This is a genomic window from Pseudomonas sp. CG7 (assembly GCF_023701885.1).
GTDB lineage: Bacteria > Pseudomonadota > Gammaproteobacteria > Pseudomonadales > Pseudomonadaceae > Aquipseudomonas > Aquipseudomonas zanjanensis.
Map to the genome: position 1 here is coordinate 1 of NZ_JABAEE010000008.1, position 57,671 is coordinate 57,671.

Sequence of the window (57,671 nt, forward strand, 5' to 3'; positions counted from 1 at the left end):
CCACAACGCCACCCCATCCCCCAGCCACGCCGCGCCATACAACACCCGCCATTGGTTGGCCGCGACACAGACCAATCCCGGCAACAAGGCCAGATACAAGGAACGCTTGAATAGCAGCAACATCACCAGCGGCAGCAATACACCAAAGAAACCGAACATCAGCCGCGACGAGAACAGCACCGCCAGCAGCAATGCCGTCGCGGCCAGGCAGCGCGCTTCCAAGGTGGGCGTCTGCCAACAGCGTGCCACCCATAACCCACGCACCAACGTAGGCATGACATTCAAGGTGGCGGGGTCGGGAATGAACAAGCGATAAGGAATTTCGCTGACGGCACTGAACAGCAACAGCCAACCCAGGTACCGCCATCGCGCATTATCGGCGCCGCTGCGCGCCAGGTTCGCCGCCATCGCCAGGCAGAACCACGGGAACGCCAGGCGTCCCGGCACGTACAGCCAATCGGCGGAAAAACCGACATATCGCAGGTGATCGAGCACCATCGACAACAATGCCAGCCATTTGAGCAGGTCCAAGGCACCGTCGCGCCGATTCATGTGTGCGTCGGCCCTGGGACGTTGTGATTTTCTGACAGAAACATCACTTATGTTCCCTCGCTAATCTTGGGTAAAGTGCGCACCAACATAGACCACGACGTTGCGGACTCAAGCACGTCGAACCAAGGAACCCCCACCCGGGAATTCCGCCAGGGATCTCTTACCCAGGACTCTCTATTCAAGGAGCAAGGCCATGACCGACAAGAGCCAACAATTCGCCAGCGACAACTATTCCGGCATTTGCCCCGAAGCCTGGGCGTTCATGGAAAAAGCCAACCAGGGCCACCAGCGCGCCTATGGCGACGACGAATGGACCCACCGCGCGGCGGATGATTTCCGGGCCTTGTTCGAAACCGACTGCGAAGTATTTTTTGCATTCAACGGCACCGCGGCCAACTCCTTGGCGCTGTCGTCACTGTGCCAGAGTTACCACAGCGTGATCTGCTCGGAAACCGCCCACGTCGAAACCGACGAATGCGGCGCGCCGGAATTTTTCTCCAACGGTTCCAAGCTGCTGGTGGCTCGCACCGAAAACGGCAAGCTGACCCCCGAGTCGATCCGCGAGATCGCCCTCAAGCGCCAGGACATTCATTATCCCAAGCCGCGCGTCGTGACCCTGACTCAAGCCACGGAAGTCGGCAGTGTCTACACGCCGGATGAAATCCGCGCCATCAGCGTTACCTGCAAGGAACTGGGGCTGAACCTGCACATGGACGGCGCACGGTTTTCCAATGCCTGCGCTTTCCTCGGCTGCACTCCAGCCGACCTGACCTGGAAAGCCGGCGTGGACGTGCTGTGCTTCGGCGGCACGAAAAACGGCATGGCGGTTGGTGAAGCGATCCTGTTCTTCAACCACGACCTGGCCGAAGACTTCGACTACCGCTGCAAACAGGCCGGGCAGTTGGCTTCGAAAATGCGCTTCCTCTCCGCGCCTTGGGTCGGCCTGCTGCAAAACGACGCCTGGCTCAAGCACGCCCGCCACGCCAACCGCTGCGCACAACTACTGGCAGAACTGGTCAGCGACATTCCCGGCGTGGAGCTGATGTTCCCGGTCCAGGCCAACGGCGTGTTTCTGCAACTCTCGGAACCGGCCATCGCCGCACTGACGGCCAAGGGCTGGCGCTTCTACACCTTCATCGGCAAGGGCGGCGCACGCTTCATGTGCTCGTGGGATACCGAGGAAGCGCGGGTGCGGGAACTGGCGGCTGATATTCGGGAAGTGATGAGCGCCTGAAGCAACGACCGATATCTTCGGTTTTTTGGGCGCTGGGGGCTTTTAAGCTTTTGTGGCGAGGGAGCTTGCTCCCTCGCCACAGATAAATCCCTCCAAGTACAAGTAAATCCCTCCAGGCACAGAGGGATTTACATCTACCCGAGCGAGCAAATCAAAACTCGATCCGCACATCCCCCTTCGGCACGCTGCAGCACGACAGGATATAACCCTCGGCCTCGTCGTCCTCGGTGATCCCGCCGTTGTGCTCCATCTCCACTTCCCCGCCCAGCTTAAGCACCTTGCAGGTGCCGCAGATGCCCATGCCGCAGGCCTTGGGGATCATCATGCCGAGCTTGGCGGCGGCGGCGGGGACGGTTTCTCCCGGCCCCACGCGAATGCTCTTGCCAGAAGAAGTGAATTCCACCAGGTGCAGGTCCGCCGCATCGACTTCCGGGGCGTCGGCTGCCTGTTCGGCCTGTTCCACGGCATCGGCGCGGGCTTCCGGTGGCGTGGCGCCGAAGGACTCCTCGTGATAACGCTTCATGTCGTAGCCGGCCGCTTCCAACAAGCGCTTGACCGCGGTCATGTACGGGGTCGGCCCGCAACAGAACACCTCGCGCTCAAGGAAGTCGGGCACCATCAATTCCCGCATCTTGTGGGTCAGGTAACCGCGATACCCGGCCCACGGCTCGCCCAGGCCATGCTTTTCGCAGATCAGGTGCAAGCTGAAGTTGTCGATCCGCGACGCCATGTGTTCCAGCTCGCGGTGGTAGATGATGTCCTTTGGCGAGCGGGCGCTGTGGATAAAGGTCATGTCGACATTGGCGTTGGTGTCGTAAAACCAACGGGCCATGGACATGCACGGCGTGATTCCCACGCCACCGCTCAGGTAAAGGACCTTGGGGCTCGGGAAATCGATGGCGTTGAACAACCCCACCGGCCCGTGCACCGCCAGTTCCTGGCCTTCGTGCAGGGTGTCATGCAACCAGTTGGAGACCTTGCCCCCCGGCACGCGCTTGATGGTCACCGAGAAACTGTAGGGCACCGACGGCGAGCTGGAGATGGTGTAGGAGCGCATGATCGGCTGGCCTTCGATTTCCAGCTCCAGGGTGACGAACTGCCCGGGCTTGAAAAAGAACATGATCGGCTGGTCGGCCATGAAGCAGAAGGTGCGCACATCCCAGGTTTCCTGGATGACTTTGACGCAACGTACGATATGTCGGCCATTGGCCCAGGTCTGGGTAGTGACCGGGTTCAGGAAGTTATTGGACATGCTGATCTCCACGGCCGACTGTCGGCCTTCATGAGGGCGATTGTGCGCAGGCGCCTGGGTGACCATTTACCTATCTGCGACATTCACATACTTATCGCGACCAGCCCCCAACGACCGGGGCTAGCGCGTCGGGAACAGATTGGGCCATGTCGCCCATGGATAAGGTTGCGCCCCTGCGCGGCCCCACACTCGCCCCAACAGATAAACAAAGTTTTCTGCCTTGCGTAGCACAACCGATTAGTCATTTTTCGCCGGCCACAAAGATGGCCATGAGGATAAAACGATGGACGTCACCACTACCCTGAGCCTGGGCGATCCGCTGGAACCCGCACGCAAGGCCACCGCGCAAATGCTGCAGGAGCGCGAGCGTACCTTTTCGCTGCCGCAACCGTTCTACAGCGATGAGCGCCTGTTTGATATCGACATGCAGGAAATCTTCCAGAAAGAATGGTTGATCGCCGGCATGACTTGCGAGATCCCGGCCAAGGGCAACTACCTGACCCTGCAAGTCGGCAAGAACCCGATCATCGTGATTCGCGGCGCCGACGGTGTGGTGCACGCCTTCCATAACGTCTGCCGCCACCGCGGATCGCGGCTGTGCACCAGCGAAAAAGGCAAAGTCGCCAAACTGGTCTGCCACTACCACCAGTGGACCTACGAGCTGGACGGTCGCCTGCTGTTCGCCGGCACCGAGATGGGCGCCGACTTCGATATGAAGCAGTACGGCCTCAAACCGGTAAACGTGAAGACCGCTGGCGGCTACATCTTCATCAGCCTGGCCGAGAACCCGCCAGCCATCGATGACTTCCTGTCGACGCTGAACCATTACATGGAACCCTACGACATGGAGAACACCAAGGTGGCTGTGCAAACCACCTTGATGGAAAAAGCCAACTGGAAGCTGGTGCTGGAGAACAACCGCGAGTGCTACCACTGCAACGCCTCGCACCCTGAACTGCTCAAGACCCTGCTGGAATGGGACGACGTCACCGACCCACGGGCCGACCAGGCCTTCAAGGACCACGTGGCCGCTTCCGCCGCCGCCTGGGACGCTGAGAAGATTCCTTACGCACACGCCAGCTTCGGCCTGCGCAACCGCATCGTGCGCATGCCACTGCTCAAGGGCACCGTGTCGATGACCATGGACGGCAAGCAAGGCTGCGCCAAGCTGATGGGCCGCATCAAGAACCCGGACCTGGGCTCGATGCGCATCCTGCACCTGCCGCATTCGTGGAACCACTGCATGGGCGACCACATCATCGTGTTCACCGTGTGGCCGATCAGCGCCCAGGAAACCATGGTCACCACCAAGTGGCTGGTGCACAAGGATGCAGTCGAAGGCGTGGACTATGACGTGGCGCGCATGCGCGAAGTCTGGGACGCCACCAACGACCAGGACCGTCGCCTGGCCGAGGAAAACCAGCGCGGCATCAACTCCACCGCCTACCAGCCAGGCCCGTACTCCAAGACCTATGAGTTTGGCGTGGTGAACTTCGTGGACTGGTACAGCGAGCGCATGCTCAACAACCTGGGGGCTGAACCGGCGCCGTACCTCAAGGGCGTTCCAGTCCAGGGCTGACATCAAAGCTTCGCGAGCAGGCTCGCTCCCACATTTGATCTTCGGTGCGCCCAAGATCCCTTGTGGGAGCGAGCCTGCTCGCGAAGGCGGCTCACCATACACCCGATCACTTTGAAGACCACCGCACCGACCCATCCTCCCCATAAAACGTCTCGACACTCTCCTGACGGGCCTGCCTTCAAGGCAGTTCCTCAGAACTGTATGAAATTTGACCTATAGCGATGTGCGCTATGCCAGCCGCGGCTTGCAGCGTTTGGCGAACAAGTTATCCACATGGCCACCCACAGCAAATGGGGACAAGTGGGATAGGTCAGGCATTTTTTCAGCCGCAAAATGAATAAAAACCGTGACTTATGGAAAACGACGGTTTGCCGACACTATCGGTTGTTTTTTGACCAATACTCTGTAAGCCCTGTAACACCTGGGCTGTAGAGGTGAGCGAACACCTTATCCACAGAAGCGCCAACAGTGTCTGGGGGTAAATTTGACGATTCTGTGGAAAACCCTTTGGACGGCATGTAAATCAAGGTTTTCCCGTGGTTTTCCTGATAAAAAAGATCGTTTGATCACTTTATGATCAATTCCATGAGCGGCCCGGCCCGTCTGGCTTGCAGCGTAGAGCGAACATCTTATCCACAGAAGCGCCAACAGAGATTGGGGGCAAGTTTCGGCCGGAAGGGATCGTTATTCACAAACAAAAGCCAATAAAAACCGTGGGTTAGGTTGGCTGTTTTTTGATCGCAGGCCTGGAGCGCCTGGTTTGCATGGGGTGCAGCGAGGGGCGAACAGGTTATCCACAGAGGCGCGCACAGGGATTGTGGGTAACACCGCAACACCTTGTGGGAGCGAGCCTGCTCGCGATGAGGCCCGACCAGTCGATATCGATGTTGAATGTCAGATCGCTTCGCGAGCAGGCTCGCTCCCACAAGGGGTTTCTGGTGAGTCCACCACGGAGATCAAGGCCGATGCATGAGGTACGCCTCCCCCGTCACCCGAATCAGCGGGTGCGGGAATACCTGGCAGGTTTTAACGATGCAAAAGCCATGGCGCTCATAAAAGCGCCGGGCGCCGGTATTCGCGGCATAGTCGATCAGGCTCAAGCCCTTGAGCGCCAGTTGGTCGGCACGCTGTTGCGCCAACTCGAGAAAGCGCACGCCGAGCCCCTTGTTACGCCAGCCTTCATGCAGGGCCAGGCTTGAAATATAGAGGGTGTCGGGCACTTCCATGTCGGCGTAGGGCGCCAGGACCGGATCCATCACCGGCGCCGCCAGCGGATCCTCGCGCGTGACATAACAGTGCATCATGCCGATGACCCGGCCATCCGCCTGGGCGACCAAACAGTTCTGGTAGGAAAAATCGACATTCTCTCGGGCATAACGAGCGGCCCCTACTTCCAAGAGGTCCTGCCCTGGCTCCGCCAATTGGCTCCAGATGTAATCCGACGCACCCTCCGAAGAAATCCGGAACAGACGGGCGATCTCCCGTGCATCCGTGGGCAAGGCCGGACGAAATTCAACTTCCATTGCTGGGCTCCAATGCTTGGGCTTGATACGAGCCTCAGTTGCTCCACCAATTCCCTGTGGGAGCGAGCTTGCTCGCGATGGCGTCAGCACAGTCAACCCTGTAGTGACTGATGGATGGCTATCGCGAGCAAGCTCGCTCCCACAGGGATTCAAGGTAAGTCCGGGCTCAGCGAACCACCCCTTCCTCCACCAGCAACTTGAGAATCGCCTCGGCCCCCGCCTCCGGGCTCACGCCCTTGAGCACTTGTCCGCCTCCGCCGCTGGCCTTGGCCGTGGCGGCTTTCATGCGGTCGGCGCCGCTCTTGGCCTTGATCACTTTCAAGCGCTTGGGCCGTGGTTTGGCCGGTTGCAGGGTGGCTACCGCCAGCAGGGTGTCGTCGATCACTTCGACCTCCTCGGCATGCAACGCTCCACGCCGGGCCGGGCCGTAGGCGCTTTGCCGAGGTTTTGGCGCAGCGTTATCCACAGTGGCCAGGAACGGCAGGCGCACTTTGAGACGTCGCCGTTGGCCGCGAGGCAAGGCTTGCAGCACCAGGGCCGCGCCGTTTTCGATGGACTCGACCTGGGCCAGCCCCACCACCAGAGGCCAGCCGAGGTTTTCCGCCAACAAAAACGGCAACATGCCCGAGCCCTCGCCGGTTTCCGCCTGGCTGCCGGTGAGCACCACTTGGGCGCCAGCGTCACGTAGGTAGTCGGTCAAGGCCGGCAGGGCGTCGGCCCCGTCGGGATTTTCCAGGACGTGGAGTTCATCCAGGCCCATGCCCAGGTAGGCGCGCAGGGCCGGCTCGGCCACGTCGCCGGCGTGCAGCACTTGCAAGTCGTTGCCGGCCAGTTGCAGGCCCAGCTCCACGGCCCGGGCGTCCTGTTCGGCCCGTCGAGGTCGACCAGAGGTCGGGTGGGCGCCAATGGAGACGAGGCTGATCACTTGGGTACTCATGAACGTTTCCTTAGCTTAAGCCGCATCGCGCTTGGCTTCGTTGCGGTAAGCCTCTACCGCCGCGATCAAGGCCTGGAGCATCGCCGCGCTGTCACCAATCACCGACAGGTCTGCCCGTCTGATCATGTCGCAGCCCGGATCGAGGTTGATCGCCACCACCTTGTCGCAGGCGCCAATGCCTTGCAGGTGTTGGATCGCCCCGGAGATCCCCACGGCCACATAGACCCGCGCCGTGACCCAAGTGCCGGACGCACCGACCTGGCGATCCCGGGCCATGAAGCCATCGTCCACCGCCACCCGCGAAGCGCCTTCGGTGGCGCCCAGGGCGGCGGCGGCCTGGTGGAACAGTGCCCAGTCCTTGACCCCGTTGCCGCCGGAGAAAATGAATTCGGCCTCGGCCATCGGGATCGCACCCGGGTCCACCGCCACCGCACCGAGGTCTTCGATCCGCGACAAACTGCGGGCCACGCTTGTGGATAACTCCACCGGCAAGGCTTCGTGACGGGTTTCGCTGACCGGCTCGGCACATTCGGCCGCCGCCAGGATCAAGCGCGCCAACGGCCGTGCGAGGTCTTGCAGGCCCGCACCGGCGCGGCCGATGCACTCCTCGCCCTTGACCTGCCACACCCGCGTGGCCGGACGCTCGCCCAGGGCTGCGGCAAAGCGCCGGCCCAATTCACCACCACCGCTGCGACTGTCAGGCAGCAGCCAATGGCGTGGGTTGAACTGGTTATCCACAGCCCGCAGGCCCTGAACGCGTTGCTCCGGTGCATAACCGCTGAATTCCTCGCCATCGAGCACCAGCAAGCGGTCCACGCCTGCGGTGGCGAAGGCGCTTTCCTTGTGCTCGCCGAAGACCACCGCCATCACCGCACCGTCGCTGCCGGCCAACTGATGGGCCAGGCCCAGCAGATCGCGGTCGTGACTGCTGAGGCGGCCGCCGACCATGTCCGGGACGACGCAGATGTGTAACGCCGGTTGCGGCACCTGATGCAGCGGCAATTGCACTTCAACGGCGGCGGTGCGTTTGCTCGCCCCACCTTGCTGGGCACCGCTGCGATCGATCCGTTTGATCCCATTGGGGCCGATGAAACCGATGCCATGGACGTTCTTGCGAATGCCGCCGGTGGGGCCCATCCAGCTGTGCTGCACCGGTTGCATGGCCGCGTGCAGTGGGTGCAGGCGGTTGCGGGCGATCCACTCGGCGCGAGGGTCGCGGCGGATGATGTCGCTCATTAATGCACCTCCGCGGGTTCACGTTTGGCCGGGGCCACGGGCTTGCTCGGGGCCGCGTCTTCCAGCAGCGCATCGGCCACCAGTTCGGCAATGTCCTTGATCATCGGCCGTGGTTCGACCACGCCTTCGAGCATCGCGGTGCACTGTGGACAACCCACGGCCACCAGCTCGGCACCGGTTTCGCGGATGTCGTCCATGCGCATGTCCGGGATGCGCTGCTTGCCCGGGATGTCGGTGATCGGCGCGCCACCGCCACCGCCGCAGCAACGGGAACGGAAACCGGAACGCTGCATCTCCTTGACCTCGATGCCCAGCGCCCGCAGCACTTGGCGCGGCGCCTCGTATTCGCCGTTATAGCGGCCCAGGTAGCACGGGTCGTGATAAGTCACGCTGTCGCCCTTGTGCTGGCCAAGATTCAGCACCCCGGCGTCGATGATCTCCGCCATATAGGTGCTGTGGTGCTGCACCAGGTAGTTGCCATCGAAGGCGCCGTATTCGTTTTTCAGCACGTGGAAGCTGTGGGGGTCGCAGGTGACGATGCGGTTGAAGCTGTATTTGGCCAGGGGCTGGATGTTGCGCTTGGCCAACAGCTGGAACGTCGCTTCGTCACCCAGGCGCCGGGCCACGTCGCCGCTGTCGCGTTCTTCGAGGCCGAGCACGGCGAAGTCGATCTTCGCCGCCTTGAGCACCTTGACGAAGGCGCGCAGGGTCCGCTGGTTGCGCATGTCGAAGGCACCGTCGCCGCCCCAGAACAGCACGTCGGTGGATTTCTTCTCGCTGAGCAGGTTCAGGTTCAGGTCCGCCGCCCAGTTCATCCGCCCACCCGGGGCGAAGCCGCCAGGGTTGTCGGTGGCGATGAGGTTTTCCAACACCTCGGCGCCCTTGTTCGGCGTGGCGCCTTTTTCCAGGGTCAGGTGGCGGCGCATGTCGACGATGGCATCGACGTGCTCGATCATCATCGGACATTCCTCGACGCAGGCTCGGCAGGTGGTGCAGGACCAAAGGGTCTCGGCATCCACCAGGCCGTTGACGATGGGCTGGTGCGGGTTGCCACTGTGCTCGCCCACGGGTTTGCCCGGGTAAGGGCTACCGGCGAATTTCGCATCGGTGCCGCCGGCCAGGCCGACGACCATGTCCTGGATGAGTTTTTTCGGGTTCAACGGCTGGCCGGCGGCGAACGCCGGGCAGGCCGCTTCGCACTTGCCGCACTGCACGCAAGCGTCAAAGCCGAGCAGTTGGTTCCAGGTGAAATCCTTGGGTTTTTCCACGCCCAGCGGTGCGGCGGGGTCGGTCAGGTCCAGCGGCTTCAAGCCAGTGGAACGGCCACCACCAACGCGCTCGGCGCGGCGGTGCCAGGCCAGGTGCAGGGCACCGGCGAAGGCGTGCTTCATCGGCCCGCCCCAGGTCATGCCGAAGAACAATTCCGACACGCCCCACAACACGCCGACGCCCAGGATCGCCGCCACCAGCCAACCACCGAAGTTTTCCGGCAGGATGCCCGCCACCGGCAAGGTCACCAGGAAGAACGACGCCGAGAAGGCCAGCAGGCTTTTTGGCAGGCGCATCCACGGGCCTTTCGACAAACGCCCTGGCGGGTTGCGCCGACGCAGGTACATGAAGATCGCGCCAACGAACATCACCGCCGACATCAGCAGCAACGCATAGCCGAGGAAGCGGTTATGCAGGCCAAACCCGTGGACCAGGATCGCCAACACAATCGACGCCACCGCACCACCGGCCGTGGCAACGTGGGTGTTGGCAATGTATTTGTCCCGCGCCACCACATGGTGCAAATCCACCATGTAGCGCTTGGGCATGGCAAAGAGGCCACCGATCAGGTCGACCTTGGACGGTCGTCCCCGGCGCCACATGTTCACCCGCCGCAAGGCGCCAAGGACCGCGAGGCCGATGGCTGCGAACAGCAGGATTGGAAGAAGGGTGTTCAACATAGGTGTTGCTCCCAAAGACCTCAGGGTCTTGCAGGTCGAGATGCCTTACTCGGTGCCTGTGGGAGCGAGCTTGCTCGCGATTGCATTCTGTCAGTCACATTTGCATTGACTGACCCACCGCTTTCGCGAGCAAGCTCGCTCCCACAGGATCATGTGCAAGCCGTTAGAAATCCTTGCACAACCGCAGGGCGTCGTAGATGGCCGCGTGGGTATTACGCTGGGCCACGCAGTCGCCGATGCGGAACAGCAGGTAGCCATCGCCGCTCTGTTCCAGGCACGGCTGGGGCTTGATCGCGAACAGGGCTTCGACGTCGATCTGGCCCTTGTTGCGCGAACCCTCCTTGAGCGCGTAGTAGATTTCTTCGTCCGGCCGCACGCCGTTCTCCACCACCACCTGGTCCACCACGCGTTCTTCCTTGGCGCCGGTGTATTCGTTCTCCAGCACCGCCACCAGCTTGTCGCCTTCGCGGTAGACCTTCTCCAGCATCATGTCCCCGGTCATGATCACTTCCTTGGGGTACATGCTGCGGTAGTAGGTGGGGAACGACGTCCCGCCAATGGCCACGCCCGGCTTGATGTCGTCGGTGACGATCTCGACCTGGCTGCCCTTGTCGGCGAGGAAGTCGGCCACCGACATGCCGGTGAACTCGCAGATGGTGTCGTAGACCAGCACGTTCTTGCCCGGCGCGACCTTGCCGTCGAGCACGTCCCAGCTGCTGACCACCAGCCCTTCGGCGGCGCCCCAGTGTTCGTTCTGCTCCAGGAACGGATGGCCGCCGACGGCGAGCACCACCACATCCGGACGCAGGTCCATGATGGTCGGCGCATCAGCCGCCACGCCCAGGCGCAGGTCGACCTTCAACCGCGCCAGTTCCAGCTGGAACCAACGGGTGATACCGGCGATCTGGTCCCTTTGCGGGGCCTTCGAGGCGGTGGTGATCTGCCCGCCGATGAATTCCTTCTTCTCGAACAGGGTCACATCGTGCCCACGTTCGGCGGCCACGCGCGCGGCTTCCATCCCGGCCGGGCCGGCACCGACCACCACGACTTTGCGCTTGGGCCCGGTGGACTTCTCGATGAGGTGCGGCACGCCCATGTATTCACGGGACGTCGCGGCGGTCTGGATGCACAGCACGTCCAGGCCTTGGTACTGGCGGTCGATGCAGTAGTTGGCGCCGACGCACTGCTTGATCTGGTCGATCTGGCCCATCTTGATCTTGGCGATCAGGTGCGGGTCGGCGATGTGGGCACGGGTCATGCCGACCATGTCGACGTAACCGCCCTCCAGGATCCGCGTGGCCTGGTTCGGGTCCTTGATGTTCTGCGCGTGCAGCACCGGGACCTTGACCACTTCCTTGATACCGGCGGCCAAGTGCAGGAACGGCTCCGGTGGATAACTCATGTTCGGGATGACGTTGGCCAGGGTGTTGTGGGTGTCGCAACCCGAGCCCACCACACCGATGAAATCCAGCATGCCGGTGTCGTCGTAGTACTTGGCGATCTGCTTCATGTCCTCGTGGGACAAGCCGTCCGGGTGGAACTCGTCACCGCACAGGCGCATGCCCACGCAGAAATCGTCGCCCACTTCGGCTCGTACGGCCTTCAACACTTCCAGGCCGAACTTCATGCGGCCTTCAACGCTGCCGCCCCATTCGTCGGTACGCTTGTTGACGCGCGGGCTCCAGAACTGGTCGATCATGTGTTGGTGCACCGCCGACAACTCGACGCCGTCCAGGCCACCGGCCTTGGCCCGGCGCGCGGCCTGGGCGTAGTTGCCGATCACCCGCCAGATCTCTTCCGGCTCGATGGTCTTGCAGGTAGCACGGTGCACCGGCTCGCGCACGCCGGACGGCGACATCAGGGTCGGCCAGTTGAAGCCGTCCCAGCGCGAGCGACGGCCCATGTGGGTAATCTGGATCATGATCTTGGCGCCATGCTTGTGCATGGCGTCGGCCAGGTTCTGGAAATGCGGGATGATGCGGTCGGTGGACAGGTTCACCGAGCTCCACCATTCCTGGGGGCTGTCGATGGCAACCACCGACGAGCCACCACAGATCGCCAGGCCGATGCCGCCCTTGGCCTTCTCTTCGTAATACTTCACGTACCGGTCGGTGGTCATGCCGCCGTCGGTGGCGTAGACCTCGGCGTGCGCGGTGCTGAGCACGCGGTTGCGGATGGTCAGCTTGCCGATCTGGATCGGCTGGAACATTGCTTCAAAAGCCATGGCGCGATCCTCGACTTACAACGGCTTGACGATGAACAGGCCGTCGTCGTGGCCTTCTTCGGAACCGCCGTAGACCTGCTCGGCCACGGTGCGGATCTGGCTGCCGCGCGCGGCGAGGATCTGGTCCATGGCGCCGGCGAACCAGCCGGTGAACATGTAGTCGACCTTGCGCCCGACCTTGCCGTACACATAGACGAACGCCGAGTGCTCAAGCTTCACGCTGGCGGTGCCTTTGTCCAGGTCGATGTCCTGGATCTTGAACAGGCCCCAGCCACGCTGGGACAGGCGCTTCATGTAGTGCTCGAACACCGCGACGCCTTCCAGGCCGTGGCACTCGGCTTCTTTTTCACACCAGTGCCAGGCGGATTTGTAGCCGGCCTTGTAGAGAATCTCGGCGTAGGCGTCGGCGCCCAGCACTTCCTCGATGCCCATGTGGTTGTTGACGAAGAAGTGACGCGGTACGTACAGCATCGGCAGGGCGTCGGACGTCCAGACACCGGTTTCGCTGTCGACTTCGATAGGCAGTTGCGGGGCGATCTTGGCCATGAAAACTTGACTCCGGAAATTCGTGGTATTGCCTGCGGCGCAGAGGGCCGCAGGTAGAGGATTAGCGGTGCGGTGGAGGTTATTCGCCCCAGACGTCTTTCAAGACGTTGACCCAGTTTTCCCCCATGATCTTGCGCACCACCCGCTCCGGGTGACCGCGCTTGAGCAGCGTCTCGGTGAGGTTCGGGAACTCGCCCACGGTGCGGATGCCCAGGGGGTTGATGATCTTGCCGAAGCTGGTCAGACGACGGGCATAGCCTTTGTCGTGGGTCAGCATTTCGAAGAAATCCTGGCCATGGCCCTGGGTGAAGTCGGTGCCGATGCCGATGGCGTCCTCACCGACAATGTTCATGGTGTATTCGATGGCTTCGGCGTAGTCGTCGATGGTCGAATCGATGCCCTTGGCCAGGAACGGCGCGAACATGGTCACGCCGACGAAACCACCGTGGTCGGCAATGAACTTCAGCTCTTCATCGGATTTGTTGCGCGGGTGTTCTTTGAGGCCGGACGGCAGGCAGTGGGAATAGCAGACCGGCTTCTTCGATTCGAGGATGACTTCTTCGGAAGTCTTGGAACCGACGTGGGACAGGTCGCACATGATGCCGACGCGGTTCATCTCGGCGACGATCTCGCGACCGAAGCCCGACAGGCCGCCGTCGCGCTCGTAGCAGCCGGTGCCCACCAGGTTCTGGGTGTTGTAGCACATCTGCACCACACCGACGCCGAGCTGCTTGAAGATCTCGACGTAGCCGAGCTGGTCTTCGAACGCATGGGCGTTCTGGAAGCCGAAGATGATGCCGGTCTTGCCCTGTTCCTTGGCGCGACGGATGTCGGCGGTGGTTTTCACCGGGATCACCAGGTCGCTGTTCTCGCGGATCAGTTTCTGGCTGGCGACGATGTTGTTGATAGTGGCCTGGAAACCCTCCCACACCGACACGGTGCAGTTGGCTGCGGTCAGGCCGCCCTTGCGCATGTCTTCGAACAGGTCGCGGTTCCACTTGGCAATGATCAGCCCGTCGATAACGATGCTGTCGGCGTGCAATTCGGCTGGGCTCATCAGGCAGTCCCCTTGTTAGCGATTCATGCGCCGAATCGTGTGCCGGCGCTTTGGGGCCAGCATATGCCTGAGGGCCGTCGCGACCCGGTGCAAAAACGACAGGGGAATTGCCGAAAGCGTCAATCCACGACAATGGGCTACAACGGGCCCACCCTGCCCGTCTGTTCTTTACCCGACGCTTGCGCCAGAATCCGCCGCATCACTGGTTTTCACTGGACTTGAGCGGCAACGCGATGAAATCACTTTTCCTGGCATTGGCACTGATCAGCACCCTGGCACACGCAACCGAAGACACCGAGCCCAACCCCTGCGACGAAGTTGAAAACGACGTCCAGACCCTGGCTTGCTCGGCCTATGGCAAAATCGCCGCAGAACAATTGCTGGGCGAAAACCTGCAGAGCCTCAACGAGCGCCTGCAAACCCGCTACGCCAGCGACAAGGCCCAGCTCAACGACATCACCGCCAAGGTCAAGGCCGCCCAGCAACTGTGGCAAAAACAGCGCGAAGCCGACTGCGCCATCGCCGCCTTCCCGGCCAACCCCGGCAGCGACGCCTACAAAATCGCCGAAAACGACTGCATGGCCCAGGTGAGCGACGATCGGTCGGAGTTTTTGGAGTCGATTGGGCAGGAGTGATGCTCCAGGAGCCGTTTAGCACGGTAAGCTGCTTGCATCATTGGTAAAGGGATTCACATGAAAACGTGCGGCATCGAAATCAAAGGCAGCGAAGCGATCATCGCCGTTGCCTCGCTGGACCAGCAAGCGTTGAGCCACGTTGCACTGAGCACCAAGAAAATCGCCCTGGACGACGATGACGACGCCGCCAACGTCAAGGCATTCGCCGCCCAGGTGCGGACGCTCGTGACGGACAACGGCATCGAACGCATCGCCATCAAGAAGCGCAGCAAGAAAGGCGAGTTCGCCGGTGGCCCGACCACGTTCAAGATCGAAGGGGTTTTCCAGTTGCTGGAAGGTTGTGAGGTGACGCTGCTGTCGCCGCAGACCATCAATGCGCAGAGCAAGAAACATGACTTCGCCCTGCCGGCGACGCTGAACAAGTATCAGCATGAGGCATACAAGGCGGCGTGTTCGGCGCTGATGAAGAAATAGACCTGCTGACACCGCCCTGTGGCGAGGGAGCTTGCTCCCGCTCGGCTGCGCAGCAGTCGTAAACCGGTGTGCAGGGTTCACCTGTTGCACCGCGGTGTCTGGTTCTGGGGCGGCTGCGCCCGAAGCGTCGGACCGACCCAGCGGGAGCAAGCTCCCTCGCCACGGGAAATTGTCCAAGTTTCAACGCTGCTGGCGATACCCCTTCAACCACTCCGCAAACGCCTTGTCCTCCAACGCATAACCACCGCGGTTGGATTTCCACACCAATTCCTTTTCACGCAACGCATCGATACACGATTGGATGGTTTGGGTACCGGGCACGACTTCGCTTCCCATGCTCTTCCATGCCTTGCTCACCGCCGCCAATGTTGAATCGGTGACGGGCGCGAAGGGCTCGTTGTTCTGCGAGCGCTCGGCCATGACCTGCAACACGGCGCGTTGCGGCACCGTCAGGGCGTTCCAGGCGCTCTCGAATTCGGTCCAGACGCCGGCGCGCAGCATTTCGGCGCTGTTGCGCAGCAACTCACCCAAATGGCTCGCCTCACCCAGCTCCAGGGCAATTTCGCCGATGACGCTGCGCAACATCTCCGGACGGCGCCCTACCAACTCAAACGCCTGGTCCAGGTCATCGGCGTTGAACTGATTGGTCTGGGCCAAGTGTGCGTTCAAATGGGCGCTGTAGGCCTGGGTGAAGGCTTTGCCCAGCAAAGGGAACGGCGTGATGCTGGACCCGTAGAACGGTTGGTTGCGACTCAGCACCAAGTGGGCGAGCTTGTCGCGATTGGAACCGGTGAACACCAGCCGCAGACCACTGGTATCGCCCACGCGCCCCTGGTTGAGCTGGTCACGGGCCGCCTTGAGGCCGAACATCGCGTTGACCCCGGCCTCGGTGGTCAAGGCATGCTGGGCTTCATCGATTACCAACACCACGGTTTTATCCGCGGCACGGTGCAACAGCTCCAGTGCCTGGGTCAGCGTCGCCCCTTCTGGCAGTTGCGGCTGGCTGAAATCCCAGGACAACGTGCGCAAGAAGCTGAGTTTGTCGATGCCCATGGATTTGGCGAGCTTGCGGATGCCCTTCTCATAAGGCACCAGTGCCCCGGCGATGGCCGAAGCGATCAAGTCGGCAGGATCCTTCTCCTTGTTGGCCCAAAGGTCGACGTAGACCGCGAGCCAACCTCGCATCTCGCATTCGGGAATCAAGTCCTCGCGCAGGAACGTACTTTTTCCGGTACGCCTTGGCGCGGCCAGGAACAGGCCTGAGGTGTAATCCTGGATCCCCGCGCCGACCAGCCCATCGACAATATTGCGGGCCAGATCGGGACGCCGGAAAACAAAACCGGGGTGCTTGGACATGGTTTTATACTCAATTATGGCGACAGGTATAATTTATAGTCGCGAGTATAATTGAGTATAAAAGCCTGTCAAACCAGCTCCCGACCGTCCCCCTGCCGCCGATCCTCCCGCGGACACCGCGCGAACCGGGTCCGATAGCTGCGGGTGAAATACGACGGCGACTCAAACCCGCAGGCGATGCTCACTTCCAGCACGCTCATGTCGGTCTGGCGCAGCAACTGCCGGGCCTTTTCCAGGCGCAGGCGCAGGTAGAAGTTGCTCGGCGTGTCGTTCAGGTGCAGGCGGAACAGCCTTTCGAGCTGGCGACGAGTGACGTTGATCGACTCGGCCAGGGCCAAAGTACTCAGTGGTGGTTCACTGTGGGTTTCCATCTCGCCAATGACGTGCGCCAGCTTCTTGTTGCGAATGCCGTAGCGGTTGGCGATTTCCATGCGCTGGTGATCTTTGCGCGGACGGATGCGGCCGAGCACGAATTGCTCGCTGACCTGGATCGCCAGTTCCGAACCGTGGGCTTGGCCGATCAGGTCCAGCATCAGGTCGATGGACGCGGTGCCGCCCGCACAGGTGATACGGCGACGGTCGATTTCGAACAGCTCCTGGGGCACGCCAAGCTGTGGATAAGACTCCTTGAATGCCTCGATGGCTTCCCAGTGCAACGTCACCCGGTGCCCTTCCAGCAGCCCCGCCTCGGCCAGGACCACGCTGCCGGTGTCGATGCCGCCCAGGATCACGCCTTCGTTGTCCAGCCGATGCAGCCAGCGTTCCAGTGCCGGGGTGGCGAACTTCAGCGGCTCGCACCCCGCCACCACCCAGAGGGTCGCACCTTTCTTCAAGGGCTCCAGCGCGCCATCGGCGTTGACCGACATGCCATTGCTCGCCAGCACCGCCCCGCCGTCGATGCTCAACACATGCCAGCGGTACAGCTCGCCGCGAAAGCGATTGGCGACCCGCAACGGCTCGATGGCCGAGATGAAACCGATGGCCGAGAAACCCGGCATCAACAAGAAGTAGAAATCCTGGGACATGGAGCGCACTCGGTTGACAGGCAGCGTGCGGACCTTGATACGCCAGTTGCAACAACCGTTCAAGAGTCGCTGCAGTGCAAGAGCACGTCGCCGCTGTGCGTTTTGCCCTGCCCGGGGCTGCGTAACGTGGCATCACCGGCGCACAGACACCGGGCCCCATAACAATAAGCTGCCGAGGAACCTGACAATGAAACGACTGATCAGCTACTGCGTTCTTGCACTCAGCGCCACCGAGCTTTTGAGCCCGGCCGCCATGGCCGCCGAGCCCGCCGCCTGCCAGAACGTACGCCTGGGCGTGGTCAACTGGACCGACGTCATCGCCACCAGCGCCCTGACCCAAGTGATGCTCGACGGCCTCGGCTACAAGACCAAGCAGACCAGCGCCTCCCAGCAAATCATCTTCGCCGGCATCCGCGACCAGCGCCTGGACCTGTTCCTGGGCTACTGGAACCCGTTGATGACCCAGACCATCCCCCCGTGCGTCGAGGCCAAGCAGGTCAAGGTGCTGGAGCAGCCCAGCCTCAAGGACGCCCGCGCCACCCTGGCCGTGCCGACCTACCTGGCCGACAAGGGCCTGAAGACCTTTGCCGACATCGCCAAATTCGAAAAAGAGTTGGGCGGCAAGATCTACGGCATCGAACCCGGCTCCGGCGCCAATACCCAGATCAAGGCGATGATTGCCAAGAACCAGTTCGGCCTGGGCAAATTCCAACTGGTGGAGTCCAGCGAAGCCGGCATGCTCGCCGCCGTGGACCGTGCCGTGCGGCGCAAGGAAGCCGTGGTGTTCTTCGGCTGGGCGCCGCACCCGATGAACGTCAACGTGCAAATGACCTACCTCACCGGCAGCGAAGACGCCCTCGGCCCGAACGAAGGCATGGCCACCGTCTGGACCGTCACCGCGCCGAACTACGCCGAGCAATGCCCGAACGTCGGTCGCTTGCTGAGCAACCTGACCTTCACCGCCGAAGACGAGAGCCGGATGATGCAACCGTTACTCGATCACAAGGACCCGCTCGAATCGGCCCGGCAATGGCTCAAGGATCATCCGCAAGACAAACAACGTTGGCTCGAAGGCGTGACCACCTTCGACGGCAAGACGGCCGCCGACAACCTGATACTCACCAGCAACTGATCAACCGCTCGCCATCTGCGCAGCAGTACAAGGGGCTGCGCAGTGACTCACCCCGCCTGAAGGAACCCGCACCATGAACCACGACGTCATCATCACCTGCGCACTCACCGGTGCTGGCGACACGACCGCCAAGAGCCCCCACGTGCCGGTCACCCCGAAACAGATCGCCGCCGCTGCCGTCGAGGCGGCGAAGGCCGGGGCCACGGTGGTCCATTGCCACGTCCGTGACCCGCAGACCGGCAAGTTCAGCCGCGACGTGGCGTTGTACCGCGAAGTGATGGAGCGCATCCGTGAGGCGGACGTGGACATCATCGTCAACCTCCCCGCCGGCATGGGCGGCGACCTAGAGATCGGTGGCGGCGAACGACCGATGGAGTTCGGCCCCAACACCGCCCTGGTAGGCCCGCTGACCCGCCTGGCTCACGTCGAGGAGCTGCTGCCGGAAATCTGCACATTGGATTGCGGCACCCTGAACTTCGGCGACGGCGACACCATTTACGTTTCCACCCCGGCACAACTGCGGGCCGGCGCCAAGCGCATCACTGAGCTGGGGGTCAAGGCCGAGCTGGAGATCTTCGACACCGGTCACCTGTGGTTCGCCAAGCAACTGATCAAGGAAGGCCTGCTGGACAACCCGCTGTTCCAGCTCTGCCTGGGCATCCCGTGGGGGGCTCCGGCCGACACCACCACCATGAAAGCCATGGTCGACAACCTGCCGGCCGACGCGGTGTGGGCCGGCTTCGGCATCGGTCGCATGCAAATGCCGATGGCCGCCCAGGCGGTACTGCTGGGGGGCAACGTGCGGGTCGGGCTGGAAGACAACCTTTGGCTGGACAAAGGCGTGCTCGCCACCAACGGCCAACTGGTGGAGCGCGCCGGAGAAATCCTCAGCCGCCTTGGGGCTCGCGTGCTCACGCCGGCGGAAGGTCGCAAGAAAATGGGCCTGGTGCAGCGCGGCTAAACCGAATCGACGCATAACCCTGTGGGAGCGAGCTCGCTCGCGATAGCGATATTCCAGCCTTCGACGATGCGTCGGAAGTACCGCCGCCATCGCGAGCAAGCTCGCTCCCACAGGTGATTTTCACTCTTTTCAGGAAACCACCATGAGCTTTATCACCGACATCAAGACCTTCGCCGCCCTGGGCAGCGGTGTGATCGGCAGCGGCTGGGTCAGCCGGGCCCTGGCCCATGGCCTCGACGTTGTCGCCTGGGACCCGGCGCCGGGTGCCGAGGCGGCACTGCGCAAACGCGTCGCCAATGCCTGGGGCGCCCTGGAGAAACAGGGCTTGGCCCCCGGCGCTTCGCAGGATCGGCTGCGCTTTGTCGCCACCATCGAAGAATGCGTGCGCGACGCTGATTTCATCCAGGAAAGCGCTCCCGAGCGACTGGAACTCAAGCTCGAACTGCACGCCCAGATCAGCGCCGCCGCCAAGCCAAGCGCGTTGATCGGCTCCAGTACCTCGGGCCTGCTGCCAAGCGAGTTCTATGAGAACGCCACCCACCCGGAACGCTGTGTGGTCGGGCACCCGTTCAACCCGGTCTACTTGTTGCCACTGGTGGAGGTGGTCGGCGGCAAGAACACCGCCCCCGAAGCGGTGCAAGCAGCGATGGAAGTCTACGAATCCCTCGGCATGCGGCCATTGCACGTACGCAAGGAAGTCCCCGGCTTCATCGCCGACCGCCTGCTCGAAGCGCTGTGGCGCGAAGCCCTGCACCTGGTCAACGACGGTGTCGCCACCACCGGGGAAATCGACGATGCGATCCGTTTTGGCGCCGGCCTGCGCTGGTCATTCATGGGCACGTTCCTGACCTACACCCTGGCCGGCGGCGATGCCGGCATGCGGCATTTCATGGCCCAATTCGGCCCGGCGTTGCAACTGCCCTGGACCTACCTGCCGGCGCCGGAGCTGACCGAGAAATTGATCGATGATGTGGTGAACGGCACGAGCGAGCAATTGGGCAGCCACAGCATCTCGGCCCTGGAGCGCTATCGTGATGATTGCCTGCTGGCGGTGCTGGAGGCAGTGAAAGCCACTAAAGAAAAGCATGGAATGACCTTCGCTGAGTAAACCTTGGTTTTTTGGGCCAGCAAGGCTGGCCCATCGCGAGCAAGCTCGCTCCCACATTGGTTCTGTGTCGCTCACAAAACCTGTGGGAGCGAGCTTGCTCGCGATAGCGGCCTCCCAGTCACCACAACTGTCGGAACCAACGTCATGCCCACCCTCACCCCCTACCAAACCCGCATCCTCCCCGAATGGGTCGATTACAACGGCCATCTGCGCGATGCCTTCTACTTGCTGATCTTCAGCTACGCCACCGACGCGCTGATGGACCGGCTCGGCCTGGACAGCCAGAACCGCGAAGCCAGCGGCCACTCCTTGTTCACCCTCGAACTGCACCTCAACTACTTGCACGAAGTGAAGCTCGGCGCAGATGTCGAGGTGCACACGCAGCTCATCGGCCATGACACCAAACGCTTGCACCTCTACCACAGCCTGCACCTGGTCGGCGGTGATAAAGAGCTGGCCGGCAATGAACAGATGTTGCTGCATGTCGACCTGGCCGGCCCGCGCTCAGCGCCATTCACCGAACAGACCCTGGGCCGACTCAAAGCCCTGTTGGACAGCCAAGCCGACCTGCCGACACCGACCTGCATCGGTCGGGTCATCGCCCTGCCACCCGCCCGATAAGCCTCGACCAGGAGATCGCCATGAACACCGCTGCCGCTGTTGCCGACTTCCGACGCTATCCGCTTGTCCAGGCATTGACCGCTGCGCCCCCCTTGCCCGACCGGGTGCAAGTGACGTGGGCCGACGGCCGGGTCAGCCCGTTCCATCATCAGTGGCTAAGGGACAACTGCCCGTGCCCGCAATGCGTCTACAGCGTTACCCGGGAGCAGGTCCTGGAGATTGTCGATGTCCCGGAAGACGTGACGCCCCGCCACATCAACATCGACGACGCGGGCCACCTGTGTGTGGTTTGGCAGGATGGCCATCGACGCCTATTCGATCCGGGCTGGTTGCGCGCCCATGCGTATGACGATCAATCCAGGGCCGAACGCCTGGCGAACAAGCCGCATCGCCAGCTGTGGCGGCATGACCTGAAACTGCCGGTGTTCGAATACCAGGCACTGATGACGGATGCCGACGCGCTGCTGCAATGGCTTTTGGCGGTGCGCGACATCGGCCTGACCCAAGTACGCGGCGTGCCCACCGAGCCCGGCTCGCTGAAACAGATCGCCCAACGCATTTCCTTTATCCGCGAGAGCAACTTCGGCGTGTTGTTCAACGTGCAGTCCAAGGCCGATGCCGACAGCAACGCCTATACCGCTTTCAACCTGCCGCTGCACAGCGACCTGCCGACCCGTGAGCTGCAGCCGGGGCTGCAGTTCTTGCATTGCCTGGTGAACGACGCCGACGGCGGCGAGAGCATTTTTGTCGACGGCTTTGCCATTGCCGAGACGCTGCGCCAGGAAGACCCCGAGGCCTTCGACGCGCTGTGCCAGATCCCGGTGGAGTTTCGCAACAAGGACCGCCACAGCGACTACCGCTGCCTGGCGCCCATCATCGCGCTGGATGCGCTGGGGCAGGTCGCGGAAATCCGCATGGCGAACTTCCTGCGTGGGCCCTTCGACACCTCGGTCGAGCAGATGCCCAGGCTTTACCGCGCCTACCGCCGCTTCATCGCCCTGACCCGCGAGCCGCAATTTCGCCTGGTACAGCGCCTCGAACCCGGCCAGTTCTGGTGCTTCGACAACCGCCGCACCCTCCACGCCCGCAACGCCTTCGACCCGGCCACCGGGGCCCGGCATTTCCAGGGGTGTTATGTGGATCGGGATGAGTTGTTGTCGCGGATTCTGGTGTTGCAACGCTAGACCGCGTCATCGTTCATCGCGAGCAAGCTCGCTCCCACAGGCGGCCGCATTCCCCTGTGGGAGCGAGCTTGCTCGCGATAGCGCCCGATCAAACAACGCACTTTCCCCAGATTCACACAGGCAAAAAAATCCCCGATCAAGCCGTGACAGGATCGGGGCAGGAGCGTTACTGGAGGAGCCGTCGCGCGAGGGTGACCAAACCATCGTGATTCAGCTTGGGGCCAGTGTGCCCAGTCCAGGCCTGGGCAAGTTAGCCGAAAACGACGCCTCCATAGTCATTCATGACATTGCGACCATTTACCCTTGCCGCCGCTTCGGGTGGCTACCAGAATCGAGACACGACCCCAATCCCTGAACAAGGAAAAGCGTCATGATGCACGCCGATTTGATCGACCAGGAAGACCTGCTGGGCCATCTCAAGGCCCTGGGACTGCAAATACCCAGCGGCTCCACCGCCGAGCAGGCATGCGAATGCGCCGTGCGCGGGCTGGACAGGGCCCGCGCCAATGAATTGCGGCGGATGGTCAAGGACATGTACACCAGCAGCGCCACCATCCTGCCGGCCGTGCGCCAGGCGATCGATAAGCAGCTGTTGCCGGCATTGACGCAATACCAGCAGAACCATAGCGCCTGACCTTGTGGCGAGGGAGCTTGCTCCCGCTGGGCTGCGTAGCAGCCCCAAAAAGCTTGGGACCGCTGCGCGCTCCAGCGGGAGCAAGCTCCCTCGCCACAAAGGCGCCTCGGTCTAGAGCCTCACACTGGCAAACGTCGCCTCATTACGCGCCTGGCTCAGCGCCGACAGCGGCCCGGACAATGGCGACAGCACCAGCGCTTGCGGCAGTGGCATCATCGCCACCTGTTGCGTGGTGTTGGAACCGACGCGCTCGTCGCGCGGTGGAATGCCGAAGTATTCGCGGTAGCATTTGGAGAAGTGCGGGGTGGAGACGAAGCCGCACACCGAGGCTACTTCGATGATCGACATCGGCGTCTGCTTGAGCAGTTGCCGCGCACGGATCAGCCGCAGCTTGAGGTAATAGCGCGACGGCGAGCAGTGCAGGTATTTCTGGAACAACCGCTCCAGCTGACGCCGGGACACGGCGACGTACACCGCCAATTCGTCCAGGTCGATCGGCTCTTCGAGGTTGGCCTCCATCAACGCGACGATTTCCTGCAACTTCGGCTGGTTGGTGCCAAGCATGTGCTTGAGCGGCACACGCTGGTGATCCTGCTCGTTGCGGATACGCTCGTAGACAAACATTTCCGAGATCGCCGCCGACAACTCACGACCGTGATCGCGGCTGATCAGATGCAGCATCATGTCCAGCGGCGCGGTGCCGCCGGAGCTGGTGAAGCGGTTGCGGTCGAGGGTGAACAGGCGGGTACTCATCGATACCCGCGGGAAAGCTTCCTGCATCGCCGCCAGGCATTCCCAGTGCACACTGCAATCGAAACCGTCCAGCAGGCCGGCGCAGGCCAGGGCCCAGCTGCCGGTGCAGACCGCGCCGAGGCGACGGGACTGGCGGGCCTGGCCTTGCAGCCATGACACGTGTTCACGGGTTACGGTGCGCTGGATGCCGATACCGCCACAGACGATGACCGTGTCCAAGGGCGGTGCCTTGTGCATGGAGGCGTCGGGGGTGATCTGCAAGCCATCACTGGCCCATACCTGGCCGCCGTCGACGGTCAGGGTGGTCCAGCGATACAGCTCGCGACCGGACAGTTGGTTGGCCATGCGTAGCGGTTCCACCGCGGACGCCAGGGAAATCAGCGTGAAATTGTCCAGCAGCAAAAAGCCGATGGATTGAGGCGCACGGTTCTGGGGTTGGGCCCCGGAGTTGGACGTCGTCATCGCGGTATCTCCTCACACAAAGCGGGTGATGGCCTCAGGCGGAGGCTCTTGTTATTGCCCATCATTCTCTTGCGTGAGACGGGGCTTTATCGGGATAGAGCAATTGCCATGCCTAAAATTGAATGTGTGTTCAATAAATCCTGAAAACGACATGGCGGCCTGTCTATATAAGGGGTGGATCGCGTCCAGGTTTTAGCTGCCATCCATGGCGGCAGGCACCGGTCACAAAGGGCCGTGAGCAGTTCGGTAGCACTTGTGGGAACTGGGCTGCGCCGTTTGCGCGAGGGTTGTCACCGCAAGCGCGGGGACGGACGGTGGGGCGGCGTACAAAGGCGTGACCGATAAGTCACGCCTTATCTGTTTGCGACGCGCTAAAAGGTGGCGCGTTTGGGGATGGGTGTTCATTTTACGAGCGGTTTTTACATTCATCTGTGGCGAGGGAGCTTGCTGGCGCTCGACTCTGTAGGAGCTGGCGAAGCCTGCGATCTTTTGATCTTTCGCTTGGGACTCAAGTGCCTGGGGAAAGATCGCAGCCTCGTTGCACTCGACAGCTCCTAAACAGCGTCTACAACCCAGTGGGAGCAAGCCCCCTCGCCACAGGGGCTTGGAAACTTTGGCTCAGCACTCCACCGCACTGACCGCCAAGCCACCGCGCGAAGTCTCTTTATATTTGTCATGCATGTCGGCACCGGTATCGCGCATGGTGCGGATCACCCGGTCCAGGGAGATGAAATGCTGGCCGTCACCGCGCAAGGCCATTTGGGCGGCGTTGATGGCCTTGACCGCGGCGATCGCGTTACGCTCAATGCACGGCACCTGCACCAGGCCGCCGACTGGGTCGCAGGTCAGGCCGAGGTTGTGCTCCAGGCCGATTTCCGCGGCGTTGCACAATTGCTCCGGCGTGGCCCCGAGGATCTCCGCCAAGCCCGCCGCCGCCATGGCGCAAGCCGATCCCACCTCGCCCTGGCAGCCGACTTCGGCGCCGGAGATCGAGGCGTTCTTCTTGCACAGGATCCCGACGGCCGCCGCACCGAGGAAATAATCCACGACGTTGGCGTCGGTGACCGCTTCGCTGAACTTCATGAAGTAATGCAGTACCGCCGGGATGATCCCCGCCGCACCGTTGGTCGGCGCGGTGACCATGCGCCCGCCGGCGGCGTTCTCTTCGTTGACCGCCAGGGCGAACAGGTTGACCCACTCCATGGCGCTCAGGGTCGAGCCGATGACATTGGGCTTGTTCAGCTCTTGCAGGCTGCGGTGCAACTTGGCCGCGCGCCGACGCACATTCAAGCCGCCCGGCAGGATGCCCTCGTGCTTGAGGCCCTGCTCGACGCAGTCCTGCATGGCCCGCCACAGTTTCATCAGGCCACTGCGAATCTCTTCTTCGGAACGCCAGACCTTTTCGTTGGCCAGCATCAACTCGGCCACCCGCAGGTCGTGAGTGCGGCACAACTGGAGCAATTCTTCGGCGCTGGAAAAATCGTACGGCAGCTCAGTGCGATCCAAGTCCACCACGCCGCTGTTGGCTTGGGCCTGATCGACGACAAAGCCCCCGCCGACCGAGTAATACGTGTCACGGTGCAGCTCGCCGTCGGCGCCCTCGGCCACCAGGGTCATCGCATTAGGGTGGAACGGCAGGTTCTCGTCGATCAGGCGCATGTCCCGGGACCATACGAACGGTACCGGCAGGCGACCGTCGAGCAGCAGGGTCTGGGTTTCACACAGCAACTCGATGCGCGGGCCGATCTGCGACGGGTCGATTGCGTCCGGCCACTCTCCCATCAGGCCCATGATCACGGCGTTGTCGCTGCCGTGGCCGATGCCGGTGGCCGACAGCGAACCGAACAATTGCACTTCGACCCGGCGCACATCATTGAGCAGGGCCTTGGCCTTCAGCGCTTCAACGAACAGCGCCGCGGCACGCATGGGGCCCACGGTGTGGGAACTGGACGGGCCGATACCGATTTTGAACAAGTCGAAAACGCTGATTGCCATTGCCGATAACCTCCAGAACAGGCACATCCGGGCGCAGGAGCGTCCGGTGACGGAGCTGCTACGCTCAACGCCGGGATGGCCGCATCATCCGGTTTTTGCCTGGGTGCCCGACGTCTGACACCGACGCAATCCTGCCCAGCAACGCCGCCCCTCCCTGCGCCCGGTTTTGCGGCGTTTTTCTGCGTGTCAGAGGTCCATCGGGGGCGGAAAAAATCTGTAAACGACGTCACCGACACTGGATGCGACCATCCCTGTACTGGATACGACCCACCCTGTAGGCGTCAGATTTGCGCTGGTACATGATCGGTTACGGCTCGTTTGCAAGGCCGCGTGTCAGAAGAGTGCCCACGCGCCACCAACCGCAACATCCATAAGCGCGGTTGTCCTGACCGGACACCGCCGATAAAACACCAGGAGTCCACCCATGAAAGGTTCCAAGCCGTTGTTGTTGGCCGCCATGCTGAGTCTTCCGATGCTGGCCAACGCCGCAGAACCCGAAAAGTGCAGCACCGTCAACTTCTCCGATGTCGGCTGGACCGACATTACCGTGACCACGGCGACCACCAGCGTGGTGCTGGATGCGCTGGGCTACAAGACCAAGACCACCATGATTTCCGTGCCGGTGACCTACAAGTCCCTGGCCGATGGCAAGAACATGGACGTGTTCCTCGGCAACTGGATGCCGACCATGGAAAACGACATCAAGGCCTACCGCGAAGCCGGCACCGTGGAAACCGTGCGCACCAACCTCAAGGGCGCCAAGTACACCCTCGCCGTGCCCCAGGGCCTGTATGAGAAGGGACTGAAAGACTTCGCCGACATCCCCAAATTCAAGAAAGAACTCGACGGCAAGATCTACGGCATCGAGCCGGGCAACGACGGCAACCGCCTGATCCAGAGCATGATCGAAAAGAACGCCTTCGGCCTGAAGGACGCCGGCTTCAAAGTCGTCGAGTCGAGTGAAGCGGGCATGCTCTCGCAGGTCGATCGCGCCGCCAAGCGTGGCACCGACGTGGTGTTCCTCGGCTGGGCCCCACACCCGATGAATACCCGTTTCAAAATCCAGTACCTGACCGGCGGCGACGATTTCTTCGGCCCCGACTTCGGTGCCGCGACCGTGGCGACCAATACCCGCAAGGGCTACAGCCAGGAATGCAGCAACGTCGGCCAGCTGTTGAAAAACCTGGAGTTCACCGTCGACATGGAAAGCACGCTGATGGGCAACGTGCTCGACGACAAGATGAAACCTGAGGCCGCCGCCAAGGCCTGGCTGAAGAAAAACCCACAGGTACTCGATACCTGGCTCGCTGGCGTGACCACCATTGACGGTAAACCTGGCCTGGAGGCCGTGAAAGCCAAGCTTGCGCAATAACTGCTTATGTTATGCCGGGCGAGTTCGCTCGCCCGGGCTGTTTATTCCCTTGCATGCGGACGTTCACTACCATGCTTATTGATCAGAAAATACCCTTGGGCCAGTACATCGCGGGCTTTGTCGAATGGTTGACGCAAAACGGCGCCAACACCTTCGACGCAATCGCGCTGTTCCTGGAAACGATGATTCACGGCGTGACGTTTGCGCTGACCTGGTTCAACCCCCTGGCCCTGATCGGCCTCATTGCGCTATTGGCGCACTTCATCCAGCGCAAATGGGGCCTGACTGTATTTGTCATCGCGTCCTTTCTACTGATTCTCAACCTGGGTTACTGGCAAGAGACCATGGAAACCCTCGCCCAGGTGCTGTTCGCGACCCTGGTTTGCGTACTGATCGGCGTGCCGCTGGGCATCGTTGCCGCGCACAAGCCGATGTTCTACACGATGATGCGTCCGGTGCTCGATCTGATGCAGACCGTACCGACCTTCGTCTACCTCATTCCTACCCTGACCCTGTTCGGTCTGGGTGTGGTCCCGGGCCTGATCTCCACGGTGGTGTTCGCGATTGCCGCGCCCATCCGCCTGACCTACCTGGGCATCCGCGACGTCCCGGACGAACTGATGGACGCCGGCAAAGCCTTCGGCTGCTCCCGTCGCCAGCTCCTGTCGCGCATCGAACTGCCCCACGCCATGCCAAGCATCGCCGCCGGTATCACCCAGTGCATCATGCTGTCGTTGTCGATGGTGGTGATCGCCGCGCTGGTGGGCGCCGATGGCCTGGGCAAACCCGTGGTCAACGCATTGAACACCGCCGATATCGCCCTGGGCTTCGAAGCCGGCCTGGCGATCGTCCTGCTGGCGATCATGCTCGACCGAATCTGCAAACAACCCGACGCCAAAGTAGGGGGTGACGCATGAGCATAATTCGCTTTGAAGACGTTGACGTGATCTTCGCCAGGGACCCTCGCGAGGCCCTCAAGCTGCTCGACCAGGGCATGACCCGCAACGAAATCCTGAAGAAAACCGGGCAAATCGTCGGCGTGGAAAAAGCCAGCCTGGACATCGAGAAAGGCGAAATCTGTGTCTTGATGGGCCTGTCCGGCTCCGGCAAATCCAGTCTGCTGCGCTGCATCAACGGCTTGAACACCGTCAGCCGCGGCAAGCTGTTCGTCGAGCACGAAAACCGGCAGATCGACATTGCATCCTGCACCCCCGCCGAGCTGAAGATGATGCGCACCAAGCGCATCGCCATGGTGTTCCAGAAGTTCGCCCTGATGCCTTGGCTGACAGTGCGCGAGAACATCAGCTTCGGCCTGGAAATGCAGGGCCGCCCGGATAAGGAACGGCGCAAGCTGGTGGATGAAAAACTGGAGCTGGTGGGCCTGACCCAATGGCGCAATAAAAAACCCCATGAGCTGTCCGGCGGCATGCAGCAACGGGTCGGCCTGGCCCGCGCCCTGGCGATGGACGCCGACATCCTGCTGATGGACGAACCGTTCTCGGCCCTCGACCCATTGATCCGCCAAGGCTTGCAGGATGAGTTGCTCGACCTGCAGCGCAAGCTGCACAAGACTATCGTGTTCGTCAGCCATGACCTGGACGAAGCCCTGAAGCTGGGCACGCGCATCGCCATCATGAAAGACGGCAAGATCATCCAGTACAGCAAGCCTGAAGAGATCGTACTGAACCCGGCCGACGACTACGTGCGCAACTTCGTCGCCCACACCAACCCGTTGAATGTGCTGTGCGCGAAAAGCTTGATGACCCCGCTGGGCCAGTGCGTTTTCGCCCGCGACGAATATTGCCTGGATATGGCTCAAAACCTGTGGATGGTGGTCACTGCGCAGCGTCATTTGAGCAGCGTGCGAAAAGGCGCCACGACCGCACACGTCCAATCCTGGAATCCGACCCAGGCCATCGGGACCTTGGCTCGGCAACCGACGTGCGTGCCGCCGACCACGACCATGCGCGACGCCCTGCAGATTCGCTACGAAACCGGCCACCCCCTCATCGTGCAGGACAAGGCCGGTGCCGTCCTGGGCATCGTGGGCGACGGTGAACTGTATCGGGCACTGCTGGGGCATAACCTGTCACACCCGGTGCTTGCTGAACCCGCAGCAGAATCTTCGGTGGCGTAAGTCACGGCACGGCGTTGGAACACTTCTATGCAACCCAGCGATATCGATAAAAAGGTCAAGGGCTATCGGCGGCTGATACCGTCGATGACGGCGCTGCTGGAGTTCGAGGCGGTGGCGCGGCTGGCGAGCTTCACCCTGGCGGCCCAGGAACTGGGCGTGACCCAGGCGGCCGTCAGCAAACAGATCCGTTTGTTGGAAGAGACCCTGGAGACCAAGCTGTTCCATCGGCTTCATCGAGCGATCAAGCTGACTCATGAAGGTTATGTCCTGCACCTGGTCGTCGCGGAGTCCATACACCGCATGGCCAGTGTCTTCGACAAGATTGCCGAGGGTATTGGTGAGCAGGAGATCACCATCGCCTGCACCGAGGCGTTTTCGCACTTGCGAATACTCCCCAGGTTGACCGCGCTACGCACCCTGCAACCCAAGCTGAAATTGCGCTTGCTGACGCAGCAGGTCTCGCCCAGTTCATATCGCGATGACGTCGACCTGGCCATCCGTTTCGGCAATGGAAAATGGGAGGACGGAAGCTCGATTTTCCTCTTTGATGAAGAAGTCTTTCCCGTGTGTTCGCCGGCCTGGCTGGCCGCCAATCCGGCCCCTTCCTCCATTGCCGATTTCCTGGACACGGCGCTGATTGACTCCGATTCCACCCTGGAAGGCTGGATGACCTGGAACCGTTGGTGCCGGGAACTCGGTGATATGCGCCCCAAGCTCAGTTATTCATTTCGCTGCAGTTCCTACAACGATGCGATCCAGGCGGCCATGCAGGGCCACGGCATTGCACTGGGCTGGAGCCGGCTGATCGCGCACCGACTCAACAGCGGTGAGCTGATCAGAATCACGCCCTATGGGGTCAAGCAAAAAGACGCTTATTACCTGGTCATTCCAAGCGGTCGAAAACGTGAGTCCATCACCCAGGCACTGATCGACTGGCTGAGCGATGACAGCTACCTAAACCACTGATTATCAAGACGTTAAAGACCACTTCCAGGCATAACGCAAAGTTATGCGAACGTGAAAATAAAGCGCGTTGACGGTCTTATTGCACCTTCCCAAACTGTACTTGCCGCCTGATCAACCTTGAGTTTGAGCGAGACCCATAATGACTATCAATGCCGTGAAAACCCATCGTGCACTGCTGACCGACCGCACTCCCGGCCATGGCATGCCGGGTGGTTTGTTTGGTCGCCAGGATGTTTTTGAAACCGACGTCGAGATCTTTTTCACCCAGCATTGGATTCTGGTGGGGGTCACCAGCGCCGTCCCCGAACCCGGTGATGTCTCCACCCTCGATATCGGCAAGTCATCCATCCTCCTGGTGCGCGACGATGACGAGCAGGTGCAGGCCTTTCGCAATGTCTGCCGGCACCGCGGGGCTCGCTTGAAGCAGGCCGGCAAGTCGACGGTGGGCATGCTGGTCTGCCCCTACCACCAGTGGACGTATGACCTCGACGGCAGCCTGAAACATGCAGCGCACATGGGGCAGGCCTTCGACCCTAAATGCAAAAGCCTGATTCCCGTGCACACTCGGGTTGTCGGCACCCATGTCTTCGTTTGCCTGGGCGACGAACCACCAGAAGACATCCAGTACCTTGATCAGGTCATGACACCGCGTTTCGCTCAATATGACATCGCCCGTTCAAAAATCGCCTTCGAATCGGAAATCATCGAGAACGGCAATTGGAAACTGGTGATCGAGAATAACCGCGAGTGTTATCACTGCGCAGCCACCCACCCGGAATTGACCGCCTCGTTCCTGCCCGAAGATTTCGGTTTCTGCACCGATGGCCTGGGGGAGGACTCACTCCAGGCGCTGGCGGAGTATCACCGCCGCAATGCCGAGACCAAGGCCAACTGGGAGCGCGAAGGTTATATCTGCGACGCCGTCGAACATCTAGGTGAAGACGTCGTGACCCAGTTCCGCTCGCAGCGGCTGGCCATTGCCGGCAACGGCGAATCCCAGACCCTGGACACCCGTGTGGCGTGCACCCGGCTGTTCGGCGACCTCACCCGCCGCGACTTGGGCGACATGCATTTCTGGACCCACAACTCGTGGACCCATGTCATGAGCGACCACGCCGTGGTTTCCTACATCATTCCGTTGGCGCCCGACAAGACTCTGGTGCGCAGCAAATGGCTGGTCCATGCCGATGCCGTCGAAGGCGTCGATTACCACCTGGATAAGCTGACCGAAGTCTGGGTCGCGACCAACCTGCAGGACGCCAGCCTCGTCGGCATCACCCACAGCGGCACCCAGGATCCGGCCTACACCCCCGGGCCGTTCTCGGCCTTTACCGAAACCTATGTCGACCAGTTCTCGCGCTGGTACGCGGCGCGCCTCGCCGCCCACGGCGTGTGAGGAATGAACATGACGACTTACGAACACCTGACGCGCCCTGGAAACGCCAGCGCGGTCCAGCGTTTCACCAACCCGACCACCTGGGGCACGTTCGGTGCGCAGTGGCACAGCGGCGAGCAGAAAATCCTGCAATGCTGCGCCGTACGCCAGGAGACCCACGATGTCAGGACGTTCATTTTTCGCTGTGCGGACTTCAGCGCCCTTAGTTTCGAGCCCGGTCAATTCATCACGATCTCGCCGGTCATTGGCGGGCAAACCATTGCCCGCTGCTACACCCTGTCGTCCTCCCCGACACGGCCCGTTGCATTTTCCATCACCGTCAAGCGCGTACCGGGGGGCGTGGTGTCGAACTGGCTGCATGACCACCTCAAGGCCGGCGATAGCCTGAAGGCGTCCGGCCCAGCAGGCAGCTTTACGCCGGTCGGCCATCCGGCCAACAAGTTGTTGTACCTGTCCGCCGGCTCCGGCGTGACGCCGTTGATGTCGATGACCCGGGCCGCATGCGACATGGCTGGCAACCTCGACATCGTATTCGTGCACAGCGCCCGCACGCCCACCGACATCATCTTCCACGGGGAATTGACGCGCATACAGGCGGCCATGACGGGGCTGCGGGTCATCAGTATTTGCGAAGGGCTTGGCGACGCCCCTCAATGGCAGCAACCGATAGGCCGGCTCGACTTGTCGTTGCTGAGCCAGCAAGTGCCGGACTACAAGGAGCGGGAGATCTTCACCTGCGGTCCCCAGGGGTACATGGAAGCGGTCAAGTCGCTGCTCAGGGAAGCAGCGTTCGATTTCGCCCACTACCATCAGGAAAGCTTCGACATTGCCGCACTGAATGAGCAACCGTTGATCGAGCAGGCCGCTTCGCTCGATCGGCCAGCCGAGTTCACCGTGACCCTGTCGCGCTCCGGCAGGAAATTCAGCATGGCGGCCAATCAGACCGTGCTGTCCGCCGCCAAGAAAGCCGGCGCCATCGTGCCCTCCTCCTGCAGCCAGGGCGTGTGTGGTACCTGCAAGACCGCCCTGCTCCAAGGCACGGTGGACATGAATCACAACGGCGGCATCCGGCAGCGGGAAATCGACAAGGGCCTGCGTTTGCTGTGCTGCAGCAAGCCCACTTCCGACCTGGTGCTTGATCTTTAGCCGTTCCTCGCTAATTAGGTAGTCACTGCACGCCGGCTTCTGCACAATCTCCGTGCGCCTAACATTGATAAGACTGAAGCCTGATGAAACTGCAACCCTTGCCGCCACTCAACAGCCTGGTGGCGTTCGAGGCCGCCGCCCGCCACTTGAGCTTCACCATGGCGGCACGGGAACTGAACGTCACCCAAGGCGCCATCAGCCGCCAGGTACGCTTGCTCGAAGATTATCTGGGCACGGCACTGTTCACCCGCACGACCCGGGAAATCAACCTCACCGCCACCGGCAGCCAGTATTACGAAAGCGTGCGCGACACGCTGCAGCACATCGCCCAGGCCACCGCGGGCATACGCCATTGGCAAGGTGCGCAGCAAGTCACGGTGGTCACCAGCACGGCGATGGCGTCGCTATGGCTGCTGCCGCTGGTGTCGCAGTTCCAGCGCCAGAACGAGGAGATTGACCTGCGCATCATCGCGACGGATCAAGTCAGTGATTTTTCCCGGCTCGACTGTGACCTGGCGCTGTATTACTGCAGCACGCCGCCAAAAAACATGAAAGTCACGCCGCTGTTCAACGAGGAGATTTTCCCGGTGTGCAGCCCCGCTTATCTGGCGCAACACCCGGAAATCGAGACACTGGAGCAATTGGGTGGATGCACCTGGTTGTGGCTGGAAGACCAGCACAGCGACTGGATTGGCTGGAAAGAATGGTTCCAGCGTCTTGGCTACCCAGCGCCAGAACCTCGACGGCGCATCAATATCAACAGCTACGCCATGCTGATCCAATCGGCCCTGGCTGGGCAAGGGATCGCCCTGGCGTGGTCGGGCCTGCTCAGCAATCACCTGCAAACCGGCAACCTGGTGCGGCCAACGCACGCCATCCTGCGCACCGACGCGCAGTTCTGCCTGCTGGAACCCCAAGGCCGGGCCCCGAACAGACAAAGCGTCAACCGCTTCCGCCAGTGGCTGATGGCCCATCTGGCAGAAACGGTCGACGCTTGATGGGCCGGGCGATCTAGCCGATTTTCACGTTCATGGTGATGCGCGCCGTGAAGACCTTTACCCCCGCCTCGTCGAAGATCTCGACCGGGACAATCTTGTCGCCCGAAGTCTGCCAGTCGATGTCGCTGCCGTCGGCAATCGCGTGGATGGAGGTCTTGGCCTTGGCCAGGTATTCGACAGTCATGCCTTTGGGAATCCAGCGAGCGCCGCTGGGGATGGACACCTCGGTCATCATGCCGCCGGCCAGCTCTGCCGCGTTACACAGTGCGATGGCGTGAACGGACGCCAGGTGATTGGTGATTTCCTTGCGAAACGGCACCTTCACTTCGCCGCGACCGGGGGCCAACACCGAAATTTCCGGGTTGATGGTGCCGAAGTACGGGGCCATCTGGCAGGCCATATTGCTGAACGCGGACGGACCGACGCTTTGGTACATGCTGAGAGTCTGGCTCATGGCGTATCTCTGGTCAGGTGGGCTGGAGTCATGAACAGAACATTACTCGATTACAGAATTATGCTCTGTTACAGAACAATATTCTGTAATCTGCCACGCTGTCAATCGCTCGTGCCAAGCCTTCGTTTCAATTAACATGGCCCCTTTTTGCCCGGGCCGAAAAATGGAACCTGTCGATCTCCTCGAGCGCTGTTACCCAGGGCGTCGTGCCGAGTCCAAGCGGCATATCCTTCGATGTGCCTTGGCACTGTTCAATCAACAGGGCATAGAAGCGACCACCATCGATATCATCCGTGGCGAAAGCGAGATGAGCGTGGGGGCCATTTATCACCATTTCGAGAACAAGGAAGGTTTGGTCGCGGCGTTGTACATGACCGCCCTGGACGATCAGGCACGGCTCAGGGACAGCTACCTTGGTGCTGTCGCGTCGACCCGGGAGTGGGTGCATGCCCTGGTGTTCAGCTACGTGGATTGGGTGGTCAGCCAACCCGATTGGGCACGGTTCCAGTACCAGGCGCGCTTTGCGGTCGCGCGCAGCAGCTTCAACGAGCGGCTCGCCGAGGCGAATCTGGCCAGGAACGCCGAACTGAAGAAATGGTTCAGTGACCCGGCCCACCGGCAGGATCTGCAGGACCTGCCTTTCGAGCTGATCCCGTCACTGATCATCGGCTCGGCGGAAAGCTACTGTCGCGCCTGGCTCTCTGGCCGCGTCAAACGCAGCCCTGAAGGCTACCGGCAGCAGTTGGCCGAGGCCGCTTGGCGTGCCGTTGGCATGCACGCCGGCACCTCGTCCTGAAGGTTCTGAGCCCCCCGAACAGATTCATTGCATAGCGGCCCAGCCCTAGTGGCCTGTGTGGCTAATTCGTGCACTCGAATTAACCGTACAGGCCACTAGTTGCGCGCCGTCGGCATGGCGCGATGGCCGAAACTGGTCGATGGCCGCGAACCTGCTATCTTTGAAACAAACCTGAGTAGTTGCGATCCCATACGTATCCAGGTTTGTACAGGGAGTAACGAAGTTTGGAAGCAGTGGAACTGCTCGCTGTTGATGAATGGGCACCATCATGTCTACGTGGCGATTGTGATGTGATCATCGTCAACTACAACGCCGGTGAGCTTTTGCTGGCGAGTGTAGGGTCGGCGTTTGCCGCCGGGGCCTCCCGCGTGATCGTGGTGGATAACAACTCCCACGATGACAGCCTGGTGCAGTTGGAGCGAATCCACCCTGCCGGCGACTCGCTTCAGATCGTCCGCAATACCGCCAACCTCGGCTTTGCCGTGGCGTGCAATCAAGGTGCTCGCCTGTCTGCGGCCCCCAACGTTTTTTTCTTGAACCCGGACACCGAACTGGCCGCCAATGCCATGGACCGCATGCTGCAGGCACTGCGCAGCTCGCCCGAAATCGGCATGGTCGGAGGTTTCCTGTGCAATCCGGACGGCAGCGAGCAAGCCGGTGGACGCCGGGTGTTTCCAACGCCCAGACGCGCCTTCATGCGAGCTTTCGGGCTTTCGCGACTCTCGACGCTTTTCCCATCGCTGTTATCCGATTTTTTATTGCATAAGGAACCGCTACCCAGCGCCCCCACTGTCGTTGAAGCCATCTCCGGAGCTTGCATGCTGGTCAAGCGTGAAGCGATCGAGAGCGTCGGGCTGTGGGACGAAGACTATTTCCTTCATTGCGAGGACCTGGACTGGTGCATGCGCTTCCATCAGGCCGGCTGGCGCGTACTGTTCGTGCCGGATGCCCGGGTGATGCATGTGTTCGGCGGTTGCAGTCGTGATCGACCTTATTTCGTCGAATGGCACAAACACTTGGGGTTCCTGCGTTTCTATCGCAAGTTTTTCCGTCGTAAATACCCTGCCGTCCTGTGGATCAGCGTGGTGATCGGGGTCTGGTTTCGATTCAGCCTGGTGGTCCTTCGCCACGCCACCACCCGGCTTAAGCATGCATGGGACCTTCGATAATTGCGGCTAGGCGTATTGGGCGGCACCAGCCTCCTGGGCGAGCGCGCCCTGCCATTGCTGGCCCATGCCGGTCACTCGACGAGCGCCTTTGCCCGAAGCCTGCCCAGCGTGTCCTGCCCCGGGGTCACCTGGCGAAAGGCTGACGACTGGCACGGACTGGCGCTGGACACCTTCCTGTCATTCGCGCCCCTCTGGGTGCTACCCGACTACCTGGAGCGCCTTGCCGGCACCCAGGTCAAACGTGTTGTCGCCCTCTCATCCACCAGCCGTTTCGGAAAGCACGCATCGCCCGACGCTCGGGAACGGGACGTGGCGCAACGCTTGATACGTGCAGAAGAACAGCTTGAGCAGTGGGCGGTCGAACGGCAAATCGAATGGGTAATCCTGCGACCGACCCTGATCTATGGTTTTGGCCGCGACAAGAATATTTCGGAAATCGCGCGGTTCATTCAACGCTTCGGATTTTTCCCACTGATCGGAGGCGGCACCGGGTTGCGCCAGCCGGTGCATGGGGATGACGTCATCCGGGCGTGCCTGTCCGCCGTGAGCACGCCTGACCTGCCCAGTGGCGCCTACAACCTCTCGGGGGGAGAGGTCCTGTCTTATCACACCATGGTCAGGCGTATTTTCCAGGCCATGGGACGCCCGGAGCGAACACTGCCCCTCCCTGCCCCGGTATTGAGCCGGGCCGTTTCGATCATGCGCTGCCTGCCACGCTACCGACATCTTTCCAGCGCGCTGGTGGCGCGGATGAATGAGGATCTGGTGTTCGATCATTCCCACGCCAGTGATCGACTTGGCTTTGCGCCCAGGGCGTTTCAACTGATGGAAGAGGACTTGCCTGGGCGCTGAGGCGGCTGACGGCGGTGGGTCAGCTGCAGGGATGTTGAGTTGACGGGCCCCATCGCGAGCAAGCTCGCTCCCACAAGGGTATCTGTGGTGCATGCAATACCTGGAACACCTCAAAAAACGGTGGGAGCGAGCTTGCTCGCGATGGCGGAGGGTCAGTTTGCGGTGATGTTGAATACCCACAAGGTTTTTTGGGTACTGCACGACCCTGTGGCGAGGGAGCTGGCGCCCGCTGGGTCGCGTAGCGGCCCCAAAAAAACGATGAGCGCTGCGCACTCAAGCGGGAGCAAGCTCCCTCGCCACAAAAACTATCCAGCCATCACGCCACAGATTGATCAACGGTAAACCCTGTGGGAGCGAGCTTGCTCGCGATGGCGGCGTGACCGTCGACGAGGATGTTGAAGGTGATGGCCCTGTGGCGGCTTAACCCTTCTCCCCCAGCTCGCTGCGGTGAACATGGGCTTGCCAAGCGCCCCATTTGCTTTCGAAGTACGCCTGGTTCTTGTCCCAGAGGGCCTGGTACTCGCCACTGGCGATCAGCTTCCTGAACGAGGCCTGCCCGTAGTGATGGATAAACGCATCTTCGGCGCAGACCGTCCGATATCCGGCCGCCTGCACGCGACGGCTGTAGTCGTCGTCCTCGAACATCCCGATCCCGAATGCCTCATCCAGATACCCCACCTCTTCGAGGACGCTGCGGCGAAAGGCAACACAAAACATCGCCAGCATCGAGATATCGAATGAGCGTCCCTTGCGGGTTTCGGTGTAGCGGTCTGCAAAGTCTTGCATCTGTTGAATGTCGGTATAGGAAACCTCGATTTTCGCTTCGTTGCCGACCGCATTCGTGACCGGCCCGACCAAGCCGATACTCGGATCCCGCACATGCCTGACCAGCGGGTCCAGCCAGCCGCCAGGCACGACCGTGTCGTTGTTGAGCAGCAGCAGCACGTCACCATCGGCTTCGCGCAAACCCTGGTTGTTCGCCGCGGCAAAGCCCCGGTTGTCCGGGTTCAGGATGATCTTCGCGCTCGGCACCGCTTGGCGCAGGCGTTCAAGATAATCACCTGTCCCATCGTCCGAGCCATTGTCGACAACAATGAGCTCGTAATGGGGCCAGGTGGTGTTACGCAGAATGCTGTTGACGCATTGAATGGTCAGGTTGAGGTTGTTGTACGTCACGAGCACGATCGAGACTTTTTCGTACAGGCCGACGATAGCCAGGTGCATGCTATTGAAGCGATCCTTCCAATCATTGGCCCGGGCCAGCTCCACGCGCCGTTTGTACAGGACCAGGTCGCGTTCGGCCAAGGCACGCTCGATCTGCTCGAGGAACTCATCGACCCCGGTGGCGAAGTACAGCAGGTCTTTATAGATGCTCATCTCCGTCAGTGGCGTAGAGATCACCGGCTTGCCTGCGCTGATGTACTCGTAGAACTTCACCGGATCAACCGCATGCGTCACGTTGTAGAGCCTGAAGGGAATCAGGCAGGCATCGAAATGATCCAGGTAAAGCGGCATTTGCGAGTACGGCTTGTGGCCCAACAGCTGCACATTGGGCTTGTGCTCGAGCCCCGTCAGATCCTCGACGAAAATGTCCCCCACCAGGACGAAGTTCCACGCTGGCCGCCGGTCCGCCAGCGCCGCCAGCAAGGGATAATCAAGCCACTGGGCCAGGGCACCGTAGTAACCAATGACAGGCCCGACAAGCCCGCTCAACACATCATTGGTAAAACAGTGCTGCCGGAAAAAAGCGAAATCCACCGCGTTTCGGACCAACACACAGCGTGGGTTGTAGGCACACCATTTTTCGTAAAGCAACGCGGCGGAAACGGTCACCAGGTCGGCCTGGGCAATCAGGGTCTTTTCCTCGCTCAGCAACTGTTCGCCGATGTTCGGAAAGCCATCCCAGTCATCCATGCAGTCGTAGTGAATGCGCCAGCCGTGCATGGCGCGCAGGCTGAGTGCCACCGGGCTCCAGTAGGCGATATGCACCACCGAGAGGGCGGTCCTGATCTGCATGTCGGCAACCAACGCAGCCAAGGCTCGCAGCAAGGCTTGATGATTCTGAGGCGTCACGGTCTTTTCGTAATACGCCTCTTGCGCGTCGCGCTGCAAGGCCACTTCAAAGACATTGGGCGCCACCGACGCCAATCGATAAAGCTGCCCCTGCTCCGGCACAACGGAGGGGACGATGTAAAACACCCGATAACCATTGTTCGCAAACTGGCTCATCAACTGCTGCGGTCGCTGAAAGCGCGCGGCCCACTCGATGTTGGCGAAGCAGAGAATATCCAGGCGTCCTTTCGTCGCAAAATCAGGCTCCACCGTAACGTTTGGCAACGGCTCCGGTGCTGCCGGGTAGACGATTGCCGCAGCCGTTTCGGGAAATTCCCGGGTGGCGGCAAAACCATAACGCATCACCCGGAACAGTGAACGCAGGGGACGGGTGAAACGCCACGAACGGGTGTTTTGCAGGAAGTCGACTTTCGCCAGGGCGATATCGCGCGCGTTGATGGCCGCATCCCGTTGAGCCAAGGCGGCATCGCGGTCGATCAAGGCGCTGTCGAGTTTAAGCACGTGGGTACCCATGCAGCGGCGTGCTGTCACCCGGCGGCCACAGGGAACTAACGGAGCCCGGCCGGTAGAACGTCGCCGTCAGGCTGCGGCGGGAAGATTGGCAGCCACTCACCACGGGAGTGACGGCATGCCAGGAATGGTCCGAGCGCACCAGGATCGCCGAATTGCCCACCAACGGCTCGATCTCGGCCGCCACGGCGGTGGGATCGTTGCGGTGCAGGATGGTCAGGCAGCCGCCGTCGTTGCGGTCCCAGGACTCATTGAAATACAGGATATGGGTGACCAGTTTGTCGGGCAGGTCCGGATGGGCTCCCAGGCTCGCACCGGGGCCGTAATGAAAGACGTTGACCTCCATCGGCACACTGCGCAGATCGATCCCGCTCAGCTCCGACATGGCCTCTCGATAGGCGGCCGAGCCGAGGTCCTGTGCCAGTCGCAACCACGCCTCGCTCAGTTCTTCGGGAAACGCGATGGTAGGGGTGCCCATGCTTACCAGGGCCCGCGCCTCATAGTCATAGTTTTTCTCGCCACCGTAACCACTCACCGTCTTGAAGTGATCGTGAGGAAAGGTTGCCGCCAACGCGGCGGCATCCTCGGTCGAATACAGATTGCCGATTTCAGCCCATGAGAACGGATGGGCCTTTAGCGCCGCTGGCGTGAGACGAGAGAGATCTAGCATTGTCGGTTCTTGTTCGCTGTCAGGTTTCGGATACCACGGGCGATGGAACGCAGTGGTGCGGTCATTCGGAATGAATTGGAGTTCTGCAACTCAAGCATCCTGGCGTCACTGAGGGCCAGTTGCTGGCTGAGCTGGACAATCCGTTGCTGCTGGACGAGCTCCTGCGCCGCAAGGCTTTGTGCCGGTTCGATGCTGGCCGGCTCTGGCACGACAGGGCTTGCCGGCCGTTCAGTCGACACGGGGTCACGGCCCTCGGCTGCGGCTTCAAGCAGATTGGGCAGATGCTGTAGAAACGCTCCCAACACCGGCTGGGACGCTGTTTTACCCTGGCGAATGATCGCCGCGACCCGGTCCCAATGCTCGACCAACTGATCCGCCGCCGCACGCGCCGCGGGCGATGGACAGGTCTTGCCCACGCGGGCGAGCAACCATGGCGGATCGATCGTCGCCACGTCCGGCAAGGCGTGGAGCGAGTCGAACCCCGCCAGCGCCGTGTATTTGCCCGTGGTCAGGTCCGCCGAGCAAAACACCGGGACGCCAAACGCCAAAGCGGTGATCGCCAGGTGGTAGCTATGGCCGATGACCGCTTGGGCCTGGCTGAGAATTTCCGCCATCAGCAATGGCTCTGGCCAGAACGACAAGGTAACGGCCCCCGGCAGGCGCCCGGCAATGACCGACGGATCGTCCCCAAGGACGGGGCCAATCGGCACCACCAGGAACTGATAGCCCTGGAATGCCTCGGCGTGGTCTTCGAACAGTTTTATAAAGGATTCCACCACGTGAATGGCGTGGATCACGATGTAGGGCCCGGGCAGCCCGGCCTGTTCGCGCAGGCCAATGAACTCGGCCGAGGGTTGCTGCTCATCGATCAGGCGGGGCAAGCCAAACGCGGTATCGGGCAGCACTTCGATCTCGGCCTGTTGAGCCAGCGCGGCGAGGGTATCGCGCGACAGTGCATCTCGCACGCGCACGTACTGGCTCTGCTCAAGGGTCATTTTCAATAGCGGCCTGGCCCAGTCGGGAATATCGTTGCAATGCATCCCGGGGGCATTCCACATGACCGGGACCGCGTGTTGCAGCGCGATGAGCGCAGGGGTCAGCCAATAACCGGTGGGGTGGTGGATATCGGCGGTTGTCGGACCATAGCCGTGGGCAACGACTTTATCGAAGCGGATCAGGAAACCACCGCCAATCAAGACCCCATCCAGGCTCGCCGCGACACGGGGCAACTCCGTCAGCGATGTCACCGCATAAGGCCATTGCGGTCGGGTTTTCCCGTGGTAGGAAAACCGATGCAGGTTGACAGAACCCAAGCGCCGGGTCAGCTCCGCCTCGGCGATGATCGGAAACAGCAGATCACCGTAGTTTTCCACGTCAAAGGTGCCGAATATGGCGACCTGCCACGTGCGCGTGTCCGGGTGCTCCGTCAAAACCTGTTCTCCTTGAGCGGCGCAGACCTTGGGAGGTGGTTCAACCGGTCGAGGGTCGATCCGCTGCAACCCCAGGTCAACCATGCCCAAGAAGCTCTTGTGGTTCGGCAGCATGTCGAACGCCAAGGGCGCGACCTGCTTTTCGATCAGTTGCGAGGTGTCTTCCGTCGCGCCGTGCAACAGCTTGAGGGTGACATGATAGCGCCCCTCGGCGAGGTTGGCCGGGAAGCGCACCGTGATCGCCGCACGCCGCCAGCCGTTTTCGGGCGGGCTGGGTTGCAGTGCGAAGTTGCCCCCGCCGATCACCAGCAGCCTGGCCTCCTGGATAGTGAAGCTGATGTTCGGTTGCGTGATCGATTCATGCAGCAACGCCTCGACGCGAATCTCGATATCGTCGCCATACAGGTAGCTGGACGAAAGTTGCTGGGTATTGGTGAAGCAGGCAGCACTGATGTGCCCCTCTTCGGTCCCGAAGGCCATACCCTCCTGCCTGCCCATGAATGACTTGCGCGTCACCGGTATCACGCCACCACTGGCCCAGCGACGTTGCTCGTCCCGCATGTCGAGCAAGTGCAGCTCGGCCATTTCATCGGGCGAGCCGCTGGCCACGACCCGGCCTGCGCGCAGGTAGATGACCCGGTGGCAGAAGCGCTTGACCATGCTCATGTCATGGGAGACGAACAGCAGCGTCGTGCCTTTGGCAGCCAGTTCTTCCAGCCGGTTCAGGCATTTGAATTGAAAAGAGGCATCGCCAACGGATAGGGCCTCGTCGACGATCAGGATCTCCGGCTCGACACAGACCGAAACGGCGAAGGCCAACCGTACCAGCATCCCGCTGGAATAGATCTTGGTGGGCTGGTCGATGAAGTCGCCGATATTGGCGAAGGCGATGATGTCATCGAAACGAGCGTCGATTTCCGAGCGATCCAAGCCCAGCACCGCCGCATTCACATAGACGTTTTCGCGACCGGTGAACTCCGGGTTGAAACCGGACCCCAGCTCGAGCAACGCCGCAATCCGACCATTGCCCTGGACGCTGCCCCGGGTCGGCATCAACGTCCCGCAGATCAGTTGCAACAAGGTGGATTTGCCGCTGCCGTTACGGCCGATGATACCGACGGTCTCCCCCCTTGCGATGGTCAGCGAAACATCGTCCAAGGCCCAGAACTCGCGATAGAAACGCTTCCTGCCGCGCACCAGCATCTGCAATAGACGGTCCTTGGGCGCATCATAAATCTGGTAACACTTGCTCAGGTTTTCGGCACGAATGGCCACTTCAAACGACATCGACAAAACCCTTCCATGAATCACGGCCATTATTGCGGCGCTACTCAATCAGTCCTTCGCTGGGAACTGCGGATGAGTTAAGCACAGATGGGGAAAAAAACTTCGAATGAACCTGCACGTGGTCTACCCTCCAATGAGGACGCGACACAGGGAGCATCCGAATATTGCCTTAAGGATCAAGCACCAATGCAGTCGTTCAGCACGTCCCCCACCGCCATGATCAAGAGTGTCCTGGTCAATCGAATCCTGATCTACGTATTGATCCGCAGAGAAGTCATCGGGCGCTACAAGGGTTCGATGCTCGGCGTCTTGTGGTCGTTCTTCACTCCGGTTTTCATGCTGGTGGTCTACACCTTCGTGTTCAGTGTCGTCTTCAAGGCCCGCTGGTCGGGCGGCGGTGAATCCAAGAGCGAATTCGCCCTGGTACTGTTCGCGGGCGTGTTGGTCTTCAACCTGTTTTCCGAATGCGTGAGCCGTGCGCCGGGCCTGGTGCTGGCCAATACCAACTACGTCAAGAAGATCGTGTTCCCACTGGAAACCCTGCCCCTGGTGTCGCTCGGCGCAGCGCTGTTCCACATGGCGGTCAGCGTCCTGGCCTGGCTGATCTTTTATGTCGTCCTGTTCGGAACGCCACCGATAACGGCCCTTCTATTGCCATTGGTGCTTTTTCCCTTGGTGCTGATGCCGCTGGGTCTCTCCTGGTTTCTCGCCTCGATCAGCGTCTACCTGCGTGATATCGGCCAGTTCATCGGCATCATCATCACGGCGATGCTGTTTCTCTCGCCGATTTTCTATCCGCTCTCGACGCTTCCGCAGAGCTATCAGGCCGCGTTGCAGGCAAACCCACTAACGCTGCCGGTGGAAATGGTTCGCGATGTGCTGTTCTGGGGCCGGCCGCCGCAATGGACCTATCTGGCGGCTTATTCGGCCATTTCCGTGCTGATTGCCTGCGCCGGGTTTGCCTGGTTCCAGCGGACCCGCAAAGGCTTTGCCGACGTTATATGACATTGTTGCGTGGCGCCCCGCTCAGCACCCGCTATGCTGATTCATGCCACGGCTGGAGCCTGGCTGGTGACTGACGCACACATCAATCCTGAAGACCGAGTGTGCGTCGCCGTATTGACCAAAGGACCAGAAAACCGCATGGACCAGATCAACCGTCTTGTTGATTGCATTGACCAACTGACTCGCTCAACACAATCCAGAACCATTGAAACCTTGCAGTTGGTCAAGGAAATCGAGAATCGAGATCGGCTTATCGAACAACTGAACCTTGGTTCGAAAGCGCTTCGCACCCGTCTGTCGCTCCAAGAAGGCAAGACCGGGCGACTGCGCGAGCAACTGCGGGTGGCCGAACAGCGCCTCAAGGACGCCGAGGCATTAATCCAGACCAAGGAAAAAGAGGCTGTCGTGCTTTCCGATTGGGCGGTGGATCTGCGTGCCCAACTGGCGGCCAAGCAAGCCGAGCTGTTCAAGCTTTCCGACTGGGGCAACGCCATCGAACGTGCACCGCTGCGTTATTCGATACGCAAGCAGTTGTATAAATTATCGCGCCAGGTCTACGCCTGGTTGCCACTCACCGCACAGCAGAAAAGCAAGCTGGCGCGTCGGCTTCGAAGTTGGTTGAAACCCGGCAAGGCAACACCGGGCGAATCATCGGCAGACGCCAGTTCTGCGCTGCAATCTTTGCCACCGCCGGTAAACCTTGCAGTACCGTCCAGCCTCGGGCAGCCCACGATCCTGATGTTCGGCGTGATCGATTGGCACTTTCGCATCCAACGCCCACAAAACCTGGCAAAGGAACTGGCCCGGGCCGGACAAACGACTTTTTATATCTCGAACAATTTCATCGACGACGAGGCCCCCGGCTTCGAAGCAGAGCCCTTGGAAGGCTCCAACCGGCTGTTCCAGATCCGTTTCAAGGTGCTCGGTGCACCGGCCATTTATCATGCCCCGCCGTCAGCGGCCGCGATCCGCCAGTTGTGCGAAGGCCTGGCCATGCTCCTGCAATCGGCGAACGTCAACGCGGCGGATTGCATTGTCCAGCACGCCTACTGGTTCCCGCTGGCCAGGCGAGTGCCAAACGCCACGCTGGTCTATGACTGCATGGATCACCACGAAGGCTTCGGCAACGTGGCCCAGGAACTGCTCGACCTGGAAATCGCCCTGATGCGCCGGGCCGATCTGCTGGTGGCGACATCCGACTGGATCGAACAACACGGCAAGCGGGAAAACCGTAACGTTGAGGTGATCCGCAACGCCTGCGAGTTCAGTTTCTTCAGCCGACGTCCCGACAAGGTCTACCGGGCCCCCGGCAACAGAAAGATCATCGGTTACTACGGCGTCATTGCCGAATGGTTCGACCTGGACCTGGTCAAGCGGGTCGCCCAGTCCTTCCCGCAGCACCTGATCCTGTTGATCGGCAGTGATATCGTCCAGGCAAATAGACTCTTCAAGGCCTTCCCGAATGTGGTCCTGGAGGGTGAAGTCCCGTATGCCTCCCTGCCTTACTACCTCCACGCCATGGACGTTTGCCTGCTTCCGTTCAAGGTCATGCCGTTGACCCTCGCCACCAACCCGGTCAAGGTCTATGAATACCTGAGCGCGGGGAAACCTGTGGTGTCGGTGAAACTGCCGGAGTTGAGCCAGTTTGGCAAACTGGTCTGGGCGGTTGAAGAGCCGACTGAGATCATCTCGACCCTACGCAGTGTCCTGGGCGCACTGCCGGAGGACAGCGCCACGCTGGCGGCCCGTCAATCGTTCGCCCGGGGCCAGACCTGGCAGCATCGGGCCGCCAGCCTGCGCGAGGCCATTGCAACCTTGCCCGTGCCCAAAGTCAGCGTCGTGGTGTTGACCTACAACAACCTCGAACTGACCAAGGCCTGCCTCGACAGCCTGTTGACCCAGAGCCAGTACCCGAACCTTGAAATCATCGTCGTCGATAACCACTCCAGCGACCAGACCCCGGCGTTCCTCACTGCCTGGGCCGACGGCCATCCAGACCGGATCGTGATCCTCAACCAGGACAACAAAGGATTCGCCGCCGGCAACAACCTGGGCCTCGCCGCGGCCAGCGGCGACTACCTGGTTATCCTGAACAACGACACGGTCGTCACCGCCGGCTGGATCAAAGGCTTGATCCGCCACCTGCAAGACCACAAGGAGATCGGCATCATTGGCCCGATCACCAACAACATCGGCAATGAGGCCAAAGTCAGCACCCGCTATGAGCGGATAGAAGACATGCCCGCCGAAGCCGCGCAAATGACCCGCGCCCGCATGGGCGAGTGGTTCGAGATCAACACCCTGGCGTTTTTCTGCGTGATGTTCCCGCGCTCGACCTACGAGCAGGTCGGTGGCCTGTGCGAAGAGTACGGCCTCGGGTTTTTCGAGGATGACGACTATTGCCGCCGCATACAGCGTCGTGGCATGCGCGCGGCCTGTGCCGAAGATGTTTTCGTTCATCACCACCTGTCCGCCTCGTTCAACACCTTGGGCGCCAGGAAAAAACAGGCACTTTTCGAAAAGAACCGGGCGATCTACGAAAGCAAGTGGGGATCCTGGGTCCCGCACACGTACCGAGACGCCTGAACGTCCTTCGCATGCAACGCTATTTACTCAAGGGAGCAGATGAATGTGTGGCGAGGGAGCTTGCTCCCGCTGGGCCTGTAGGAGCTGTCGAGCGAAGCGAGGCTGCGATCTTTCCCCGGACACTTGAATCCCAAGTGAAAGATCAAAAGATCGCAGGCTTCGCCAGCTCCTACAGAGCCCAGCGGGAGCAAGCTCCCTCGCCACGAATCTTTGGTTTGCCTTAATGGACAGTGTTGTCCCTTTAGCCGAGACGATATTTTGCCCAGATTCAGCCTGAAATATGCAGTAGTGCTGTTGGTTCTGCTGGTAAGTGCGGTGGTCGGTGTGTACGGTTTTTCGACGCTTGAACTGGCGTCCATGAACAGCAGTAGCCGGACGATATTGCTGTCAGTGGCAGTTCTCGCCGTCCTCACCGTCTTCACTCGCAAGCCACCGCTCATGCTTTGCCTGGGTTTACTGGCGTGCCTGGCCGTTGCCTGCGCGCAAGCTTGGCCGGTGATAGTGGTCGTAGTCTTCGCGCTGTCTGCCACGGTGCTCGGCAGGTGGATGCTCGGGCAAGTAGCCTCTGCCGACTGGAGTGTCCATCTGCTGGTAGGTGCCGGTACGTTCGGTACGCTAACGGGCCTGGCCGCGTATTGGCCGATCAACTACCCCTGGCTATATGGCGCGATGCTGTCGCTGCCGCTGCTACTGGGGCACAAGCACGTCACCGGGTCATGGCGTGAACTGCCGCGGCACATCCAGGCCACCCGCTCAGCACAAACACCCCTCCAGACCGGGCATGACGTCCTGATCGGCGGCTTTGCCTGCCTTTACGTGCTGGTCGCCTTCATGCCGGAGGTCGGGCATGACGCGTTGGCCATGCACCTGTTCGTCCCTTCACACCTGGCCCAGCGACATCAATGGTCATTCGATGCCAGCACTTATGTGTGGGCCGTCATGCCCATGCTGGCCGACTGGATCTACAGCATCGTCTATATGCTGGCCGGCGAAACAGCAGCGCGCCTGAGCAACAGCGCATTCACCTTGCTGCTGGCGTGGCAGATCCGCAACATGACCCTCTGGGCCGGAGGCTCTGCCACCAGTGCCCGCTGGGCAAGCCTGATCTTCCTCTCAACGCCCCTCGCCTTCGCCGAAAGCAGCAGCCTGCATATCGAGTCGGCGTGGACCGCCTTCATGCTGGCCGGCACCCTGGCGATCCTGAAGGTCACAAGCTTCACGCCGGATCCCAGGGAGCGCCTGTCGCAACTGTTCCTGGCCGGCGTCCTGCTGGGCTTCGCCCTGGCGACCAAGGCCGTGACGCTGAGCGTCCTGCCGGTCCTGCTGGTGATCCTGCTGGTGCAATTCAAGGCCTGGGTTGTGCCAGGCATCGTCAAGACGCTCCTGCTGGGCAGTGCCGGCCTGATCCTGGCCGGCGCCACTCCCTACCTCTGCGCCGGGGTCTTGACCGGCAACCCGGTGTTCCCGTTTTTCATCGCCATCTTCCATTCGCCGCTCTGGCCCGACATCAATTTCGAACCGCCGGCCACGTTCGGTACCGGGATGACCTGGGATACCCTCTATCGAATGGTCTTCAAGTCGCCTCAGTTCATCGAAGGGCGCGTCGGTGCGGCCGGCGTCCAGTGGCTGTTGCTGCCCACGGCCGCCGTCGCCGTGCTGGTGAGCGGCAACAGAAAAGCCCTGTGCATTCTCCTGGTTGGCGCCGGCGCGATGTTCACGACGTTCCACTCAACGGCCTACCTGCGTTATGTGTTCCCGTCCTTCGCGCTGTTTTCGGTGATCCTGGCCCTGCCCTTCTCCGACGCCAGGGTTTTCCCCCGCAGCCTCGCCATCGTCGCCGGTGCCCTGCTGGTCCTGGCCAATACCCGTTTCATTCAGGCCGCGACTTATTACGGCGACATCAGCCCCTCGGCACTGTTGAGCCAGGCAGGTCGGGAGGCCTATCTGTTGCAACGCCTGCCTATCCGGAAAATGGTCGACACCGTCAACGCCTTGAACAGCGGGGATCAGCCCGTGGCGGTCTTTGCGTCGCCGCTGATGGCCGGTTTGCACGGCGATGCCCTTTACGCATCCTGGTACAACCTGAAGTGGAAAAACGAATTCGATGCGGCGGCCTCACCCTCGGCGCTCACCCAGCGCTTGCGCCAGCGTCAGGTGAACTGGCTGCTGAGCGACCTCAAATCCCTTCCCCAGGCGCCTCTCGATCGGCTGCTCGCTGTGTCCACGTCGTCTGCCAGATTGGGTGACCTGGACCTGCGCAAACTCAACGTCACGCACGATGAACGCCTGCTCAACCCGGAGCTGTCCAGCCTCGAAGGCTGGAGCCTGACGTCACCCTCGGCGTATGACGCGGCGCGCAAGATCCTGACCGTCAACGTCAACACACCGGCCACGCAGCGGGTCGAAGTGACACCGGGACTGACGTACATCAACAGCGTGTCCGCACGCTGCGCAACAACGGCCACCACCGGCAGAATCCAGGCCAATTGGATGGACGACCAAGGCGATTTCATCACCGCCAGCATCGAGACATTTGACTGCACCACGCAATGGGAGACCCATGAAATGAGCGTCGTTGCCCCTGCAAATGCCACGTCCGCGATCATCTATGCGTCCGGGCATACCGACACTCCCGTGGCATTCAGGTCACTTTCATTCAGGCAATAGTGGGCGATATCGATGAACTCAAAAACCGAGCTTTTCACGGATGAACAGCGAGTCGCCGTCGTCATCCCCAGCTATCGGGTCACCGCGCACATTGTCGGCGTCATCGACGCCATAGGGCCGGAGGTCTGGCGCATCTATGTCATCGACGATGCCTGCCCGGACGGATCAGGCGGGCATGTCCAGGCCTCCTGTAACGACTCCCGGGTCAAAGTGCTGCCCCATGACGTCAACAAAGGCGTCGGTGGTGCGGTCATGACCGGCTATCGGGCAGCCCTCGCCGACGGTGCCAGTATCATCGTCAAAGTCGCCGGGGATGGTCAGATGGATCCGACGCTGATCCCGCTGTTCATCGAGCCGATCCTGGCGGGTGAAGCCGACTACACCAAGGGCAATCGATTTTTCAATCTGGAAGAAGTGCAATCGATGCCGCGGCTGCGCCTGTTCGGCAACGCCGTGTTATCGCTGATGGCCAAACTGTCGACGGGTTACTGGGATCTGTTCGACCCTACCAATGGCTACACGGCGATCCACCGTGACGTCGCCCGGCTGCTACCCCTGGACAAGGTCAGCCAGCGCTATTTTTTCGAGACCGACATTCTGTTCCGCCTGAACACGGTGCGCGCCGTCGTGGTGGACATTCCCATGGAGGCCCGCTACGGCGACGAAGTCAGCCACCTCAAGATTTCGAAGATCGTGGGCGAATTCCTTTTCAAGCACCTGCGCAATTTCACCAAGCGCGTGCTCTACAACTACTATTTACGCGACATGTCCCTGGCGTCGATCGAGCTGCCGATCGGCATTCTGATGTTGTTGTTCGGCATCTTCTTCGGCAGTTATCACTGGTATGAATCGGCGCAGAATAGCGTCGCGACGCCCGCCGGCACCGTGATGCTCAGCGCCCTGCCCATGCTCATGGGGTTGCAGTTGATCATGGCGTTCCTCGGTTACGACATCGCCTCGGTACCCAGCAGGCCACGGCAATCCAGGCGCGGTAAAGCAACGTCATTGCGGGAAGAAAACTCATCAAAGCGCTAAGGGATTTTTTATCGGACCCGTCGCTCAAGGCATTGGATGTCGATGGCCTTGAACGACTCGCACTTCACGGCAAAGTGCTTGAACGCAAGCGAATGCTGCGGGAAGTCTTCGTGGAGTTTCACCACGGGTTTCATCGCCTGGCAGACCGCTACTTCAAGGTCGAAGGCCTTGAGGTGGAGTTGGGGGCGGGCATCGCGCCCATGCGCGATTCGTACCCAGAAGTATTGGCCACGGACATTGTCGCCACCGAGCAACTGGACATGGCGCTCAATGCCGAAGCAATGAGCCTGGGCGATCATTCGGTCAGGGCCTTTTATGGCCAGAACTGTTTTCATCACTTTCCTCACCCCGAGCAATTTTTCACGGAGCTGGAAAGAACGCTCAAGGTCGGCGGCGGCGCCATGTTGATCGAGCCCTTTCACGCACCCTTTGCCGCTTTTCTCTATAAACGCCTGTTCAAGTCCGAAGGCTTCGACATGCACTTCCCGTCTTGGGAGACACCTTCGACCGGCCCCATGAACGGCGCCAACCAGGCCCTCAGCTACATCGTCTTCGTGCGCGACAGACAGGCGTTCGAGCGCAAGCACCCAGGCCTGGAAATCGTCCACCAGGAAATCTGCGGCAATTATTTGCGCTACCTGGTTTCCGGCGGCCTGAACTTTCGCCAGTTGTTGCCTGACGCGCTGATCCCCGTGCTCAAGCTCGTGGAAAAACTGCTGCATCCGATGAGGCGACTGTTGGCACTGCATCACATCGTGGTGATCCGGAGGACGTCTTGACCTTTATCCGCTATGGCGCCATCCAGGTCATGGCCTATGCATTGGACATGGGTGCCTTTTTGCTGTTGATCGCACTATTCGGGGGTCACCCCATCCTGGCCAACATTGCCGGCAAAGGCGTGGCCGGGGTGTTCGCGTTCTTTTTGCATCGACACTTCACGTTCCAGTCGACCCATGGCAGCAGCAAGGCGCAAGCGCTGCGTTATTTCTCGTTGCTCGCCATCAATATCCCGGTCGCTTCGGCGCTGTTCAGCGTGGGGCTGTATGTCGTCGACAGCCCTGCCCCGGTGAAATTTGTCTGCGACGTGATCTGCGTGGCCCTGACCTACTGGATCAGCAAACTGTTCGTGTTTCATTCCACTACGCCCCCGCCGGTTCCCACTGACCGAGCCGAAGGCGCATGACCATGAAGCTATTGATAACCGGCGCGACAGGCTACATCGGGCAACGTTTGTCCGCCCTCGCGACGGCAAGGGGATACGAGGTCATTTGCGCCACCCGCCAGCCGGGCCCTGCCCCCTATGCCTGGCTTCCTTATGACCTGCGGGGCCCGGCGCCCGAATGCCCGGCCGGCACTCAGGCGCTGATCCATTTGGCGGCCGACACCTCGACCGGTGCCGACAACGACGCGGACGATGAAGTCAACGCGGCCCAGGCGCTGATCCGATGCGCCCAACAAGGCTCGGCCAGGTTCATCTTCATCTCCAGCCAAACCGCCGAGCCCACGGCCCCGAGCGTTTATGGCCGGACCAAGTGGCGCATCGAACAACATGTGCTGGCCGCCGGGGGCACAGTGATCCGCCCCGGGCAAGTCTACGGCGGTCCCGAACGCGGCCTCTTTGGCCTATTGTCGGGGCTGGTTCGCCGAAATCCGTTCATTCCGATTCTCTGGCCAGCGCCTTGCATACAACCCATCCATGTCGATGACCTCGCGGCCTCGATATTGGCCGTCGTCGAGCGGGACGACATTCGTGCCGAAATCCTCAACCTGGGCGCCGTGCAGCCGATTGCCTTCGACCGCTGCCTGGGGGCGATTGCAGCGCACCGGGTCCGTGCCGTTCGCCTGCCAATTCCCCTGCCGGTGGTACTGCTCAGGCTGTTGCGTCGGTTGCTGGGGCACTCCATGGGCGCGAAGCTGGGCCTGGAGCGGATTTTTTCCCTCATCCACCTGCCGCCCATGGACAGTGAGCGTTCCCTGCAAAAACTCGGCGGTCAACTGCGCCCGCTCGCCCACGGCATGCATCGCTCCGGCCGGGGGCAACGTCGCGGGCTTCTCCAGGAAGCCACGGTTCTCTTGAACTATCTGCTCAAGCGCCCGCCGCAAAGAAGCCTGGTCAGTCGCTATGTCAGGGCACTGGAGCGTGGGGGGAAAACCCGCCCCGTCATTAGCTCACGCTTGCTGATGAGCTGGCCGATACTCCTGCCGCTGCTGGACACCCCCGGCGTCCTGGGCAAGCCCGACGGCCAGGCGCTGGCCTGGCGCCTGCAGGTTGCACTCGCTATCGCCGAAGCCAGCCCCCAGGGCGCCCAGGTGTTTCTCGGTGTCCAACAATCGCGCAGCCCTGTCGCCACGCTGGTTGCGCTGGGGCTCACCGCGATCAAAGCGTTGACGTGGAAACTAGCGGCGTTGTCAGGCCGGCCCTTTGCCCGCCAACTGCTGCGTGAAAGTGAAGCCCACCGTGAAGCCTGAATTCGATGTGATCATTGTCGGCAGTGGCCCGGCCGGGACGTCGGCGGCCTATCCGTTGGTCAAGGCGGGCCTGAAAGTCCTCATGATCGATGCCCAGGCCAGCATCGGTTCATCGGTGCTGCCAACCCGCCCGTTCCTCAGCGCCAGGGCCAACGACGCGCATCAGTGGAAATGGATGATTGGCGATAACTTCCACGCCTTGAACCAACTGGACGCGGTATCGCCCAAGCTGAAGACACCGACCCACGCCCATCTCTTCGAAGGATTCAGCGCCGGCAATCGCATCGAGACCGACAACTTTTTCGGCGTCGGCTCCCTGGCCACCGGCGGCTTGTCCAATGCCTGGGGCTGCGGCGTGGCAACGCTGGGTGCCAGCGACTTAGCCGGGCTGCCCATCGATCATGCCGAGATGCAAGCGTCCTACGAAACCGTCGCCCGCCGGATCGGCATCAGTGGCCGGATCGACGATGATCTTTCAAGCTATTTCGGCCTCGATGAGTGGTCGCAACCGCCGCTGCCACTGGATGCCCTGCACCAACGTCTGCTCGATCAGTACGCCCGGCGTCGCTCGGCGTATCCCGAGCAGGGGTTTCGCCTGGGCCGCTCCAGGGTCGCCGTCTTGAGCCAGCCCCTGGACGCGCGCAAGGCCTGCGACCTGTCGGGAAACTGCTTGTGGGGCTGTCACCACCAAGCCTTGTACAGCGCGTCGCAAGAGCTGCAAAAGCTCAAGCAGTACCCGGGATTCCAGCACGTCCAGGATTTCCTCGTGGAGGATCTGCAGACACAGGACGGTTCATGGGCGGTCACCCATCATCGTTCTTCCCGGCGCTTCTGCGGTACACGCCTGCTGCTGGCGGCGGGCACCCTGGCCTCGACCCGACTCGCCCTCAAGGGCCTGAATCATTCGGCCCCGATACCGCTGCTGTCATCGCCGACAGCGGCCTTCCTGTTGTGGCTGCCAAAAATGCTCGGCACCCCGAGGGCACCGGCATTTGGCTTGGGCCAGCTATCCTTCACCCTGGCGCTGACGGCCGGTGCGACGGCTTTCGGCTCGACATTCAACACCACGGGCTTGCCCATGACCGAGTTTGTCAACCGGATCCCCCTGAGCAAACGCTACAGCATCGAGTTGCTGAAAAACCTGCTCAGTGCCTGCGTCGTCGGGAACCTCTTCCTGCCCGGACACCTGTCCCACAACACGGCGGCCTTGCGCCCCGATGGCTCGTTGAGCATCAACGGCCACGTGCATCCCGAACTCCCCGGACTCATGAAGTCTGCCGAGACAAAGCTTCGCCGGATCTATTGGAAAATGGGCGCGCTGTTGATGCCCATGAGCTTCACCGTCGGCAGGCCGGGGGCAGATATCCACTATGCCGGCACGCTGCCCATGCACGCGACGCCCCGGATCGGGCAGACCGATCGCCTTGGCGAAGTCGCCGGCTTGCCCGGTGTGCATGTTGTCGACGGTGCCTGTTTGCCCAGACTCACCGAAAAGTCCCACACGCTGACCCTCATGGCCAATGCGGACCGGATAGCCCGCTCACTTGCCACCACGATAGGACATCAAAAGGCATGACCCACAAGGTACTTTGCATCGTTGGTACGCGTCCGGAAGCCATCAAGATGGCGCCCGTGATCAAGGCGCTCCAGGCCGAAAGGAATATCGCTTGCCGGGTGCTCGCCACCGCCCAGCACCGAGGCCTGCTGGACCAGATCCTGGCCGGCTTCGCAATCACGGCCGACCTGGACCTGGACATCATGCGTCCCAACCAGTCATTGGCGGCCCTGACCTCTCGCCTGCTGCTCGAACTCGACAACGTCTTGCAAGCCGAGCAACCCGATGTCGTCCTGGCTCAAGGCGACACGACCACGGTCATGAGTGCCGCCCTGGCGTGTTTCTACCGGCAGATTCCCTTCGGCCATGTCGAAGCGGGCCTGCGTACCGGGGACCTCTGCAATCCGTTCCCCGAGGAAGCCAACCGGGTCATCGCCGGCAAGCTCACTCGCTGGCATTTCGCGCCCACCCAGGGCGCCGTGGACCACCTGCTGCGCGAAGGCGTCAGCGCCAGCGATATCACCCTGACCGGCAATACCGTGATCGATGCCCTGCTGATGACCGCGGCACAGGACTGCGCCTTGACTGTCCCATTGGACGCGAGCAAACGCCTGGTGCTGGTCACCTCCCATCGGCGGGAGAATTTCGGTGAACCGTTCCAGAATATCTGCCAGGCCCTCAAGCACCTGGCCGAGCGGAACCCGGGCATCCAGATCCTCTATCCCGTCCATCCCAACCCGAACGTCAAGGAGGTCGCACACCAACTGCTCGGCCAGACCCCGAATATCTTCCTCTGCGCACCACTGGATTACGCGCCGTTTATCGCGGCAATGAAGCGCTCGTACCTGATCATCAGTGACTCCGGGGGGGTGCAGGAAGAAGCCCCGGCCCTGGGCAACCCCGTGCTGGTGCTGCGGGAGGAAACCGAACGCCCGGAGGCGGTCGACCTCGGCGTGGGCAAGCTGGTGGGCGCCAACCGGGCCCTCATCGTCGAACAGGCACAGCGCCTGCTCGACGACCCCGAGGCTTACCAGGGCATGGCACGTGGGGTTTCCCCTTATGGCGACGGCAAGGCCGCAGCACGTATCGTCGATGTGTTAAGGCAGTACTTCCAGCCATGCGCATGATTTACCTGTCGCCGCTGCCATGGGCCAGCTTCAGCCAGCGCCCCCATCACTTCGTCGATTGGTATCACCACCAGACCGGGGCGCCGGTGCTCTGGATCGATCCGTACCCGACACGCTTACCCACGCTTAACGATTTCAGGGGCAAGCCGCCCGTCGCCGATCAGCAAAGCGCCAGCGCTCCACCCTGGTTGCAGGTCCGCAAACCCCGTAGCTTACCCATCGAGCCCCTGCCAGGCTCAGCCATGCTGCTCAAGCGACTGTGGCGTGACCTGTTCAAAGAGGCCGTGGCATTTGCTGCCCAAGGGCCCTGCATGATCTGTGTGGGGAAACCTTCCGAACTGGCCTTGCAACTGCTGGCGCTGATCCCACAAAGCTCCACCGTCTACGATGCCATGGACGATTTCCCGGCCTTTTACCGGGGCCTGTCACGCCGGTCCATGGAACGTCGCCAGGCGCAGCTCATTCGACGGGTGGGCACGGTACTGGCGTCATCCAATCCGCTTCGCGACAAACTCCTGGGCATGACCGATCAGGTAGCTCTGGCCCTTAACGCTTGTGACCTGCATGGACTGATGCCGGTCGAGCGCCTGGACCTGAGTGCCAAGCAGCAGGTGCTGGGTTATGTCGGCACACTGGGTCGTTGGTTCGACTGGGACCTGGTCATCGCGCTGGCACGGGCCAATCCTGGCAATCTCGTCCGGCTGATTGGCCCCGTCTTCACACCCCCGCCTTGCGCATTGCCGGCCAACATCGAACTGCTTCCGGAATGCTCCCATGCCAGTGCAATCGCGGCCATGGCAAGGTTTTCGGTGGGTCTGATCCCGTTCAAGCGCAACCGCCTGACCGCCTCGGTCGACCCGATCAAATACTACGAGTACCGCGCCCTCGGCCTGCCTGTCATTGCCACTCGCTTCGGTGAAATGGCCCTGCGCGACCGGGAGCCGAGCGTCTGGATCGTGGAGGAAGGCACCGACTTGCGCAAAACCGTCGTCGAAGCGCTCGCCAGTCAAAGCGATTGTTCGGCTGTTCAGCAGTTTCGTGACGCTCATCGTTGGGCCCAGCGTTTTTCTGCGATCAACCTCAAACACGCGCCATAACGGCCGATACCCCGGATAAGACCCCACCACTGGGGCGCAGGACGGAACGGTAGGTCAGTCATGACAGAAATTTATTTGCTGATAGCGCACGGCACGGATCAGGGCGAAGCTTACGTGCTGGGCTGGTTCGACGACCGGAGCAAAGCCCGGGAAGTGGCCGAACAGAAAGAATGGGAAGCGTACCGCGCCAGCCTGAAGGAGAAACACCCGTGGTCTAGCCACACACCGCTGGCACCGGACCAGACGGACTATCGTCGCTACTGGATCAACACCATCTCGAAATTCGAGCATGTGCCAGTGCCGAGATCTTTTGCGGTCCATTGATCATCACGACTGAATATTCGACGAAACGCGCGTGATCGGTGGCGGTCTAGACGATTAAGCCCATCCGATGAGAGCGTTCTTATGTTGAAATTCCTTGGCGGCACCGTAGGCATCATTTTCC

General features: G+C 61.3%; 49 protein-coding genes and 1 pseudogene (1 of these 50 running past the window's edge). 32 read left to right on the forward strand and 18 right to left on the reverse strand.

Going from position 1 to position 57,671, the window contains the following annotated elements; genetic code table 11:
* Window positions 1–552 (reverse strand): TraX family protein (locus HGO40_RS05200; protein ID WP_250962163.1); only part of this gene is annotated, 552 nt, incomplete at its 3' end.
* 193 nt (window positions 553–745) lie between these two features.
* Here HGO40_RS05200 and HGO40_RS05205 point away from each other — a divergent pair.
* Window positions 746–1,786, forward strand: a complete 1,041-nt coding sequence (locus HGO40_RS05205) for a threonine aldolase family protein (protein ID WP_250962164.1) — start codon at window positions 746–748, stop codon at window positions 1,784–1,786.
* A gap of 151 nt (window positions 1,787–1,937) precedes the next feature.
* Here HGO40_RS05205 and gbcB read toward each other — a convergent pair whose 3' ends face one another.
* Window positions 1,938–3,038: a glycine betaine monooxygenase reductase subunit gene (gene gbcB, locus HGO40_RS05210; protein WP_250962165.1), complete on the reverse strand. Its 1,101-nt coding sequence runs from the start codon at window positions 3,036–3,038 to the stop codon at window positions 1,938–1,940.
* 283 nt (window positions 3,039–3,321) lie between these two features.
* Here gbcB and gbca point away from each other — a divergent pair, with 283 nt between their 5' ends.
* Window positions 3,322–4,617 (forward strand): glycine betaine monooxygenase oxygenase subunit, encoded by a 1,296-nt coding sequence (gbca, locus tag HGO40_RS05215; protein ID WP_186729152.1) that lies wholly within the window; start codon window positions 3,322–3,324, stop codon window positions 4,615–4,617.
* Window positions 4,618–5,573: 956 nt separating this feature from the next.
* Here the strand turns inward: gbca and HGO40_RS05220 are convergent.
* The 7 genes from HGO40_RS05220 to HGO40_RS05250 form a co-directional block, all read right to left on the reverse strand.
* A complete protein-coding gene (locus HGO40_RS05220; RefSeq protein ID WP_250962166.1) occupies window positions 5,574–6,140 on the reverse strand; it encodes a GNAT family N-acetyltransferase in 567 nt (188 codons plus the stop codon).
* Between the two features lie 166 nt (window positions 6,141–6,306).
* Window positions 6,307–7,077: an electron transfer flavoprotein subunit beta gene (gene etfB, locus HGO40_RS05225; RefSeq protein WP_250962167.1), complete on the reverse strand. Its 771-nt coding sequence runs from the start codon at window positions 7,075–7,077 to the stop codon at window positions 6,307–6,309.
* Window positions 7,078–7,092: 15 nt separating this feature from the next.
* Complete coding sequence (etfA, locus tag HGO40_RS05230) at window positions 7,093–8,313, reverse strand: electron transfer flavoprotein subunit alpha (RefSeq protein ID WP_250962168.1); 1,221 nt, start codon at window positions 8,311–8,313, stop codon at window positions 7,093–7,095.
* Complete coding sequence (gene dgcB / locus HGO40_RS05235) at window positions 8,313–10,262, reverse strand: dimethylglycine demethylation protein DgcB (protein ID WP_250962169.1); 1,950 nt, start codon at window positions 10,260–10,262, stop codon at window positions 8,313–8,315. The genes etfA and dgcB overlap by 1 nt, the downstream gene beginning before the upstream one ends.
* Before the next feature lie 163 nt (window positions 10,263–10,425).
* A complete protein-coding gene (gene dgcA, locus HGO40_RS05240) occupies window positions 10,426–12,486 on the reverse strand; it encodes a dimethylglycine demethylation protein DgcA (protein WP_250962170.1) in 2,061 nt (686 codons plus the stop codon).
* Between the two features lie 15 nt (window positions 12,487–12,501).
* Complete coding sequence (locus HGO40_RS05245; protein WP_018612374.1) at window positions 12,502–13,032, reverse strand: DUF5943 domain-containing protein; 531 nt, start codon at window positions 13,030–13,032, stop codon at window positions 12,502–12,504.
* A gap of 79 nt (window positions 13,033–13,111) precedes the next feature.
* Window positions 13,112–14,089: a dipeptidase gene (locus tag HGO40_RS05250; RefSeq protein ID WP_030139307.1), complete on the reverse strand. Its 978-nt coding sequence runs from the start codon at window positions 14,087–14,089 to the stop codon at window positions 13,112–13,114.
* Between the two features lie 233 nt (window positions 14,090–14,322).
* On the opposite strand from HGO40_RS05250, the gene HGO40_RS05255 reads away from it, so the two are divergent.
* Together HGO40_RS05255 and HGO40_RS05260 are read left to right on the forward strand one after the other, a co-directional pair.
* Window positions 14,323–14,724, forward strand: a complete 402-nt coding sequence (locus tag HGO40_RS05255; protein ID WP_250962240.1) for a lysozyme inhibitor LprI family protein — start codon at window positions 14,323–14,325, stop codon at window positions 14,722–14,724.
* Window positions 14,725–14,781: 57 nt separating this feature from the next.
* A complete protein-coding gene (locus tag HGO40_RS05260; RefSeq protein WP_250962171.1) occupies window positions 14,782–15,198 on the forward strand; it encodes a DUF3010 family protein in 417 nt (138 codons plus the stop codon).
* A 180-nt stretch (window positions 15,199–15,378) separates the two neighbouring features.
* On the opposite strand, the gene HGO40_RS05265 is transcribed toward HGO40_RS05260, so the two are convergent.
* On the reverse strand, window positions 15,379–16,554 hold the full coding sequence (locus tag HGO40_RS05265) for an ATP-binding protein (protein ID WP_250962172.1): 1,176 nt from the start codon (window positions 16,552–16,554) through the stop codon (window positions 15,379–15,381).
* 68 nt (window positions 16,555–16,622) lie between these two features.
* Window positions 16,623–17,579 carry a GlxA family transcriptional regulator gene (locus HGO40_RS05270; protein WP_250962173.1) on the reverse strand — a complete coding sequence of 319 codons (957 nt, stop codon included), beginning with the start codon at window positions 17,577–17,579 and terminating at the stop codon, window positions 16,623–16,625.
* Window positions 17,580–17,766: 187 nt separating this feature from the next.
* Here HGO40_RS05270 and choX point away from each other — a divergent pair, with 187 nt between their 5' ends.
* The 6 genes from choX to HGO40_RS05300 all read left to right on the forward strand — a co-directional run bounded on the left by choX (window position 17,767) and on the right by HGO40_RS05300 (window position 23,219).
* Complete coding sequence (gene choX / locus HGO40_RS05275) at window positions 17,767–18,711, forward strand: choline ABC transporter substrate-binding protein (protein WP_250962174.1); 945 nt, start codon at window positions 17,767–17,769, stop codon at window positions 18,709–18,711.
* A 73-nt stretch (window positions 18,712–18,784) separates the two neighbouring features.
* Window positions 18,785–19,672, forward strand: coding sequence for a 3-dehydrocarnitine:acetyl-CoA trimethylamine transferase CdhC (gene cdhC, locus HGO40_RS05280; RefSeq protein ID WP_250962175.1), 888 nt, complete (start codon window positions 18,785–18,787; stop codon window positions 19,670–19,672).
* A 142-nt stretch (window positions 19,673–19,814) separates the two neighbouring features.
* On the forward strand, window positions 19,815–20,780 hold the full coding sequence (locus HGO40_RS05285) for an L-carnitine dehydrogenase (RefSeq protein WP_250962176.1): 966 nt from the start codon (window positions 19,815–19,817) through the stop codon (window positions 20,778–20,780).
* A gap of 144 nt (window positions 20,781–20,924) precedes the next feature.
* On the forward strand, window positions 20,925–21,401 hold the full coding sequence (locus HGO40_RS05290) for a thioesterase family protein (protein ID WP_250962177.1): 477 nt from the start codon (window positions 20,925–20,927) through the stop codon (window positions 21,399–21,401).
* A 20-nt stretch (window positions 21,402–21,421) separates the two neighbouring features.
* Window positions 21,422–22,585 carry a gamma-butyrobetaine dioxygenase gene (locus HGO40_RS05295; protein WP_250962178.1) on the forward strand — a complete coding sequence of 388 codons (1,164 nt, stop codon included), beginning with the start codon at window positions 21,422–21,424 and terminating at the stop codon, window positions 22,583–22,585.
* A gap of 370 nt (window positions 22,586–22,955) precedes the next feature.
* Entirely contained in the window at window positions 22,956–23,219 is a 264-nt protein-coding gene (locus HGO40_RS05300) for a hypothetical protein (RefSeq protein WP_186707124.1), read from the forward strand.
* Window positions 23,220–23,330: 111 nt separating this feature from the next.
* Here the strand turns inward: HGO40_RS05300 and gbdR are convergent, their stop codons facing one another.
* Both gbdR and HGO40_RS05310 read right to left on the reverse strand, forming a co-directional pair.
* Window positions 23,331–24,434: a choline metabolism transcriptional regulator GbdR gene (gbdR, locus tag HGO40_RS05305; protein WP_250962179.1), complete on the reverse strand. Its 1,104-nt coding sequence runs from the start codon at window positions 24,432–24,434 to the stop codon at window positions 23,331–23,333.
* Window positions 24,435–25,052: 618 nt separating this feature from the next.
* Window positions 25,053–26,429: an L-serine ammonia-lyase gene (locus HGO40_RS05310; RefSeq protein ID WP_250962180.1), complete on the reverse strand. Its 1,377-nt coding sequence runs from the start codon at window positions 26,427–26,429 to the stop codon at window positions 25,053–25,055.
* Window positions 26,430–26,853: 424 nt separating this feature from the next.
* On the opposite strand from HGO40_RS05310, the gene HGO40_RS05315 reads away from it, so the two are divergent.
* The 7 genes from HGO40_RS05315 (at window position 26,854) to HGO40_RS05345 (ending at window position 34,444) form a co-directional block, all read left to right on the forward strand.
* Window positions 26,854–27,801, forward strand: coding sequence for a choline ABC transporter substrate-binding protein (locus tag HGO40_RS05315; protein ID WP_186707122.1), 948 nt, complete (start codon window positions 26,854–26,856; stop codon window positions 27,799–27,801).
* 71 nt (window positions 27,802–27,872) lie between these two features.
* Window positions 27,873–28,718, forward strand: coding sequence for a choline ABC transporter permease subunit (choW, locus tag HGO40_RS05320; protein ID WP_014340605.1), 846 nt, complete (start codon window positions 27,873–27,875; stop codon window positions 28,716–28,718).
* Window positions 28,715–29,938, forward strand: coding sequence for a choline ABC transporter ATP-binding protein (gene choV, locus HGO40_RS05325; RefSeq protein WP_250962181.1), 1,224 nt, complete (start codon window positions 28,715–28,717; stop codon window positions 29,936–29,938). The genes choW and choV overlap by 4 nt, the downstream gene beginning before the upstream one ends.
* Before the next feature lie 27 nt (window positions 29,939–29,965).
* The gene (locus tag HGO40_RS05330; RefSeq protein WP_250962182.1) at window positions 29,966–30,904 is read left to right on the forward strand and encodes a LysR substrate-binding domain-containing protein; all 939 of its coding nucleotides are present in this window, start codon (window positions 29,966–29,968) and stop codon (window positions 30,902–30,904) included.
* 139 nt (window positions 30,905–31,043) lie between these two features.
* On the forward strand, window positions 31,044–32,300 hold the full coding sequence (locus tag HGO40_RS05335) for an aromatic ring-hydroxylating oxygenase subunit alpha (protein ID WP_250962183.1): 1,257 nt from the start codon (window positions 31,044–31,046) through the stop codon (window positions 32,298–32,300).
* Between the two features lie 9 nt (window positions 32,301–32,309).
* Window positions 32,310–33,446 (forward strand): FAD-binding oxidoreductase, encoded by a 1,137-nt coding sequence (locus HGO40_RS05340; protein ID WP_250962184.1) that lies wholly within the window; start codon window positions 32,310–32,312, stop codon window positions 33,444–33,446.
* 83 nt (window positions 33,447–33,529) lie between these two features.
* Window positions 33,530–34,444, forward strand: a complete 915-nt coding sequence (locus HGO40_RS05345; RefSeq protein WP_186731011.1) for a LysR substrate-binding domain-containing protein — start codon at window positions 33,530–33,532, stop codon at window positions 34,442–34,444.
* A 13-nt stretch (window positions 34,445–34,457) separates the two neighbouring features.
* Here HGO40_RS05345 and HGO40_RS05350 read toward each other — a convergent pair whose 3' ends face one another.
* Entirely contained in the window at window positions 34,458–34,898 is a 441-nt protein-coding gene (locus HGO40_RS05350) for a hotdog fold domain-containing protein (protein ID WP_053121459.1), read from the reverse strand.
* A 163-nt stretch (window positions 34,899–35,061) separates the two neighbouring features.
* Between HGO40_RS05350 and HGO40_RS05355 the strand changes: the two genes are divergently transcribed.
* The 3 genes from HGO40_RS05355 (at window position 35,062) to HGO40_RS05365 (ending at window position 37,715) form a co-directional block, all read left to right on the forward strand.
* Window positions 35,062–35,694, forward strand: coding sequence for a TetR/AcrR family transcriptional regulator (locus HGO40_RS05355; RefSeq protein WP_250962185.1), 633 nt, complete (start codon window positions 35,062–35,064; stop codon window positions 35,692–35,694).
* A 290-nt stretch (window positions 35,695–35,984) separates the two neighbouring features.
* A complete protein-coding gene (locus HGO40_RS05360) occupies window positions 35,985–36,863 on the forward strand; it encodes a glycosyltransferase family 2 protein (RefSeq protein ID WP_250962186.1) in 879 nt (292 codons plus the stop codon).
* Entirely contained in the window at window positions 36,864–37,715 is an 852-nt protein-coding gene (locus HGO40_RS05365) for an NAD-dependent epimerase/dehydratase family protein (RefSeq protein WP_250962187.1), read from the forward strand. It abuts the gene before it with no gap.
* Between the two features lie 420 nt (window positions 37,716–38,135).
* Here the strand turns inward: HGO40_RS05365 and HGO40_RS05370 are convergent, their stop codons facing one another.
* The 4 genes and pseudogenes from HGO40_RS05370 to HGO40_RS05385 all read right to left on the reverse strand — a co-directional run.
* The gene (locus tag HGO40_RS05370; protein WP_250962188.1) at window positions 38,136–40,289 is read right to left on the reverse strand and encodes a glycosyltransferase; all 2,154 of its coding nucleotides are present in this window, start codon (window positions 40,287–40,289) and stop codon (window positions 38,136–38,138) included.
* The gene (locus HGO40_RS05375; protein ID WP_250962189.1) at window positions 40,282–40,968 is read right to left on the reverse strand and encodes a 2OG-Fe(II) oxygenase; all 687 of its coding nucleotides are present in this window, start codon (window positions 40,966–40,968) and stop codon (window positions 40,282–40,284) included. The genes HGO40_RS05370 and HGO40_RS05375 overlap by 8 nt, the downstream gene beginning before the upstream one ends.
* Window positions 40,962–42,482 carry a polysaccharide pyruvyl transferase family protein gene (locus HGO40_RS05380; protein ID WP_250962241.1) on the reverse strand — a complete coding sequence of 507 codons (1,521 nt, stop codon included), beginning with the start codon at window positions 42,480–42,482 and terminating at the stop codon, window positions 40,962–40,964. The genes HGO40_RS05375 and HGO40_RS05380 overlap by 7 nt, the downstream gene beginning before the upstream one ends.
* Window positions 42,462–43,685, reverse strand: a pseudogene (locus HGO40_RS05385) (ABC transporter ATP-binding protein); the annotation flags it as partial. The gene HGO40_RS05380 and the pseudogene HGO40_RS05385, both read right to left, overlap by 21 nt.
* 186 nt (window positions 43,686–43,871) lie before the next feature.
* Here HGO40_RS05385 and HGO40_RS05390 point away from each other — a divergent pair.
* From HGO40_RS05390 to HGO40_RS30770, 12 genes are all read left to right on the forward strand, one after another.
* Window positions 43,872–44,690 (forward strand): ABC transporter permease, encoded by an 819-nt coding sequence (locus HGO40_RS05390; protein WP_250962190.1) that lies wholly within the window; start codon window positions 43,872–43,874, stop codon window positions 44,688–44,690.
* A gap of 66 nt (window positions 44,691–44,756) precedes the next feature.
* Window positions 44,757–47,276, forward strand: a complete 2,520-nt coding sequence (locus HGO40_RS05395) for a glycosyltransferase (RefSeq protein ID WP_250962191.1) — start codon at window positions 44,757–44,759, stop codon at window positions 47,274–47,276.
* A gap of 258 nt (window positions 47,277–47,534) precedes the next feature.
* Window positions 47,535–49,943, forward strand: coding sequence for a phospholipid carrier-dependent glycosyltransferase (locus HGO40_RS05400; RefSeq protein ID WP_250962192.1), 2,409 nt, complete (start codon window positions 47,535–47,537; stop codon window positions 49,941–49,943).
* A 12-nt stretch (window positions 49,944–49,955) separates the two neighbouring features.
* On the forward strand, window positions 49,956–50,978 hold the full coding sequence (locus HGO40_RS05405; protein WP_250962193.1) for a glycosyltransferase family 2 protein: 1,023 nt from the start codon (window positions 49,956–49,958) through the stop codon (window positions 50,976–50,978).
* A 92-nt stretch (window positions 50,979–51,070) separates the two neighbouring features.
* A complete protein-coding gene (locus HGO40_RS05410; protein WP_250962194.1) occupies window positions 51,071–51,757 on the forward strand; it encodes a class I SAM-dependent methyltransferase in 687 nt (228 codons plus the stop codon).
* Window positions 51,754–52,161, forward strand: coding sequence for a GtrA family protein (locus tag HGO40_RS05415; RefSeq protein WP_250962195.1), 408 nt, complete (start codon window positions 51,754–51,756; stop codon window positions 52,159–52,161). Before HGO40_RS05410 ends, HGO40_RS05415 begins: the two co-directional genes overlap by 4 nt.
* A 2-nt stretch (window positions 52,162–52,163) precedes the next feature.
* Window positions 52,164–53,447 (forward strand): NAD-dependent epimerase/dehydratase family protein, encoded by a 1,284-nt coding sequence (locus HGO40_RS05420; protein WP_250962196.1) that lies wholly within the window; start codon window positions 52,164–52,166, stop codon window positions 53,445–53,447.
* Entirely contained in the window at window positions 53,437–55,023 is a 1,587-nt protein-coding gene (locus tag HGO40_RS05425; RefSeq protein ID WP_250962197.1) for an FAD-dependent oxidoreductase, read from the forward strand. The genes HGO40_RS05420 and HGO40_RS05425 overlap by 11 nt, the downstream gene beginning before the upstream one ends.
* A complete protein-coding gene (gene wecB, locus HGO40_RS05430) occupies window positions 55,020–56,129 on the forward strand; it encodes a non-hydrolyzing UDP-N-acetylglucosamine 2-epimerase (RefSeq protein WP_250962198.1) in 1,110 nt (369 codons plus the stop codon). Before HGO40_RS05425 ends, wecB begins: the two co-directional genes overlap by 4 nt.
* Window positions 56,120–57,226, forward strand: coding sequence for a glycosyltransferase family protein (locus tag HGO40_RS05435; RefSeq protein ID WP_250962199.1), 1,107 nt, complete (start codon window positions 56,120–56,122; stop codon window positions 57,224–57,226). The genes wecB and HGO40_RS05435 overlap by 10 nt, the downstream gene beginning before the upstream one ends.
* Before the next feature lie 60 nt (window positions 57,227–57,286).
* Window positions 57,287–57,550: a hypothetical protein gene (locus HGO40_RS05440; RefSeq protein ID WP_250962200.1), complete on the forward strand. Its 264-nt coding sequence runs from the start codon at window positions 57,287–57,289 to the stop codon at window positions 57,548–57,550.
* A gap of 81 nt (window positions 57,551–57,631) precedes the next feature.
* Window positions 57,632–57,671 carry the start of a small membrane protein YohP gene (locus HGO40_RS30770; RefSeq protein WP_442087941.1) on the forward strand. Its footprint extends 47 nt past the window's final position, so only the first 40 of its 87 coding nucleotides appear in the window; its start codon is at window positions 57,632–57,634; its stop codon lies off the right edge, out of view.

Coding starts and splice junctions, on each gene's coding strand:
- HGO40_RS05205 (WP_250962164.1), top strand. CDS start 746: ATGACCGACAAGAGCCAACAATTCGCCAGCGACAACTATTCCGGCATT.
- gbcB (WP_250962165.1), bottom strand. CDS start 3,038: ATGTCCAATAACTTCCTGAACCCGGTCACTACCCAGACCTGGGCCAAT.
- gbca (WP_186729152.1), top strand. CDS start 3,322: ATGGACGTCACCACTACCCTGAGCCTGGGCGATCCGCTGGAACCCGCA.
- HGO40_RS05220 (WP_250962166.1), bottom strand. CDS start 6,140: ATGGAAGTTGAATTTCGTCCGGCCTTGCCCACGGATGCACGGGAGATC.
- etfB (WP_250962167.1), bottom strand. CDS start 7,077: ATGAGTACCCAAGTGATCAGCCTCGTCTCCATTGGCGCCCACCCGACC.
- etfA (WP_250962168.1), bottom strand. CDS start 8,313: ATGAGCGACATCATCCGCCGCGACCCTCGCGCCGAGTGGATCGCCCGC.
- dgcB (WP_250962169.1), bottom strand. CDS start 10,262: ATGTTGAACACCCTTCTTCCAATCCTGCTGTTCGCAGCCATCGGCCTC.
- dgcA (WP_250962170.1), bottom strand. CDS start 12,486: ATGGCTTTTGAAGCAATGTTCCAGCCGATCCAGATCGGCAAGCTGACC.
- HGO40_RS05245 (WP_018612374.1), bottom strand. CDS start 13,032: ATGGCCAAGATCGCCCCGCAACTGCCTATCGAAGTCGACAGCGAAACC.
- HGO40_RS05250 (WP_030139307.1), bottom strand. CDS start 14,089: ATGAGCCCAGCCGAATTGCACGCCGACAGCATCGTTATCGACGGGCTG.
- HGO40_RS05255 (WP_250962240.1), top strand. CDS start 14,323: ATGAAATCACTTTTCCTGGCATTGGCACTGATCAGCACCCTGGCACAC.
- HGO40_RS05260 (WP_250962171.1), top strand. CDS start 14,782: ATGAAAACGTGCGGCATCGAAATCAAAGGCAGCGAAGCGATCATCGCC.
- HGO40_RS05265 (WP_250962172.1), bottom strand. CDS start 16,554: ATGTCCAAGCACCCCGGTTTTGTTTTCCGGCGTCCCGATCTGGCCCGC.
- HGO40_RS05270 (WP_250962173.1), bottom strand. CDS start 17,579: ATGTCCCAGGATTTCTACTTCTTGTTGATGCCGGGTTTCTCGGCCATC.
- choX (WP_250962174.1), top strand. CDS start 17,767: ATGAAACGACTGATCAGCTACTGCGTTCTTGCACTCAGCGCCACCGAG.
- cdhC (WP_250962175.1), top strand. CDS start 18,785: ATGAACCACGACGTCATCATCACCTGCGCACTCACCGGTGCTGGCGAC.
- HGO40_RS05285 (WP_250962176.1), top strand. CDS start 19,815: ATGAGCTTTATCACCGACATCAAGACCTTCGCCGCCCTGGGCAGCGGT.
- HGO40_RS05290 (WP_250962177.1), top strand. CDS start 20,925: ATGCCCACCCTCACCCCCTACCAAACCCGCATCCTCCCCGAATGGGTC.
- HGO40_RS05295 (WP_250962178.1), top strand. CDS start 21,422: ATGAACACCGCTGCCGCTGTTGCCGACTTCCGACGCTATCCGCTTGTC.
- HGO40_RS05300 (WP_186707124.1), top strand. CDS start 22,956: ATGATGCACGCCGATTTGATCGACCAGGAAGACCTGCTGGGCCATCTC.
- gbdR (WP_250962179.1), bottom strand. CDS start 24,434: ATGACGACGTCCAACTCCGGGGCCCAACCCCAGAACCGTGCGCCTCAA.
- HGO40_RS05310 (WP_250962180.1), bottom strand. CDS start 26,429: ATGGCAATCAGCGTTTTCGACTTGTTCAAAATCGGTATCGGCCCGTCC.
- HGO40_RS05315 (WP_186707122.1), top strand. CDS start 26,854: ATGAAAGGTTCCAAGCCGTTGTTGTTGGCCGCCATGCTGAGTCTTCCG.
- choW (WP_014340605.1), top strand. CDS start 27,873: ATGCTTATTGATCAGAAAATACCCTTGGGCCAGTACATCGCGGGCTTT.
- choV (WP_250962181.1), top strand. CDS start 28,715: ATGAGCATAATTCGCTTTGAAGACGTTGACGTGATCTTCGCCAGGGAC.
- HGO40_RS05330 (WP_250962182.1), top strand. CDS start 29,966: ATGCAACCCAGCGATATCGATAAAAAGGTCAAGGGCTATCGGCGGCTG.
- HGO40_RS05335 (WP_250962183.1), top strand. CDS start 31,044: ATGACTATCAATGCCGTGAAAACCCATCGTGCACTGCTGACCGACCGC.
- HGO40_RS05340 (WP_250962184.1), top strand. CDS start 32,310: ATGACGACTTACGAACACCTGACGCGCCCTGGAAACGCCAGCGCGGTC.
- HGO40_RS05345 (WP_186731011.1), top strand. CDS start 33,530: ATGAAACTGCAACCCTTGCCGCCACTCAACAGCCTGGTGGCGTTCGAG.
- HGO40_RS05350 (WP_053121459.1), bottom strand. CDS start 34,898: ATGAGCCAGACTCTCAGCATGTACCAAAGCGTCGGTCCGTCCGCGTTC.
- HGO40_RS05355 (WP_250962185.1), top strand. CDS start 35,062: ATGGAACCTGTCGATCTCCTCGAGCGCTGTTACCCAGGGCGTCGTGCC.
- HGO40_RS05375 (WP_250962189.1), bottom strand. CDS start 40,968: ATGCTAGATCTCTCTCGTCTCACGCCAGCGGCGCTAAAGGCCCATCCG.
- HGO40_RS05380 (WP_250962241.1), bottom strand. CDS start 42,482: ATGGTTGACCTGGGGTTGCAGCGGATCGACCCTCGACCGGTTGAACCA.
- HGO40_RS05390 (WP_250962190.1), top strand. CDS start 43,872: ATGCAGTCGTTCAGCACGTCCCCCACCGCCATGATCAAGAGTGTCCTG.
- HGO40_RS05405 (WP_250962193.1), top strand. CDS start 49,956: ATGAACTCAAAAACCGAGCTTTTCACGGATGAACAGCGAGTCGCCGTC.
- HGO40_RS05410 (WP_250962194.1), top strand. CDS start 51,071: ATGCTGCGGGAAGTCTTCGTGGAGTTTCACCACGGGTTTCATCGCCTG.
- HGO40_RS05420 (WP_250962196.1), top strand. CDS start 52,164: ATGAAGCTATTGATAACCGGCGCGACAGGCTACATCGGGCAACGTTTG.
- wecB (WP_250962198.1), top strand. CDS start 55,020: ATGACCCACAAGGTACTTTGCATCGTTGGTACGCGTCCGGAAGCCATC.
- HGO40_RS05435 (WP_250962199.1), top strand. CDS start 56,120: ATGCGCATGATTTACCTGTCGCCGCTGCCATGGGCCAGCTTCAGCCAG.
- HGO40_RS05440 (WP_250962200.1), top strand. CDS start 57,287: ATGACAGAAATTTATTTGCTGATAGCGCACGGCACGGATCAGGGCGAA.